Raw genomic sequence first — 57,671 nt, forward strand, 5'->3', positions numbered from 1 at the left:
GCCGGCGCCCCCGCCGGTCGCTGCCGCGCCTGCGCCTGCGCCTGCCGAGGCGCCCGCCGCGCCGCAGCCGGGCAAGGCGCCCGGAGCGCCGGGACCTCGCAAGCGGCTGCCGTCGCGCACCGGGGCACGCAAGAGTGCCGCCAATGTCGCCGCGGTCGCGGATCCCACGCGTGGAGGAGCTCGCCCGCCGGTCCCGGCCGCGCCCGCCGCGCCGCCGGTCGTCGCGGTGGCTCCCGCGCCTGCCGCAGCCGCGCCGAAGCGCCCCACCCCGAAGACGACCGTCATCGACCAGGCCTGGGGCGACTTCGTGCCCTCGGCGCCGCCGGTCGCGCCGCCGCCGCCGCCCATCGAGGAAGAGATCACCGCCTCGCAAGCGCGCAGCGAGCTGCTCGACATACCGGTCGATGACCTCGACGGCGAGACGGCCGTGCTCTCGGGCAAGGACCTCGGCCGCATCCCGGCGACACAGGACTCTGCCGCCGCACCTGCGCCGGCTCCGGTTGTGGCGCCTGCGCCCGTCGCTGCGCCTTCGCCGGCGGCCGCGCCTGTTGCTCCCGCCGCGCCCGTGCCCGTCCCGGCAGTCACGCCCACGCCGGCCCGCGTCGCTCCTGTCGGGCCCGCGCCGGTGCGCCCCGTGGCTCCCGCCGTCGCAGCCGTCCCGGCTGCTGCACCTGCACCCGTGCCCGCGGCTGCACCCGCGCCTGCGCCTGCGCCCGCTGCTCCGATGGCCCCTCGCGTGGCGCTCGTCGTCGCGGTCCGGGTCGCGGTCGTCGGTCGGGAAGGGGAAATCCGGGTCGTCCCGCTCGCGCCGGGCCAGGCCCCGCCGCCCGGCACGGCCACGGCACTGCTCGTTCCCTCGGGAGACGAGGACGCCGCCGTGATCGGCCGCCTCGTGGGGCTCTAGACGCTCGAAAAGGAACCATCCATGACGGACGCATCGGATCGAGTGAGGCCGCAACGCATCCGCATCACGAAGCTCCAGGAGACGCAGGTCACGGACCTCGTGGAGCTCGAGAAGGCGTGCACGGCGATGTACCACGACCTCGGCTTCGACGCGGCCGAGGTGCCGCCGCGAACCTGGAACGACATCGCGCACTTGCCGCGGCACCACAACGTCTTCGTCGCCGAGGCCGATCACGAGGTCGCCGGCTACCTGGCCTGGCGGGACGAGTCGCCGGGCGTCGCGTACCTCGAGGAGCTCTCGGTGCATCCGCGGTTCCAGCGCTTCGGCGTGGGGACGCGGTTGCTTCAGGCGCTCGAGGAGGATGCGCTTCGTTGTGGGCTACATGACGTAGTGGCCAGGATGTTCGAGAAGGCCACGTGGGCGCAGGCGTTCTACACACATCACGGCTTCGCGCAGCTCGGCGACCAGGCTTCGCGGAAGGTGCTCGGGTGGCGGGAGGAGCGCTCGGGTGGGCGTCCGCTGACGCGGCCGGGCGAGGTCCTGATCTGGAAGTCGTTGCGGGCGCAGTGACGTCCGGCCGGTAGATCGGACGGCGCCGTGCGAGGGGGCGGGGTGCGCGAGGGCGCGCGGAGGGAGACGTGTGTCTTCCGGGCGCGGCGGCGCGTCGGGGTCTGGGTCGGGGGTGCGGGTCCGCCGGATGGTGCTCGGCCGAGGTTCGGGTTGGTCCGCGGTCGGGGCTGGGCTGCGTCCGTCGCCAGGTCCGGCTCCGCGTCCACCCCCGCCCAGAGGCGGATCGCACGAGTTGACATAATGTATCTTATGCGAAATTTAGACGAGCCCGGAGGAGGGGAATCCGAGCCGAAAACCGGCCTGAAACCAGGCGTTCCTCGGGTTCGTCTGGACACACGGCGCGTCCCGCGACGCGCGCGTGCACGTCGGCGCCACGGCCGGCCGCCCACCGCGCCGGTTCCGTCCCCGCCGTTCGTGCTTCCGGCGTCGACGTCCCCCCGGACGCCCCTACGCCCCCCGCGCGCTCGTCAGCCGCCCTTCACGCCGAGCCTGCTCATCGACGTCTGCGCCGGTTGTGGTGTCGGCGGCGTGACCAGGACGCTGAGGAACGATCCCCCGTTGCCCACCACGAACGCACGCACCCCGTGCGCGGCCGGCGTCATCGCGAAGCTGCCGCCCGGCAGGATTCCGTCGATGAGCCCACCCGTCACGGGCGAAAACAGGAACAACCCGTACCGCGTCGTTCCCACGAGCAGCGCGCCCGCCACCGGAACCGGCGCCGTGATCCCGCCCTCCGGCAGGTTCCGCCGCCAGAGCGTCCGCCCGTCGTTCGGATCGAGCGCCCAGAGACCTGTGAGCCCGCTCGCAGCGAACAGGATCCGCTGCCCAGGAACGGACGGAAGCGGCCCCGTCCGCGGCGCGTGCTCCGGCTGCTCCCACAAAACGAGCTCCGTCACCCCGACGGCCTTCTCGTTCACCCACGCGCGCGTGCCGTTCTCCGCGTCGAGCGCGTACACGCCGCCCGCGTAGCCACCCACGAACACAACCTCACCCGAGGTGATCCGCGCCACCACCGGCGTCGTGTCCACGTCGAGGTAACGCGGCGCGTCGCCGCCGGCCTGCTGCTCCGCCTCGGCCGCGAGATCCACGGCCGGCCACTGCTCCGAGCCGTCCTCGAGGTCGTACGCGAGCACGACGCCGTCCGAGAACGCCGCGTACACCTTGTCCCGCCCGAGCGCCGGCCCCGCGTACCCGGCGACCTCCATGCCGAACGCCGGCGTCCGGTGCTGATGCCACTTGAGCGCCCCGGTCGCCGCGTTCATCGCGATCAGCGTGTCGTTGGCGTTGGTGACGTAGAGCACGCCGTTCCGCAGCACCGGCTTCCGGGCCACCTCGGCGTTCGTCGAGAACCGCCAGAGCATGCGGCCGTTGTCCGCGTTCACCTTGTAGACAGCGCCGTCGTTCGAGCCGAAGTAGATGACGCCCTCGTCGGCGTCGAAGAGCGGCTCGCTCTGCACGGGCCCCATCGTCTCGAAGCGCCAGATCGTCGAGCCGTCCTCGACCCGCAGCGCGTAGAGGCCGTTGTCGCTCGACGGGACGAAGACGCGCCGGCCCGCGACGTCGAGCGCGGGTTTTCCGCGCTCGTAGACCTCGGCTTGCTGGCGCGACTCGGCCGTGAGCGGCCTTCGGTATGCGATCGACAACGTGCCGCCCGGGTGGTGCAGCCACGTCGGGACCTGCGGCGTCGCCGGGATGCTCAGGCTCTCGCAGCCGAAGAGCGGGAGCGCGAGGGCCGCGGCGGCCGCGAGAACGCTGCGCGAGATCGCGACGGGAGCCCTCACACGTCCCTCGATCACGGCGTCCCGCCCTGCTTCTGCTGAGCCGCCTTCTTCTGGGCCTCCTCGACCATGCGCCGCGCCTTCTCCTGGATGTCGGCGGGCAGAGGCGCCCCTGCGCCGCCCCCGAACGCAGGCTGCTGCACGGCCGCGGAGGCCGGATCGATCTGGACCATGAGATCGTGCACCGCGCCCTTGAGGTACTCGAGCGGCTCGGGATCCTTGCTCGGGAGCGCGAGCTTGTCTTCGAGCGGCTTCAGGACCTCCTTCGCCTTGTCCTTGTTGCCCTTGGCGAAGAGGACACGCGCCTCGTGGTAGGTCGCGAGGTCCTTGTATCCCTTGACGTCGATGCCCGCGAGCTCCTTGAAGCTCGCCATCGCGCCGTCGAGATCCCCCTTGCCTTCCTTCGCGTACCCGATGCCCTCGGTGGCGCGGCCCTTCACGTCGGGATCCGCGGCCGCGAGCGGCGACGAGAGCACCGACGAATAGGCCTGGATCGCCTTGTCCCAGTCGCGTTTTTCGAGGTACGTGCCGCCCTGACCGAGCTGCGCGAGCAGGGCCGCGCCCGTGCCCGCGTGCTTGTCGATGACCTTGCCGTACGCGTCGAGCGCGGCCTGCGACTTCTCGGCTTCGTTCTTGAAGACGCGCGTCGGATCGATCTCTTTCTGATCGTCGGGGCGCTTGTCCTCCTCCATCACGAGCCCGCGATTTGCTGCCACGCCCGAGAAGAGATCGGCCGAAGCATCCCCGAGCTTCTTGTCGACGCGCGAGGACCAGAACGCATACCCGCCCGCGCCGACGATCGCCGCGAGGACCACCCACTGGAGGACCCCGACGTTCGCCTTGAGCCACTTCGTGACGGCCGAAGCGCTCCGCGCGAGCGCGTCGTCGACCATCTCGCCCGCGTCGAGCGAGTTCGCGACCGGGCGGCGCTCGGCCGCGTCCGCCTGCTCGCGGCGACGCTTGAGCAGCTCCTTGGCGCGCGCGTTCTTGTCGCGAGGCAACGCCGCGTCGTCCTCCGCAGCCGCCGCGCCGCCGACGCGCTTCTTGCGCCGCGCGAGCGCATCTTCGCGCCGGCGCGCCGCGCGGTTCGGCTTCGCGGCCTCCTGCTTCTCTTCGCCCTCGTCGGGCTCCGCGGCCGCGTCTCCGCCCTCGATCGCAGCGTCCTCTTCGCCCGCGACGCCGAGCGCTGCGGCGACACGCTGCGCGGCTTCGTCTGACGCTTCGTCCTCGGACTCCGACGCACGCGCCTTCGAAGGCTCGTCGTCCCCCGAGGTCTCCGCCTCGCGCGCGTCCTCGTCCTCGCGCTTCGCGCGGCCCTCTTCCGACTGCTTGTCCTCTCGCGACACGCCCGGGACTCTAGCCGCGCCGCCCCCGGCGTCAATCGGCCTCATCGCGGTTTCCGCGGGCCTTCCGCGGCCATCCCAGGGCCCGGCTCGGCGCCTCCGTCCCCTGCCCGTTCGTGACAAAAGCTACGGATTTTGCGGAGGATCTCCGTCGGACGAGCCCTCGCCGCCCTTCTCGGGCGTCCACGGCTCGGGCGGCGGCGGAGGCAGCTCGGCGACGAGCGGGACGACCGCGCAGGCCGAGAGCTCCACGTTCTGCGTCGCGTAAACGACGAACTCGCCGTGTTGACCGGGGCGCACCTTCACCGCCGCGGGCAGCGGCGCGAAGACCTCCTGCGGCTTGTCGCCCGGCGGGACGTAGAGCGTGGCAGCGGTGCGCGCATCGAGCTCGGGCGCGCGCTTGGGAACGAGGCCGCCCGTCTCGCGATCGCCGCTGCTCACGAGGCGCCGCGTCCCCATGCCGAAGCGGATCTCGCCGGGCCGGTCGTCGTTCGACCGCGCGCGGCAAAGGACCCGCAGCGCGTCGCCGCTGCCGTCGGACTTCGGCACGACCATGCCGACCGCGACGCCGCTCCGCGCGAACCGCCGGAGCTTTTCCAAATCGCGCTCGCGTGGGCCGCCGACGAGCTCGAGCACGTCCGCCTGGAGCGCGATCCGGAGGCCGTTCGGGAGCGGATCGGGCACGCCGAGCAGGCGGATGAGCGGGGCGCGGAGCTCCGGGCCGGCGCCGAGCGCGACGAGCGCCTCGGAGAGCGCGACGCGGGCGTGCTGGTAGCGCTCGGTCGCGAGGTGCTCGGCGAGCGCGGGGCGAGCCGCATCCTGGCCGATCGCGGCGAGCGCCTCGGCCACGTGCGGGCGCAGGCGCACGTCGTCGAGAGCCGTGATGAGCGCGGGCAGCGCGGACTTGGCGCGGATCTTCGCGAGCGCCGCGACGATCTCCTTCGCCCGCTCGAACGGGATGACCTCGCGCTTGTCCGCGCGCTTGCCGTACGCCTCGCGGAACCACGCCACGAGATCGTCCTCGCCGCGTCCGTCGCCGCCCTCGGCGAGCGCGAGCGCCGCGAGGCGCCGCCACTTGGGATCACGATCTTCGAGCAGCTCGCGCGTGCGCGGCGCGCCCTCGCCGAGCCGGGTCAGCGTGAGCGCCGACCAGCGACGCACCTCGTCGTCCTCGTCCCGTACGAGCGCGAGCCGCATCGTCGGCGAGACCTCCGGCCGTTGGAGGTCAAACAACACCTCGGCGGCCTTGCGCCGGATGAGCACGTCCGCATCGTCGAGCAGCGCGGCGACGTCGAGCGCCGCGTCCGCATCGCCGGCGATCCCGCGCCGGAGCGCCTCGGGCCAGCCCTTCCCTTCGCTGCGCAGCCCGGCGATCTCGTACCGCCCGTGCGAGGCCTCCACGCCGCGGAGCTCGCTCCGCATGTCGGCCATGTCGGCCGCACGCGCACCCGAGAGATCCCGCGTCTGCTCCGGATCGCGCTCCACGTCGTAGAGCGCGCAGGCGCCGATCCTTCGAGCACAAACGAGCCGGAGCGGCCCACGCGCCAGCATGGTCATCGTCTCCGTCTCGGCGAACGCGAAGCCTCGCGCATCCTCCGGGCTCGTGGCGGTACCCGCGAGCGCGCGCCCGAGATCCGCGCCGCGCACGCGCGCCGGCCGCGGGATGTCGAGCCCCGAGAGCACCGTTGGCAAGAGGTCGACGAGCTGCACGGGAGCTGCCACGCGCCTCGGCGCGAAGAGACCCGGCGCGTGCACCACGAGCGGCACGCGGACCTGCTCCTCGTACACCGTGGTGCCGTGGTAGCGGCCGCCGTGATCCTGGAACTCCTCGCCGTGATCGGCGCTCACGATCACCACCGCGTTCGGCCGACGCGCGCGCACCGCGGCGAGGATCGTGCCGAGCCCCGCGTCCGCCGCGGCGATCTCGGCGTCGTAGCGATCGATGTCCCGATCGCCGAAGGGGTGCTCGGGGTGCGTCTCGTAGGGCTCGTGCGGCTCGAAGAGGTGCACCCACAAGAAGACGCGCGCGCTCTTGTCGACGCCGTCGAGGTACGTCTCGACCTGCTTGGCGCGGCGATCGGCGCTCGCGAACTCGACCTTGCGGTACTCGAAGTCGAGGCCACGCTCGCGGATCGGGCCGAAGCGCTCGGCGTCGATGAAGAACACCGCCGGCGGGAAGAAGGCCGCGGTCTTGTAACCATAGCGACGGAGCTGACCCGCCCACGTCTCGGAGTCGCCGCCGAGGCCCTGCAGCACGAGCGGCCGGATGTACTTGCCCGTCATCAGCGAGGTGACGGCGTACGAGGTGTGCGGCGTCGGCGTGTACGCCCGCTCGAAGACCACGCCCTCGGCCGCGAGCGCGTCGATCGTCGGCGTGGTTTTGCGCCCGTACCCGTACGCACCGACGTGATCGGCGCGCAGCGCGTCGATCGTGACGAGCACGATGTCGCGGCCCGCGAGATCCACCGCGTGGCCTGCTTGCCCCTGGTTCACGACGAGCGGCGTGTCGTCGAGCGGCGGCGGCGGCGAGAGCGCGGCCGCGATCTCCACGGCGTTCGCCAGAACTGGCGCGCGCGTCAGGTACACGAGCCGCACGTTGTCCGCAGGCGCGAGGCGCTCGGCCGCCGAGGGCGAGGCCGCCGCCGAGAGCGCGAACAAGCCGAGCGCCAGCGCCGCGCGCGCGAGCTTCATGCCGAACGGCGCGATCGATCCTTCTGCATCCTCGGCGCTGCCGGGCCGCGTTCGTCGTTGCGCGTCCCAGGCGACCGTGACGAACGGCGCGAGCAAGAGTGCGAGGAGCGCGAGGCCACGATGAAACGCCGGATAGAGCCGCGGCAGGACGAGCAGGTTGACGAGCTCGACCGCGAAGATCAGCGCGATCACGCCGAGGAAGACGCCCAAGCTGAACGTGCGTCGCGGCTTCGGCGCGAGCGCCCGCGCGACGAGCGGCCCGAGCGCAAACGCACAGGCGAACGCGACGACCGCGACGACCGCGACGAACGGCGCGCGGATCGACCCTGACAGAAGGCGCCCCGTGGACACGCCGAACGCCACGGCGCCGGCAAACCCCGCCGCGGCGAGCGCGAGACCGACGCGGCCCCATCGCCCTTCCGCGTGGCGCGCGCACTCGACGACCACTCCGCCGATCGCCGCGGCCGGCGCCGCCGCCGCGAACGCGATCGGCCAGAGCTTCCAGAGCGCGAGCGTGAGCTCGTGAAGCCCGACGAGCTCACGCCGGAAGACGAGCCCGACGACGACGAGCTCGACCAGCAGGAACACGCCGATCGCGAGGTAGCCGTCGGCGATACGCCATCCGAGCGGAAGATCCCGTGTCCGCGCGCGCGGCCGCGCCACGCTCGCGCCGTCCCGGTCCGGCTTGGGTGCCGAGACCGCGAGCCGACCCTTTGCGCGGCTCGGTCGGGGCGCGGCGGGCGGGACGTGTGCGCCCTCCCCGCCGCGGTTCGTCATGAATAGCTGATCTCGAGGATCTCGTAGATGCGCGGTCCGGCCGGCATGACGACGCGGACCTCCTCGCCGACCTCACGGCCGATGAGCGCGCGCGCGAGCGGCGAGGATACCGAGATGCGGTTCTGCTTGATGTCGGCCTCTTCGGGCCCGACGATCTGGTAGACGACTTCCTCGTCCGTATCGACGTTCACGAGCTTCACGCGGGCGCCGAACTGGATCTTGCTGCCGCTCAGCTTGCTCGGGTCGATGACCTCGGCGCGGCTCAACGTCTGCTCGATGAACGAGATGCGCGCGACGATGAGGCCCTGACGCTCCTTCGCGGCGTGATACTCCGCGTTCTCCGACAGATCGCCGTGATCGCGGGCCACGCTGATGTCCTTGACCACCTGCGGGAGCTCGATCTTCTTGAGCCGCTCGAGCTCCTCGCGCAGCCGAGCTTGCCCTTCGGGCGTCATGGGCACCTTTTCAGACATCGCAACACCTCGAAAACGACGCTCGGACACGCCGAGCCGAACCTTCGATCCCCTTTAGCATGTTCAGGCCGAAGCCGCGCCCACCGCGTCAGCTCGGTCCACGCCAGCGCACGATCCGCCGCGGCATCGGCCGCCCGGCATCACGCGCCGCGCGCAGGGCCGCCTTGACCAACGCCGCGCCCGCTTTCTCCAGACCCGCGACGTCCACCCCAACGGCCGCGCCCTCGATGCGCGCCGTCACGCTCGCCTGCTCGACGCGAATTTCGAGCGGCAGATCCGCATCGGGCAGGTGCGCGAACCCCCGGTACGTCGCGCTCGATTCTTCCTCGTCCGCGCGCTCGAGCGCGTATCGCACGCCCGCCGTGGGGCGCCTCTGCGACGCGTCCATCCGCTCTACGTTCCCTGCTTGCTCGCCGCTCTTTGCGCGTCGAGCTCCGAGAGAAACCGCTTCGCCGTCACGGCGAAGGGCCCGCCGTACTCGTCGAGCACCTTCTGGAAGACGGCGCGCGCCTCGTCGGGCTTGTTCATCCGCATGAGCGTCTCGCCCTTCAGCACGAGCGCCTCGGGCTCGAGCGCCGATCCGGGGAAGAGCTTGAGCGCGTGATCGATCCGCGCGATCGTCGCCGGGTAGACGTCCTGCCGCAGGTAGAAGCGCGCCACGTAGAGCTCGTGCCGCATGAGCCGACCCTGCACGGCGTCGTGCATCTTGCGCACGTCCTCCGTGTAGCGGCTCCGCGGGTTGTCGCGCAGGAACGCGCCGAGCTCGCGGTACGCTTCGAGCGCCGTGCCTTGATCACGCTCCTCCTGCGGCGGCAGGAGGAAGGTGTCGTCGATGTCGCGGAAGAGCGACTTCGCGATGCGATAGCGCGCGTACTCGACGTCGCGATCGGTGCGGTGGTTCTGGATGAACTCGCGGTAGGCCGAGACCGCGTCCGCGTACTTCTCCTGCTCGAACTCGACGTCCGCGATGCGCAGCTCCGCGAGCGTCGCGTACCGGCTGTACGGAAACAGCTTCCGCACCTCGGCGAACAGGGCGCGCGCGTCTTCCCAGGCCTTGCTGCGGTACGAGCGCATCGCCTCCTCGTAGGCGGCGCGCGCGTCGTCCGTGTAGGTGAGGGTCGCCTTGCGCCCGTCGCCGACCTGGAGATCACAACCCGCAGCCGCGAGGAGGAGCAGGGGCGCGACGATGCCGAGAGCTCGGGCGAGATTCGCCGAGACCCTCGAAGACGTCGAACCGCAGACCTTGACCATCCCGCGCTCCGTAGCCCTTTCGCGGCCGGCGCGCCAGTGCTTCCTGCCCCGCCGGGAGGCAGGTATGGATAGGTGCGGCATGGAAAGCTCGTTCGTTACGCCCCAGGCGCCCCCCGGCGAGGCCCTGGGGGCCGCCGTCGCCCCCACCGTCCTCGTCGTCGACGACGAGCGCAACATCCGTCGCACCCTGGATCTCGTCCTGCGCGGCGAAGGCTACGAGGTCATCGAGGCCGAGAGCGGCGAGCAAGCCCTGGAGATCCTCGCGAACGGCGGGAGGCCCGTCAACCTCGCGATCATCGACCTGCTCCTGCCCGGCATGGGCGGTCTCGAGCTGCTCGAGCGCATCCGGCGCGACGAAGCCACGAAGAGCCTGCCCGTCGTCGCGATCAGCGGACACGCGACGGTCCACGACGCAGTGAAGGCCATCAAGCTCGGCGCGGGCGACTTCTTCGAAAAACCCGTGAGCCGCGAGCGCGTGCTCGTCAGCGTCAAGAACGCGCTCTACTCGTCGGAGCTCGCGCGCAAGGTGCGGGATCTCGAGGCGGAGCTGCTCGCGCGCTACGAGATGATCGGCCGCGCGCCGGTCATGCAGAAGCTCTACAAGGAGATCGACCGCGTCGCGCCGACGAAGGCGAGCGTGCTGATCACGGGCGAGAGCGGCACGGGCAAGGAGCTCGTGAGCCGCGCGATCCACCGCCTCTCGCCGCGCATCGCAGGCCCCTTCGTGAAGGTGAACTGCGCGGCGATCCCGCGCGAGCTCATCGAGAGCGAGCTCTTCGGCCACGAGCGTGGCGCCTTCACGGGCGCCCAGTTGCGCAAGCGCGGCTTCTTCGAGCAAGCACACGGCGGCACGTTGTTCCTCGACGAGATCGGCGACATGGAGCCCTCGGCCCAGGCCAAGGTGTTACGCGCGCTGCAATCCGGCGAGATCAGCCGGCTCGGAAGCGAGCGGACGTTGCAGGTCGACGTGCGCGTGCTCGCGGCGACGAACAAGGACCTCAGCCGCGAGGTCTCCGCCGGCCGCTTCCGCGAGGACCTCTTCTTCCGCCTCGCAGTCTTCCCCATCCGCGTGCCCTCGCTACGCGAGCGCATGGAGGACATCCGGCCACTCGCCGAAGCCTTCATGGCCTCGTTCTGCAAGGAGAACGGGCTCAAGCCGAAGCGCATCGATCCGGCCGTCCACGCCGCGCTCGAACGCCGCAGCTTTCCAGGCAACGTACGCGAGCTGAAGAACGTCATCGAGCGCGCAGCGATCCTCTCCGGCGACATGGTCACGATCGCCGACCTGCCCGAAGACCCCCACGCGAGCCCATTCGACGATGATCTCCAGGCACCGGAAGCGCCCGATCCGAGCGAACCCATGCGCACGCCGCCGGGCCCGCTTCCACCATCGATCGAGAACATCCCGCGCACGGAAGGCGGCCGCCGGCTCACGCTGCGCGAGTTCCGCGATCAAGCCGAGCGCCGCTACATCATCGAGGTCCTGCAGAGCCTCGACTGGAACATCTCGCGCGCCGCGATCGTCCTCGGCGTCGAGCGCACGAACCTCCACAAGAAGATTCGCGCGTACGACATCCGGCGGGGATGACTGTTCGACAGCGTAGCGCCGGGGTTTCACCCCGGACCCGACGAGGGGCTGTCCGCCCCTCGACCCGGACCAGCGCAAGCGCTGGACCTTTCGTCGATGACCTGCGCGATGCGCAGTTCATCGAACAGGCCGAGGCAAGACTGGCAACGACCTTGCCAGTCAAAGCCGCCGCGACTGGCAACGCTGTCCTGGTCTTGCCACCGGCCTGTGGGAAGAACTGCGCATCGCGCAGTTCTTCCCCCTGAGGTCCAGGGCTTGCCCTGGTTCGGGTCGAGGGGCGAACAGCCCCCGCGGGGCCCGGGGCAGCGCCCCGGCGCGGCGGCCTCAGGGCCGACCGGCGCCCCCCACCACGAGAGGAGCGATGATGTCGGCGACGCTCTTCGCGAGTAGCGGCGCCCCTGCTCCGCTTCGCGTCGAGGCCTCGCGCAGCACCGGCTCCGCGATGAAGATCGCGAACGACACGTAGTCGTAGAGCCACTGCGCCAGCATCGCCTCGGCTTGATCCGGGCCGACGAGCATCGCCACGTTCTCGATGATCTGCGCGTCGTCGAGCGTCCCGTCGGGCCTCGGCCCTGCGCGCATGAAGAGCGCGTCGTAGATGCCCGCGCCCGTCGCGAACGAGGCGAGGTGCTGCCGGACCTCGTCGCCGCGCTTCACGGTGTCGACCTCGCGCATCACCATCGACATCGCCTCGTTGAAGAGCGCCACGATCGCAGCCGGCCCCGTGGGACGCGGCGCGCGCACCGTCACGCATCCTCCTTGCACGAGCTGGAAGATCTGCCGCGTGACCTCGAACTCCCCCTGCCCCACCGCACGGCAGATGTCCGCCACGGATCGCACGCCGTCGATCGCCTCGTAGACCTGCGCGAAATCTCCTTCACTCGGCGGCGGCCGATCCGGCACGCGATCCGGCACGTGCTCGGCCGACGGGATGCGCTCACGGAAGTAGCGCATCTCGTCCATGCGCCGCACCGCTTCCATCAAGAGACCACTCACGGGCACGTTCTGCCGCGACGTCAGCCGCGCCTCGTCGAAGCGATCGAGGAAGTAGAACATCCCGCTCTCGGCGCGGATCACCGCGTAGACGATCTCCTCGACCTGCCGGCCCATGAGCTGGAACAACGTCTCGCGCGAGATGTGCCCCATGCGCACCGCCATCTCGCCGAAGCGCACGTCGCCCGTCACGGCCTTCGCGACCTCCTGGAGCTGCTCCAGCGACAGCGCGCCGTACCGATACAGCACCTCCCCGAGCCGCTCTCCTTCGGCGCTCGAGTGCGCGCCCACGACCGCGCCGTGCTCGAAGAAGATGCTCCGGTTCGTCGCGCCGTCGTAGATCGCGAGCTCGCCGGTCCATGCGCTCTGGCCGATCATCGACACGATGTCGCAGAGCGCGCTCGCGCTCGTGATCTCGCCGCAGAGCTTGAGGCTCCCCGCCTCGGGCGCGTCCGCGCGGCGCATGACGACCACGTGCGCGGGTGCCGGCATCAGTCGGAACGCGCCTTGTCGCGCGCGCATCCGCTGGCTCGCCAGCTTGCCGACTGGGTGCGCCGTACCCGTGCCGTCCACGCGCACGAGATCGTGGCCGTCCTCGCCCATCTGCTCGGTTTATAGCAGGACACGAGCTCGACATGCCCCGGCTTTCCGCGGGGATGGCCATGCTACCGTGCTCCCCGTGACCGCCTCCCCCGATCCGATCGCCTCTCCCCAGGCGCTCTCGGCTGCCCTTGGCGGGGCGCGCTACCTCTGCGACCCGTCCACGGCCCTCTCCCTCTGGCTCGCCCTCCGCATGGAGCGCCCGCTCATGCTCGAAGGCCCCGCGGGGGTCGGCAAGACCGACCTCGCCCGCGCCGCCGCCCAGGCCCTCGGCCGTTCGCTCATCCGGCTCCAGTGTTACGAGGGCCTCGACGAGGCCAAAGCCCTCTACGAGTGGGATTACGCGAAGCAGATGCTCTACACGCAGCTCCTGCGTGACGCGATCGCCGCCGAGACGCACGGCGCCACCATCGCGGGCGCCGCGCAGATCGTGGCCAAGAGCGAAGCCTCCTTCTTCACCGAGCACTTCCTCCTCTCGCGCCCGCTGCTCGCCGCGATCCGCAGCGAAGCGCCCGTCGTCCTGCTCATCGACGAGGTCGATCGCGCCGATCCCGAGTTCGAAGCGTTCCTCCTCGAAATCCTCTCCGAGCTGCAGGTCACCATCCCCGAGCTCGGCACCTTCCGCGCCAAGCACCCACCGCTGGTGCTGCTCACGACGAACGCCACGCGCGAGATGACCGAGGCGCTCCGCAGGCGTTGCCTGCACGCTTTCCTCGACTATCCGGCCTCGTCACGCGAGCTCGCGATCCTCGAGCTCGTCGTCCCCGGCATCGATAGCACGCTCGCCTCGCACCTCGTCGCGTTCATCGGCGAGCTCCGCAAGATGGACCTTCGCAAGGCGCCCGCCGTGAGCGAGACCCTCGACTGGGCACGCGCGCTCGTCCTCCTCGGCAAGAGCAAGCTCGATCCGGATCTCGTACGCGACACGCTCGGCCTCCTGCTCAAGCACCAGGAAGACAAAGTCTCGGTCGAGCCGCGCCTCGAATCGCTCCTGAAATCGACCACCGCGTCGAGTTAACGCAGCTCCGCGACCTTCTCCCCAAAGAGTTTTTCCAGGCGCGCGAGCATCTCGTCGCTCGGCGTCACCGTGAGATCCCGCCCGAGCGCGAGCACCGCCTCCGCGCCGTCATCGAGCTGGATCAAGAGGTGCACCGGGCAAACGCCGCGGCTCGACGCCAGCACGTCCCGCAGCTTGCCGATGTGATCCCGCGTCGCCTTCCGCGCCTGCACGCGGATGCGCACGCTCTTCGTCTCCGCGCGGATCGCGTCCGCGAGCAGCACGACCTCGTCGAGCATCAGCGTCGGATCACGCGGCGCCGCCTGCTCCTCCTCGGCGCCCTCCTCCACTTGCGGAAAACTCACCTTGCCCGACACGAGCACCGGCTCGTTGCCCTGCAGGATCGCGCCGTACGCCTCGATCTGCTTGTCGCGCACCTTCACCTCGACACGACCGCTCGTGTCTTCGAGATGGAAAAACGCGATCTTGCCGCCGCCGCCCTTGAAGATGCGCTCGCGATAGCCCTCGACCATCCCGGCCACGCGCACCCTCGACCACGCATCTTTATGCGGGAGCGCGCTCGCTGCGATCACCTCGAAGCGACTGAGCTCCGTGCCGTATCGATCGAGCGGATGCCCGGAGACGTAGAAGCCGAGTGACTGCTTCTCGCGCACCAGCATCTCGCGCAGATCCCACGGCTCGCACTGCGGGTACTCGTCGAGCTTCTGCTCCGCCGCGGGCGCCGCCTTCGCGAACAGGCTGAACAGCGACCCCTGCCCGCGCTCGCGATCCTTGCTCGCGCTTCGCGCACGTTCGAGCGCCTGATCCAGCGCGGCGAACGCGCGCGCCCTCGTGATCCCGCGTGGCAGGAGCGTCGCGTCGAACGCCCCCGACTGCGTGAGCGCTTCGAGCACGCCCTTGTTCACGCGCCGCGCGTCGACGCGCTGGGCGAAGTCGAACAGATCGGCGAACGCGCCGCCCGAGGTGCGTGCTTCGAGCACGGCCTCGAGCGCCGACTCGCCCACGCCGCGGATCGCGCCGAGGCCGAAGCGGATCTTCGGATCGTACGGATCGGCGTCCTTGATCTTGCTCGGCGCCTTCCTGCCGGTCTTCTTCGTCGCCTTGCCCGGCTCGCTGTAGACGACCGAGAAGTCGATGTTCGACTCGTTGATGTCGGGCGGGAGGATGTCGACGCCCCAGGCGCGGCCCTCCGCGATGATCCGTACGACCTTCTCGATCTTGTCGCGATCCGCGGTCATCAGCGCGCAGAGGAACTCCACGGGGTAATGACGCTTGAGGTACGCGGTCTGGTACGTGATGAGCGCGTACGCGGCCGAGTGGCTCTTGTTGAAGCCGTAGCCCGCGAAGAACTCGAGCAGACCGAAGATGCGATCGGCGTCCTCGGCGGACACACCCTTCTTCAAGGAGCCCTCGACGAAGATGGACTTCTGCTTGGCCATCTCCTCGGGCTTCTTCTTGCCCATCGCGCGGCGGAGCAGGTCGGCGCCGCCGAGCGTGTAGCCGGCGAGCATCTGCGCGATCTGCATGACCTGCTCCTGGTAGACGATGACGCCGTAGGTCGGCTTGAGCAGATCGTCGACGAGGTCGTGCATCTTCGCGATGGGCTTGCGCCCGTGCTTGCAGTCGACGAAGTCCTTCACCATGCCCGTGCCGAGCGGGCCGGGGCGGTAGAGCGCGACGGCGGCGACGATGTCTTCGAAGTTCGTCGGGCGCAGGTCCTTGAAGAGCTGCTGCATGCCGCTCGATTCGAGCTGGAACACGCCCGTCGTCTCGCCCGACTGCAGGAGGTGGAACGTCTCCTCGTCTTCCAGCGAGATCGCGTTGATGTCGAACGCCTCGGCCGCGCTCTTGCCCTTTTGATCGGGCCGCGCGCGGATCAGCCGCACCGCGATGTCGATCACGGTGAGCGTCTTCAGGCCGAGGAAGTCGAACTTCACGAGGCCCGCCTGCTCGACGTCGTCCTTGTAGTACTGCGTGACCAGCGCTTCGCCGTTGCGGAAGCACGGCACGTGGTCCCAGAGCGGACCCTCGCTGATCACGATGCCGGCCGCGTGCATGCCGGCGTGCCGCGTGAGCCCCTCGAGCTTCTGCGCTTGCGTGAGCAGCTCGCGCACCGATGGATCACTCTCCATGTGCGCCTTGAGCTTCGGCTCGATCTCGATCGACTCGGGGATCGTGTACGTCTGACCCGGCCCCTTCTGCGGGATCAGGTTCGCGATCTTCTGCGCCTCGGCCGGCGGGAAGCCCATCGCGCGGGCCACGTCCTTGATGACGCTCTTCGCCTTGAGCTCGTGGAACGTCGCGATCTGCCCGACGCTCGTCTTGCCGTACTTCTCGGCGACGTACCGGATCACCTCGTCGCGCCGATCCATGCAGAAGTCGACGTCGAAGTCCGGCATGCTCACGCGCTCCGGGTTCAGGAAGCGCTCGAAGAGCAGGTTGTACGGGATCGGATCGAGATCCGTGATGCGCAGCGCGTACGCCACGAGCGAGCCCGCGCCCGAGCCGCGGCCCGGTCCGACCGGGATCCCCATCTCCTTCGCCTGCCGGATGAAGTCCCAGACGATCAGGAAGTAGCCGGGGAACTTCATCCCGATGATGACGTCGAGCTCCATGTCGAGGCGCTTGCGGTACGCCTCCTGGTCGACCTCCTTGCCCCCGCGGCGGAACTCCTCGAAGCGCTTCGTCAGCCCCTCGTGCGAGACGTGCCGGAAGTACGAGTTCGTATCGAACCCCTCCGGCAGCGCGAACGTCGGCAGCATCGGCTGGCCGAGCTTCAGCTTGAGCCCCGCGCACCGCTCGGCGATCTCCAGCGTGCTCTTGATGGCCTCGGGGTGGTCGCGGAAGACGTGCGCCATCTCGTCCGGCGACTTGAGGAACATCTCGAAGCTCTGGTGATGCGCTTCGAACGCGTCGGCATACGAGCGGTTCGCCGCGATGCACGACAGGTAGAGATGCCCCTCGCCGTCGTCGCGGCTGCCGAAGTGCGCGTCGTTCGTCGCGACGATCGGCAGGCCCCGATCCTTCGCGAGGCGCGTGAGGATCCCGTTCAGCACCGGCTGCTCGACGAGCCCGTGATCCTGCAGCTCCACGTACAGGCTGCCCGGCTCGAACGCCTCCACGAGCCGATCCATCGCCGCGCGCCCTTCGTCCTCGCCCTCCTCGAGCACGCGCTGCGCGAGCACGCCGCCCATGCAGCCGGAGAGGCCGATCAGGCCCTTGTTGTTCTGCGCGATGAAGTCGAGCGTCACGCTCGGCGCGGCTCCGCTCACGGGCGTCACGTGCCCCTCGGACACGATCCGAACGAGGCTCTTGTAGCCCTCGAGGTTCGACGCGAGCAGCACCAGGTGATCGACCGGCGCGTCGTCCGTCTTGCCGCTCGGCGCGTCGTTTCGTGCGGTGCGCGGCCGCGCGACGTTCACCTCGCAGCCGAGGATCGCGCCTACTTGGGCGTCCTTGCACGCCTTGTAGAGCTGGATCGCGCCGAACATGTTGCCGTGGTCGGTCAGCGCCACGGCGCGCATTCCGAGCGCCTTCGTCTTGCCGACGAGGTCCTTGATCTTGAGGGCCCCGTCGAGCAGCGAGTACTGCGAGTGGACGTGGAGATGAACGAACTCGGCTGCCACGATCGATCTTGCCTCGGAGTCTGGAGCAGCTCGGGCGAGCTTCGTTTCAGGATAGGCGCGCGTCACGACGCGTGATGCATCTTCGTGATGCGCAGCGTCGCCGGTGAAGCTGTATCGTACGGCTTCACTGTGGTGGTGTGCGCGGCGCCGCACCTGGGGACGCCCTTGTGAAGCGGGGACGCCCTGGCTAGCATGCGCGACATCCACGGGCACTCGACTAGCTGCCGTGCGCTTGACGACCCGCGCTCGGGTCCGGGAAAGTGAGTCACGATTCTATGCTTCGCACTCGTCTTCTCTGTGCCGCTTTCGCGGCGACTTCGCTCGCGGTTCTTGGCTGTGGTTCCGATACCGTCGAGCAAAAACCACCGGCGCCGCCGCCCGAGGATCCCGCGGGTCTCGCGCCTCCGGAAGAGCCCACTGGCCTGTCTGCGTGTGAGGGCGCGGGCAAGGTCATGGCGATGAGCGAGATCTTCCTCGGCGACACGAAGCGTGACGGCACGCCGGATCCGACGGGTGGCTGGAAGGCGTTCGGCTACGACCTCGACGGTCGCGCCTCGACGAAGGCGTCGGTCGGCCTCTGCAAGCCGCGCGCGGGTGGCTCGCCGGCGGCCGTGTATCCGGACGGCGACGAGGGCCGGGACAACTCGTTCGGCAAGAACATCCTGCCCGTCATCCTCGGCCTCGCGAACGACATCAGCGTGCAGGCGAACGAGGCGATCTCGAACGGCGAGTTCACGATCATGCTCGACATGTCGACGCTCGGCACGTCGGCGGACTGCAACAACCTGTCGTCGAAGCTCTACGGCGGCGCGGAACTCGGCGCTCCGCCGAAGTGGGACGGCACCGATCAGTGGCCGCTCATCCCCGAGCTCCTGAGCAACCCGATGGATCCGGCCTCGGCGAAGATCGTCTTCCCGAAGAGCTACGTCGTGAAGAACACGTGGGTCTCGGGCACGAAGGGCACGGTCAAGCTCTCGCTCTCGATCAGCGGCTTCACGATCTCGCTCGACATCAACAGCGCGGTCATCACCGTGGATCTCGACGCGGAGCGCAACGGCGGCACGAACGGCACGATCGCCGGCGTCATCGAGACCGAGGCGCTGATCTCGGAGATCTCGAAGGTCGCGGCGGCGTTCGACGAGTCGTTCTGCGATCCGAAGTCGCCGACGCTGCAGAGCATCCTGAACCAGATCCGCCAGGCGTCCGACATCATGAAGGACGGCACGCAGGATCCGGCGGTCGAGTGCGACGGCATCTCGATCGGCCTCGGCTTCAACGCGAAGGCCGTGCAGCTCGGCCCGGTGGCGATGCCGGGCGAGCCCCCGCCGGATCCCTGCGCGCCGATGCCGTGAAGGCTCGCGTCGGACACGAGGGGCCGGTCCGCTGTGCGGCCCCTCGTCGCCCGACGTGGTCTTCGAAGGCCTTCGTGATGTAGAACAGAGGGCGCATTTCGGCGCACGCCAGCGGGGGGAAGGCGTGTGATTCGGCGGCGCCCTCTGGTTTGTCGGGGGGATCGTGGAGGAAGGGAGGGCCGAGCACGTGGACGGCGGGAACGTGCCCGGGTGAGCCGTTTGGCCCGCGAGAAACGTCGAGGGGCTGGAAGCGGGGGACGCGTAAGGCGTCCGCACGCTGCGACGTTGGGTGGGGTATCGAGCGGCGGAAAGAAAAACTCCAAACCGCCTGAAGAAACCTGATAGAAGCGCGTCCAAGACCCCGTTCGGCTCGACGGCTGCCTGCACGCCGGTGAACCATGGCTTGGCCGCGGCCCGTGCTTCTTGGAGGAGATCAATCTCTATGCAAAAGTTCCTGGCTCCCGTTCTGTGCACCGTGCTGATGGTCGGCGCCCTCGGCGCGATGACTGGCTGCACGGCCTCTGCGTCCGTGGGTAGTGGTGCCGAGACGCCGCCCCCGCCCCCGCCGCCGCCCCCGCCGCCCCCGCCGCCCCCGCCGCCCCCGCCGGCAGCGGCGCCCGCGTCCGAGCTCAAGATGGAAGGCAACAAGCTCGTTCTCCCCGGCGCCATCGTCTACAAGACGGGCAGCGCGGAGCTCGAGCCGGTCAGCTTCCCGATCCTCGACCAGGTCAAGACGTACCTCGACTCGAAGCCGAACATCACGTTGCTCCGCATCGAGGGCCATACGGACGCGGACGGCGACGCGGCGAAGAACCTCGACCTCTCCGCGCGCCGCGCCCAGTCGGCGGCGAAGTACCTCGTGGGCAAGGGCGTCGATTGCAAGCGCCTCATCGCGGTCGGGTTCGGCGTGACGAAGCCCGTCGCCGACAACAAGACGCCCGAGGGCAAGGCCCAGAACCGCCGCACCGACTTCATCAACGCGGCGATCAACGGCAAGCCCATCATGAAGATGCCGGTCGACGGCGGCGCGCCCAAGGTCCTCGACGCCTGCGCGCCCTGACGATCCCGCATCTCCCCTCCTCTGCCTCCCTCCCCTTCGTCCCCTCCCGAACCCCGGGGTGAGGCGAACCCAGCCTCCGAAAAGCGCTGGCCAATCCGCCCCGGGCCCATCATCCCTTCATGGCCATGCGCCCGCTCGTCCTCACGTCGCTGCTCCTCGGCTCATCGCTCGTCTTCGCGGCGGGATGTGATTCCTCCTCGCGTGACGTGCGCGAGTGGAAGCCGACGGATCACGATCAGCCCATCGGTCAACAACCCGGGCAGGTCGCCGCGCGTCCCCGCAGCTCCGCAGAGCAGGGGCCCGATCAGGCCCTCGTGGAGATCGCCTGGCAGCGCAACTGCGCGAGTTGTCACGGCCAGCGCGGCAAGGGCGACGGGCCGCAAGGCGCGATGATGCGCGCGCCCGATCTCACGCGATCGGACTGGCAGGGGCAGGTGACGGACGATCAGGTGGCCGAGGTCATCCGCAAAGGTCGCAACCGGATGCCGGCGTTCAGCAACCTGCCCGATCAAGTCGTCACGGGCCTCGTCGGTCGCATCCGCGCGAACCGCTCGCCTTGATCCGCGGGCCGCGTTGACTTCCCCTCTCGCCCTCGTCACGTTGCGGCCGATGCAGCGGGAAACGACGACGGACGAGGAGACGCAGCCGCAAGCCGAAGAACCGGCGAAGCCCTTGTTCACGCCCTCGCCGCGCAGGCGACGGCTCCTGTCGTTGCTCCTGCTCGCAGGCGGCGGCGCGGCGGTCCTGTCGCTCGCGCCGCACTGGCCCAAGGAGCGCTCGGTCGATTTTCGTCTCGACGGCGAGGTCGGCACGGTCGTCGGCTTCGACGTGACGTGGTCCCGGCCCGGCGCGGACGCAGAGGCAGTCAGCGGCAGCTCGTTCCGCTTCGAGCCCGGGCGCGCGCCGAAGATCGTCCACACGACCGTGCACTTGCCCGACGGTTCGTATGCACTGGACATCCGCGTCGACCGCGCGGATCGCAGCGACTCGATGCAGCGCACGCTGACACTCGGCGACGCCGAGCAGATCACCGTGCCGCTCCGCTGAGGCAGAGAGCGTCCTTCAAGCGTCACCTGCGTCTCCCGGGACACGCTTCGCGGGTCGAGAAACGACCTGCAAACTCGCCATCAAGCATATGAATCTGTTTGATATTTCGCCGTAGATGCCGGTGAGGCTTCATGCGGGAACGGAACGTGTGACGAATTCGCTTGATGCGGCGCCCCAGACACCGCTACTTCTTGGCCCGTTGGCTTGGGGTGTGGCAGCTTATCCTACATGCTCTTATCTGTCGCCGATGAGCGCACCCTGTCGTTCCTGGACGGGGGCCGCGCCGCGGCGCCGGAGGGCGATCCGAGGGTCGGGTCGCCTGCACTGATGGAGGACCGATGAAGATCACGCCCTGGTACCTGGCCGCTCTCGCTCCCTTCGCCGCGATCGGGTGCAGTGGTGCATATCTCGGGCACGCGGCCGTCGTCGTCCTGACGATCGGTATCTTCTTTGGCACGCTCTCGCTCGGTCGGACGCCGAACGCGCCGCCCCCCTCGCCGCCGAACGCGCGCGCGTGAACGCGCCGTCGGTTCGGCGCTGTTAACCTCGGGTCATGACGTACGACACCGTCGGCTCTCTCAAGGGCCTGGACGAGTTTTCCTTGATGGACCTCGAGGCGGTGCGTCTCATCCTGCGAGGCGACTCCGTCGTCGACTGGCACAGGCTCCACGTTCGCGACGAGGAAGAGGCGCGCACGCTCTTGCGAGCGCAAGAGTTCCGGCCCGAAGAGCCCGCAGATCGCGCGCGGCTCGAGGCGATCAAGAACGAAGCGATCGCCTATCTACGTCGGCACTTCGAGTTCCCAATCCCCAAGCCCGTCGCTCGTTGCTCCGTGGAGGAGCTCCTGGTGCTCGCCTCGGGCAAGGGTCACAGGCAGCTCTGCGCCTGCACGATCCTGAAGGCGATGCACATCATCCATCACCTCGAGGGGCGCGAGCTGCTCTTCTCGATCCCGATGTCCGACCAGGATGTGTTCCACCTGGTGGAGGAGAAGGTCTACCGGATCGTGGGCGGGATGCTCGCAGCCGGCTTCCCCATCACGGAGTTCATCGGAGGTCGAAAGAACAAGGACTCGCTCTACACGAAGCTGCTCTCGAAGACCGACACGACCGCAGCAGCCATCTACGACAAGCTGCGGTTCCGGATCGTGACGCGGGAGGCAGACGACATCCTGCCGATCCTGCTTTACCTCTCGGAGCGGCTGTTTCCGTTCAACTACGTCGTGCCCGGGCAGAGCACGAACACGATCTTTCACTTCCGTAGTTATTGCGATCGTCACCCGTTCCTACGAATGCTGCTCCGCGAGCTGCAAGCGGGAGTGGATGACGGCCTGACGCTCAGCAACAACACGTTCAGCGATCAGAGCTATCGCGTGATCCACTTCGTGGTGGATCTACCCGTGCGGCTGCCCCCCGAGATCATGGAGCTCGCACCGCCGGCAGCATGGGCCCTCGGTCCGATCGTGTTCGTGCTCTGCGAGTTCCAGCTCATCGACCGCGAGACGGAAGCGGCCAACGAGCTCGGAGACGCGAGCCACGCGAAGTACAAGGAACGGCAAAAGGTGGCCGTGATGCGTCGCTTGAAGCTCGGCGGTCGAGCCCCGACGCGTGTTCCGACGTCGAAGCGGAATCGGTAGGAACCGCGGAGCCGGGGTTTCACCCCGGACCCGACCAGGGGTTGTCCACCCCTGGACCCGGACCAGGCACGGCCTGGACCGAGGGCGACAGCGCGCGATGCGCGCTGTCGACAGGGACAACGTCCTCAAGCGACACGTCGTCGCCGCTGTCTTGGTGGGCGAGGTGGGTTGCGTCTTGTCTTGGCCCGCTGGAGAAACCGCGCATCGCGCGGTTTCTCCATCACCGGTCCAGGCCGTGCCTGGTCCGGGGTGCCGGGGGCGGACAGCCCCCGGCTGGGGTTTGGGGCGACGCCCCAACCTCCCGCCAGGGGCTGAGAACGCGTGATCAGGTACGGGTCTTCAGGCCTTCGCGGTCGAGCACCACGATGCGGCGGCGGTCGACCTCGATGATGCCTTTGCGGCGGAGCTCGCCCAGGGTGAGCGTGACGGTCTCGCGGGTGGAGCCGATCATGCTGGCCATCTCCTGGTGCGTGAAGGGGGCCGAGATCAGGACGCCGCGCGGGTCGGGGATGCCCCAGCGCTGGGCGGCCTTGAGCAGGAACTCGGCCAGACGCGCTTCCACGTTGCGGAAGAGCATCGAGGCGAGACGTTCTTCCGTCTCGGCGTTGCGCTCCACGAGCGCGCCGACGAGCGCGTTCGCGAAGGCTTGATCCGAGGACATGAGCCCGCGGATCGTGGCGATCGGAACGACGAGCGCTTCCACGTCTTCCGTGGCGATCGCGCTCTCGCGGTGGTTCGGGACGCCGCCGAGCGCGGCCTCGCCGAGGAGGTCGCCCGCGCCGCGGTAGCCGAGCGAGAGCGTGTGCCCTTCGTTCAGCGCCCGGACGAGGCGGACGCGTCCGCTGCCGAGCATCACCACCGAGTTCGCGGGGTCGCCCTGGGTCACCAGCGGCCGGCCGCGCGTCACTCGCTGGATCGTTCCAGCGTCGGCCAGGAGGGTCTGCGACGCGGGCGAAGCCGCGCTACCGACTGCTCCACGCCGAAGAATCCGCCGCTTGCGTGCGTCCGGATCGAGCCCCCCGTCGTTGCCGACCGCGCCGGAACGAGCCGGGACGTTCGGTGCCATCGCATCCTTACCCATCATATCGAGACTGCTCCTCTAGGTGCGTTTTCGCCGTGCGGGCCCTGAAAAAGAACGCGGCTTGCGTTGACATCTCCGAAGTACGGCCCGTACCTTTCGGGGGCCGAAGCCCCAGCCGAAGAACCCAAGTTGGCGGGGATCCGGTGCCCCGCTCCCCTGAAGCTACGGATCGTTGGATGCGCCTCTTTAGCGGTAAAATTGCCCCTCTCAGCGAAGAAATCGTCAAAACCCTGGCGGACAACGGGGAGATCGAGTGTGAGGACCGAAAAGAGGTGGTCCGCGACCTGGAGTCCGTCTTTTCTCAGTACCTCGCGACGGAAAAGGAAGTGATGGACAAGTCGAAGGCCACGCTGGAGTCGCGTGGCCTTCCGCCCTCCGAGCTCGGGCGGATCCGGAAGATCATCGCCGAGCAAAAAGGGATCAAGATCGGCGAAGACATCCTCGACTACTTGCTAGACCAGTGCATCGAGATGCTCATGCACTCGGGCAACGTCGACGAGGTCTTCGGTCAGGATCACGACCTCCGGCGTCGCATGCGGCCTGTGCTGAAGAAGTACCTCGCGGCCGACGACGAGCTCGACGCCGAGGTCCGGAACAAGATGAAGAACCTGCAGGAAGGGACTCGGACCTGGGAGGTCGAGTACCAGAAGATCAAGAACGAGATCCAGCGCCGCAAGGGCCTCGTTTGAGGAGGGACTGATGGGCTGGATTCCGAAGGTCGAGCAGAAGCGCCACTTCTGCCACAAGTGCAAGAACGAGCTCGTCTTCGAGGTGAAGCTCCAGCGCGCCGACACGTGCCCGCACTGCGGCGTCGACATGCACTGCTGCAAGAACTGCGAGTACTGGGATCCGTCCGCGCACAACCAGTGCAAGGAGCGGATCGCCGAGTACATCCCAGACCGGGAAAAGGCGAACTTTTGCACGTTCTTCACGTTCAAGAACGGCGTCCCGGAAGATACGTCCGCGCAGATCGCCAAGTCGAAGGCCCGCCTCGACGATCTGTTCAAGAAGAAGTAGGTCGCGAGCGCCCGCGCATTCGAGCATCGAAACGGGCATGTCCACCCCTCGTTACCTGGTCACCGGCGGTGCCGGCTTCATCGGCAGCAACATCGTCGCGGCGCTCGTCGCTGCGGGCGAGCGCGTCCGCGTGCTCGACAACCTCGCCACGGGGATGTGGGAGAACCTCGACGGGATCTCCCCTTCCTCCGCTGTCGAGCGCATCGAGGGCGACATCCGCGACCCCGAGGCCGTCGCCAAGGCCGCCGCGGGCGTCGAGGTCGTTTTCCACGAAGCCGCGCTCGGATCGGTGCCGCGCAGCGTCGAGGACCCGGTCACGAGCGACGCCGTCAACGTCGGCGGCACCGTCAACGTGCTCGACGTGTCGCGCCGCGTCGGCGTGCGTCGCGTCGTGTTTGCCGCGTCGTCCTCGGCGTACGGCGAGACGCCCGTCCTGCCGAAACGTGAGGACATGCAGCCGATGCCGCTCTCGCCGTACGCCGTGACGAAGCTCGCGTGCGAGAGTTATTGCCGCGTCTTCGCCTCGATCTACGGCCTGGAGACGATGTGCCTGCGGTACTTCAACGTCTTCGGCCCGCACCAGACACCCGAGGGGCCGTATGCCGCGGCGATCCCGCGGTTCGTCGACGCCGCGCTCGCGGGGAGGCCGATCCGGATCTTCGGCGATGGCGAGCAGACGCGCGACTTCTGCTTCGTCGACAACGCGGTGCGGGCGAACTTGCTCGCGGCCGCGTCGCCTCGGAAGCTCTCGGGCGAGGTCGTCAACATCGCGGGCGGAAGGCGCGTATCGCTCAACGCGCTATGTGTCGAGATCGGCCGCGTCCTCGGCAGGACGCTCGATGTCGAGCACGGCCCGGCCCGTCCGGGTGATGTGCGGCATTCGCTCGCGGACGTCAGCCTCGCGCAGGAAATCCTCGGGTACGAGCCTTCCGTGCGGTGGGAGGACGGCATCGCCCCGACGATCGCGTACCTGGAGGCGCTCCGGGCGCACGGGCCGGCCGAGGCCGCTCGGCGGGCGGCTGAACGACGTGCGCAAAGTCCGCGGGAGAGCGCAAATCTTGCGGGTGTGACAACTAACGTTGTTGCACTCTTTCGGTGAGCGACGTATCCGGCAGAGCCATGCGGAGCATGACGGGGTTCGGGATCGGCGAGGTGACCCTCGGAGAGGGCCGCGTGCTCGCCGAGATCCGCTCCGTCAACCAGCGCTTCCTCGACGTTCGCACGCGGCTGCCGCGAGAGCTCGCCGAGATCGCGCTCTTCGCCGAGCAGGTGGTGCGCGAGCGGCTGCGTCGCGGACGGGTCGAGCTCGTCGTGCGCACGGAGGGGCCGGTGTTGACGGCGGCGACGCTCGACGTGGCGCGCGCGCGCTCGGCGTTCCAGCAACTCCTCGCGCTGCGGGACGAGCTCGCGCCGGGCGCGGAGCTTCCGCTCGCGTTGCTCTCGGCCGTGCCGGATCTGTTCATCCCGCCGGCGGGGCCGGAGCTCGCTGCGGTGCGCGACGCGGTCAGGCGCGCGATCGAGGCTGCGATTTCGGCGATGGACGCGATGTGCCGGGCCGAGGGCGAGGCGCTGCACGCGGATCTCTCGGGGCGGTGCCAGGCCCTGCGGCGCCTCATCGAGGCGATCGCTGCGCAGGCGGATGGCTTGCGCGAAGCGGCGCAGCGACGGATGCACGAGCGGCTCGAGCGGCTGCTCGCGAATGCGGAGCTCACGGTGGATCGAGGCAGGCTCGAGCTCGAGCTCGCGATCCTCGTGGACAAGAGTGATTTCACCGAAGAGCTCACGCGTCTCCGGAGCCACCTCGATCAGCTCGAAGGCGTGCTCGCGTCGAGTGGAGGCGAGCCCGTGGGGAGGCGGCTCGACTTCCTTCTCCAGGAAATGGTACGCGAGGCCAACACGCTCGGCGCGAAGGCCCAGGACGCCTCGGTCAGCCAGCTCGTCGTCGGCATCAAGGTCGAGCTCGAGCGGCTCCGCGAGCAGGTGCAGAACGTCGAGTGACGCGGACACGCGCCAAGGCCTAAAACCCCAGCACGAGACCGACACGAATGGTGAGCGACTTCCTCCTCCTCATCGTCTCCTCCCCTTCCGGGGCGGGCAAGACGACGCTCTGCAACCGGCTGCGCGCGGAGTTTCCCGACCTGCGCTTCTCGGTCTCGCACACGACGCGCAAGCCGCGCCCGAACGAGGTGAACGGGCGCGAGTACCACTTCATCGACAAGGACTCGTTCGATCGGATGATCGGCGAGCACGCGTTCGCGGAGTGGGCGCCGGTGCACGGCAACTACTACGGGACGAGCGTCGCCGAGATCGAGATCGCGAAGCGCGAGGCGCGCGGCGTGCTCTTCGACATCGACTACCAGGGCGCGCGGCAGATCAAGGCGCGCATGCCCGAGGCCGCCTCCGTGTTCATCCTGCCGCCCTCGCTCGCCGAGCTCGAGCGCAGGTTGCGCGGACGCGGCACCGAGGACGAGCCGACCACGCTGCGTCGCCTCCAGGCGGCGAAGGGCGAGATCGAGCATTACGGATTCTTCGACTACGTGATCGTGAACGACGATCTCGAGCGGGCGTACGATCAGCTCCGCGCGGTGGTGTTCGCCGAGCGTTGCCGTCGTGGCCGGCACGCGCTGCTCTGCGAGCAGATGCTCGCCGAGGGCAAGGTCGGAGCTTCCACATGAGCCACGTCCTCGGGGTGATTGGCGGCAGCGGCGTGTACGCGCTCGAGGATCTCGAGGACGTCGAGGAGGTCGACGTCGAGACGCCGTACGGCCCGCCGAGCGACGTCGTGTTTCGCGGCCGCGATCGCGACTCGGGGACGACGCTCCTGTTCTTGCCGCGCCACGGCCGAGGCCATCGGCTCTCGCCGACGGAGATCAACTACCGGGCGAACGTGTGCGCGCTGAAGAAGCTCGGCGCCACGCACCTCGTCAGCGTGAGCGCGGTGGGATCCATGCGTGAGGAGATCCCGCCTGGGGATCTCGTGATCGTCGATCAGTTCATCGACCTCACGAAGCGTCGCACGAGCACGTTTTTCGATGGCGGCGTCGTGGGGCACGTGGCGTTCGCCGATCCGGTTTGTCCGCGCCTCTCGGCCGCGCTCGGGGACGCCGCTTCGCAGGCGCTCGAAGGCACGCAGAAGAAGCTCCACCGCGGCGGCACGTACGTGTGCATCGAGGGCCCGCAGTTCTCGACACGCGCGGAGAGCCTTCTCTATCGGAGCTGGGGCGTGCACGTGATCGGCATGACGGCGATGCCCGAGGCGAAGCTCGCGCGCGAGGCGGAGCTTCCCTATGCGCTGCTCGCGATGTCCACGGATTACGACTGCTGGCACGCGACCGAGGAGGCGGTGACGGTGGAAGCCGTGATCGCGGTGCTCCGGGAGAACGTGGCGTATGCGCGGCGCGCGCTTCGGGGGCTCTCGCGTACGCTGCCCGATCCCAAGACGAGCCCGGCGCACGGCGCGCTCGCGAACGCGATCATGACCCGACGTGATCTCGTACCCGAGCAGACGCGGGCGCGGCTGTCGTGGCTTTTGCCGGATCTCTCGTGCTAGAAGGGGCCGCCGTGAGCACGTCCTCTCCGATTCTCATCGTTGGATCCATGGCCTTCGACGATCTCGACCTGCCCTCGGGCAAGGCGCGCGACGTCGTGGGTGGCTCGGCCACGTACGCGGCCATGACCGCGTCGGTCTTCGCGCCGGTGCGTGTCGTCGCCGTCGTCGGTGACGATTTTCCGGAGCACGTGCTCATCGCCATGCAGGCCCGCGGCATCGACACGCGCGGCATCGAACGGGCGAATGGAAAGACGTTCCGCTGGGCGGGTCGGTACGATCAGGATCTCGTCCACCGCACCACGCTCGACACGCAGCTCAATGTCTTCGCCGACTTCCGGCCGCGCCTGCCCGAGGCTTACCGCGACACGCCGCTCCTTCTGCTCGGCAACATCCATCCGGGGCTCCAGCTCGACGTGCTCGAGCAGGTGCGCGCGCCTCGCCTCGTCGTGGCCGACACGATGAACTTCTGGATCACGGGTGAGCCCACGCTGCTCGCGTCGATGCTGAAGCGCATCGACGTGCTCATCGTGAACGACGAGGAGGCGCGGCAGCTCTCGGGCATCCACAACATCCGCCGCGCGGCCCGCGACATCCTCGCGCGTGGCCCGAAGCGGCTCGTCATCAAGCGCGGCGAGCATGGCGCGCTCCTCTTCGACGAGGAGGGCGTGTTCGCGGCCCACGGCTTCCCGCTCGAGGACGAGGTGGATCCGACGGGCGCGGGCGACTCGTTCGCGGGCGGCTTCCTCGGCTACCTCGCGACGCAGTCCGACATCACGCCTCTCGCGATGCGTCGCGCGATGGTGCACGCGACGGCGACGGCGTCGTTTTGCGTCGAGGCGGTAGGCACCGGCAAGGTCGGTGCGCTCGTGCGCGACGAGGTCAGCGCGCGGGTCGCCGAGATCCAGAAGCTCTACGAGTTCGGCGCCAGCTCGATGTGATGAGGCCGCTCCGCCCCGCGCGGAGCGGCCGCCGTCCGTGATAGTCTCCGCGCTCCTTTTTGCGTGGAGGAAACACGGATGCGCTTTTCGAACGTGGCCGCGTCGCTCGCGGCTTTCGGGCTTTTGTCTCTCGGGGTCCTCGGCAGCGGCTGCGGCGGTGACGAGAACCCGCCCTCTCAGCCGCCTCCTTCGGGCGCGAACTGCGCGCTCACGGCCGAGTGCGTCACGGCCGATCCGACGTGTATCGCGCTCGTCGACAACGCGGGCCAGACGGAGTTCGGCCTGCGCATGTCGCAGATCATCATCAGCAAGCCCGCGACGCTCGCGGCCGCGAGCTTCATCGGCAAGACCGTCGCGGGCGGCGTCGCGCTGGACGACACGAAGTGCAACCTGTCCGGCCAGGGCACGTTCTCGTGGTTGCTCCACTTCGACACGATGACGAACACCGTCTGCACGGGCGGCGCGAAGCCCGTCGCGAACCCCGCGGACGGTTATTCGTTCGTGAACGAAATGATCGGCGGCTTCAACATCACGCCGATCAAGTTCTCGAGTGATCTGTCCCAGGGCTCGTTCGAGGTCATGGAGGGTCAGGACATCATCGTCCCCGTGTACACGGCCGAGGGCGGCGCTCCCATTCTCCTGCCGCTCAAGAAGGCGCGGATCCTGGGCGGAAAGCTCTCGTCCAACAACAACTGCGTCGGCAGCTACAACGCCGAGGGCCTCGATCCGTTGAACCTCTGCAAGCCGTACCCCGAAGAAAATCAGTTCACGTTCAACAACGCGGGCAAGATCGAGGGGTACATCACGCTCGAAGATGCGGATGCCGTCGAGGTCGATCTCGCGAAGAAGTCGCTCTGCGCGCTCCTCACGGGCAAGGACGACGGCGCCACGCCGATCGCGAAGTGCGTGCGCGATGCGGGCGGAAAAATCGATTACAAGGGCGACTGGTGCGACGCCACGAACGCCGCGGCGGACGCGATGTGCGCGGACGCGGTGCAGCTCGGCGCGGAATTCGCGGCGAGCGCGGTGAAGATCAACGGCGGCTGCCCGCTCTGACGCGGAGCGACGTCCCGCCCGTCACGCTTGCGGCGTGCGCCGTAGGACGCGTACGATCGCGCAAATCCGGTGAAAAACGGCCTCTGGCGTGTGCGAGGGGCCGTCATCGGTGGCGCTTCGGAGGTCTTCGCCATGCCTCGCTTTCTCAGACATCTCATCGGGATCATGGTCGTGATCCTCATCGCCGGTTGTGCCGGCGGTGGTTGCTCGAGCGGATGCTCGGGCTGCGGCGTGACGCCACTGCCCGGCGGATTCGATCCCACTGCGCGGATCGAGAACGCCGGCTCGGTGCGACTCACGCAATCCGGGCTCACGTTCCTCGAGCAAAACCTCGGGCCGCTGGCCAAGAGCCTCCTCGGCGGCAATGGCAACGGAGGCATCGTCACGTTCCCCGTGCCCAAGACGAGCGGCTCGACCGCGGGCATCGGTTACGACGTCTGCCCCGACGGCCCCGACGAGAACGCGAACCCGCCGAGGTGCGTCGCGGAAATCGACGTCGGCAACGCCCAGCTCAACATCGACACGTCGACGCCGCACAACATCAAGATCACGGGCCCGCTGCCGCTCCGGCTCCAGGACCTGCCGATCGACATCTCGTACTTCGGCATCCCCGACAGCGCCACGGCGCGCCTGACGGGCAACGGCTGCACCACGCCGGCGGCGTTCGCGAACATCGATCTGAACGTCGACATCTCGATCGAGGTCGACACGAACCAGTCGCACTCGCGCTTCGGCTACTCGCGCGTCAAGGTCGGCGCCCTCTCGATCAACGAGACCCAGCTCCAGGACTCGCTCGAGTTCTGCGGCGGCGGGTTCTCGAACTTCGTGCTCAACGCGATGAAGGGCATCGTCTTCGATCTGCTCGTCGGCGAGCTCCTCGGGACGCTCACCGACACGGTCGAGCAGCAGCTCTGCCAGCAGGCGAACCCGGATCTGAACCCGTCCTGCCCGCTCGGCACGAACGACGTGGGCGGCGTTTGTCGTTATGGAACCGCCGAGAGCGACGAGTGTGCCTCGATCATCCTCGGCACCGACGGCAACGTGAACCTCGGCAGCCTGCTCGCGAGCGTCTCGCCCGGCACGAAGGGCGGCCTCGACATCCTCTTCGCGGTCGGCGGCGCGAGCCCGCGGACCGACAACAGCGGCTACGCGTGGGGTGATCTCAACCCGATCGCGGGCGGCGCGACGCTCGGCATGTACGGCGGCGCGGAGCCCACGCCCATCTCGCAGTGCGTGAAGTTCTCGGAGATGCCGCTGCCCACGGGCATCCCGGTCCCGGACGAGCTCCTCGGCAACACGGTCGAGAAATGGCCCGCGGGGCTCGACGGTCCGCACGTCGGCGTCGCCGTCTCCGAGCGGTTCGCGAACTACGCGCTGAACGGCATGTACAACAGCGGCTTCCTCTGCCTCGGCATCTCCACCGAGACGGTGCCGCAGCTCGCCTCGGGCACGCTCTCGCTGCTCGCGGCTTCGCTCAAGGACCTCGGCCTCCAGCGCGAGCCGCAGCAGGTCGCGCTCGTCATCCGGCCGGGCCGCCCGCCGACGGCGACGTTCGGCAACGGCACGGACATCAACACGGATCCGCTCATCCGCGTGAAGCTCGAGCAAGCCTCGTTCGACTTCTACATCTGGTCGACGGATCGCTTCATCCGCTTCATGACGGCGACCTTCGATCTCGACGTCCCCGTGAACCTCACGGTCACGCCGGACGGCCTGCTCCCCGTGCTCGAGAAGATCGGCGTGTCGAACGGCGTGGTCACGAACTCCGAGCTCCTCAAGGAGGATCCGGCGGTCATCGCGAGCGCGCTCCAGGGCCTCATCGGCAGCCTCGGCTCGCAGTTCCTCGGCGGGATCAGCGCGATCGATCTCTCGAGCGCGCTCAGCTCGGTCGGCCTCACGCTCACGATCCCCGAGACGGTCGAAGGCGAGGGCTCTGCCGGTCTGCGCAAGCTCGCGAAGGGCAGCGACAGCTACCTCGGCATCTTCGCGACGCTCGGCGTCGGCCAGGCGTCGCCCCTCGCGCCGAACCCGGGTTCGGCGGTGAAGGCCGAGCCGATCGAGACGACGGCGCGCGTGATCGAGAAGAAGCTCGATCGCACGGGCTTCCGCCTCGGCACGGTGGACGAGGAGAACGCGCCGGTCGTGACGCTGCAAATGTCGTCGCCGAGCGACATGGGCGCGGTGCCCGTGGAGTACTCGTACCGCGTCGATCGCGGCATGTGGAAGCCGTTCACGCGTGAGCGCACCGTCGACGTGCGCGACGAGTGGCTGCGTCTGCAGGGCAAGCACACGGTGAGCGTGCGTTCGCGCATCGCGGGCAAGCCCGAGACGCTCGACGAGACCCCGGCCGAGATCGAGGTCGTGATCGACGCCGAGCCGCCCGTGATCGCGGTCGGCGAGGTGCAGGAAGGCAACCGCGTGTCCATCGACGTGCGCGATCTCGTGGGCGGCGGCGGCGAGTCCCGCGTGCGCTATCGGCTCGACGGCGGCGCGTGGTCCACGTGGAAGCCTGCCACCGAGCTCGGGATGATCGACGTGGGCGAGTCGGCCGAGATCGACGTCGAGGCCGAGGACGCCGAGGGCAACGTGGCCGAGGCTTCGCAGGCGCTCATCCGCGGTCGCGCGCTCGTCACGGGCGAGGGCTGCGGCTGCGCCGTCGTCGGCGACGATCGCACGCAGGGCAAGACGATGTGGGTCGTCGGCCTCGCGCTGCTCGGCGCGGTGATCCGGTTTGGCCGTCGTCGCTCGCCGAAGGCCGCGGCTGCGAAGCCCGCGGCGGCGCCGGCTCCCGCGCGTCGCGCCTCGTCGCGCCGCGCGATCCGCGCGCTCTCCGGGCTCGCGATCATCGGCACGGCGGGCTCGTTCGCCGGCTGCAGCTGCGGCGGCGACGACAGCGCGATCGCCGCGGGCTATAGCTGCGTCGCGCCCGGCTGCACGACGCTCGAACCCGGGCTCATCGGCGCGTACACGTCGGTCGCGGTCGTGGGCAAGTCGATCTGGGTCGCCGGGTACGTCGAGGCGGACTGGGCGAACGAAAATAGCTGGGGTGATCTCGTCGTCGGCACGTGGAACGGCACGAGCGTCGGCTGGACCGCGATCGACGGCGTCCCGGCCGAGCCTGCGGTCGATCCGACGAAGTTCAACAAGAACGGCTTCCGCGGCGGTCAGCTCGAATCGGGCGACGACGTCGGCACGTGGACGAGCATCGCCCTGAGCAAGGAGGGCAACCCCTCCGTCGCCTACTACGACCGGACGAACAAGGCTCTCAAGTTCGCCCAGCGCGTGGGCGGCGGCTGGAACACCATCACGATCGAGAAGAAGGCGCAGGCCGACATCGGGCGGTACGCGAAGCTCATCATGGTGGGCGACAAACCCACCATCGCGTACCTCTCGATCGAGCCTTTCAAGGACGGCGTGGTCGTGTCGAAGGTCCGCCTCGCCACGGCGACGACGGCGACGCCGACGGAGGCGGACTGGACGTTCGAGGACGTGGCTGTCGACGAAGCCACGCCCTGCCGTGCGTACAACTGCGCGCTCGGCGACGTGTGCGTGCAGGAGACCGGTCGATGCCACGAGAAGCTCACGGCGTGCGATCCCAAGTGCGGATCGGGTTCGGCGTGCGTGGACATCAGCGGCGCGACGCAGTGCGCGGACACGGTCGACGGAGCGAAGATCGACACCTACCCCGAGGCCTACGGCGACTACATCTCGCTCGCGCAGGATCCCGCGGGCGGGCTTGGCCTCGCGTTCTACGATCGCATCCGGGGCAACCTCGTGATCGCCTCGAAGAACGCGGGCATGTGGCAGACGACGATCGTCGACGGGCAGGCGGCCGACGGCACGGACACCGGCGACATGGGCATCGGCGCCTCGCTCTTCATCGACGAGAAGGGCGACTGGCACCTCTCCTACGTCGACGGTTTGTCCGAAGGCCTCCGCTACGCGCAGGTCACGAAGGGCACGACCGTCAAGCTCACGGGCATGGTGGACGATGGCCTCACGGTTGATGGAGCGACGAAGTTCGACGACGGCCAGCACCTGGTCGGCGACGATTCGGCGATCTACGTCGGCGCGAGCGGCGAGATCCACATCACCTACCAGGACGCGACGGCCGGCAAGCTGCGGTATGCCGTGGGTACGCCGACGGGTGATCAGATCACCTGGAAGGTGCGCGCCGTCGAGCAGGACGGCTTCGCCGGCGCGTTCTCGCGCCCGATCGAGGTCGAGGGCAAGCTGATGCTCGTCAACTGGTGGCGCCACCTCGGTGAGGCGGGGCCGCGCGGCGACGTGGCGATCGTCTCGCCCTGATGCACGGCGAGGGCGCGCTCTCCGGGGCGCGCCCTCCCCTTCCCCATCCGCGTTACGCCGCGGCGATCTCTGCGGCGGTCTCCAGGAGCATCTCACGCGTTGCCGGGCCGTTCACCCGCGCGCGCTCCGAGGCGACGAGCTCGAGCAGCTCTTGCTTCGTGGCGACGCCGGAGTCGAGCAGCGCCCGCATGTACCCGTCGACCGCGCCCTGCGCCTTCGCGAGCTTCGTGTAGCTCGCGCCCGCGCTCTGCGCGCGAAGGGCCTCGTTCAACATCTGCTTGAGCTCCGCCAGCATCTCGCTCTTGCGTCGCATGAGACACCTCTCCCGATCCGGCAGGCTGCCGCCTCGGCCGCGCACCACGCGCGTACGCCTCTGGGGTCGGTCCTCGCCCACCCGGCTGCGCCACGCGCGCCGGATCGCCGGTACACGACGTCCCCTATCCGAGGCGTGAGCGTCGGGCCAAATTCTCGATCGTTTTTCCGAGAGGCGTCGGCGCAGCCGTCAGGACGAGCTGCTCTGGAGCAGGCGGCCGAGCGCGCTGTCCGCGAGCGCCGGATCGAGGCGGCCGAGCGCGACCGCCTTGCCCTTCTGCGGCACGAGCACGACGCGGCAACGACCACGCGCGGCGGGCATCAGGTTCGTCAGGGCGAAGTCGATCGCGATGGAGACGGCCACGAGCAGCGCGCCCATGCCGAGCAGATCCGGCGAGCCCGCGCGCGCGCCGTCGACGAAGAGCGAGATGCCCACGTAGCTGCCGATCGCCAGCGCGAAGAGCCCCGCGTACATCGCGAGCCGCGGATACCGCACCTCGCGGGCCACACGCGAAAGGCCCTCGACCGGGAAGACCATCTCCCGCTCGCGCACCGTCCGTCCGAGCAGCTCCGTCTTCGCGAGCACCGTGATCGAGCGCGGCGAGACCCGCATCTCCGCGGGGCAACGGTACCGGAGCACGAAACGCCCGATCAGGCGGGCGAGCGGCATGAGGAAGAGCAGGCCCGTCACGGCGAGCAGCACGAGCGCCACCGGGCCACGCGGCGCCGGGACGAGCTCTCCGGCGGCCGCGGCGGCGCCGGGGCTCCGCGCGTCCTGAAGGAGCGCGCGCACCACGGGATCACGCGCCTCGGCGGCGAGCGCCCGCGCGTCGTCCCGCGCAGCCGACGACGAACTCGCGCCGAGCGCCGCGGCCACCACGAGCGCCCCGGCGCGCCCCACGAGCGGCGCCGCGCCTTCGTCCGCCCTGCGCACGAGCGCTGCGGCTTCCCGCCAGAGCCCGTCTGCTTTCGACCCGAGCGCTGCATCGATCGCGGACAGCGCATCGAGCGGCGTGTGCGCGGCGACCCACGCGAGCGCCTCGACCACGCGCCGCTCGGCCTCCACGCCTTCCGGCGGGGCGAGCGCGATGCCGCGGGCGAGCAGCGCTGAAAGGAGCGCGCGTGTCGCCGGCCCTGTGGGCTCGTTCGGGCTTCGCTCGAGTGCGGCGAGCACGTTACCGAAGGGGGTCTCGGCGTCTTCGGTCGAGAGCCCGAGCCGGGCGGCGGCGTCGCGGGCCCCGTCGGGCAGGGAGGTCCTTCGCTCGTCGGCGCAGGCGAACGCGATGGCGTGGACGAGGCGGGCCAGATCGTCGCCGCGCGGATGACCGGCGAGCTCGGCGAGGACTTCGGGGATTGGGGCGGAGGGCGCCGCGAGGCGACCTGGAGCCCCAAGCGTCGAATGGTGCGTTTGATCGGCAGGCATGGCGTGCTCGGTCGCGCGTCGCGCGCGGGTCGACTTAACCGAACGCGCGCGCCCTGGCTAGTCTTCCGGGCTCTTTCGAAGGCGCGGCCGTGGGGCGAGCGTGCGTCAGGGCGCCTTTTTCCCGGCCTCTTCCGCGGCTTTCGCTTGTTTCGCGAGCTGCTGCTCGACCGCGCTCATGATGTATTTGAGCTGCTTGTTCGTCACGTGCGTGGTCGCGCGGACCAGGTCCCCCTCGGCGACGAACGGCGTCGGCCCGAGGACCTCGAACCTGCCGAGGAAGGGAATCTCGACCTTCCGGAACCCCTCGACGATCGGCCCGAGCTCCCCGGCGTGCTTCTGGGCCAGGGCTGCGTCCTTGTCCTGCGCCTCGAGGAGCACGTCTGCGCCGCCGTCGTCGGTGGGCGTCACGGAGAGCCGCATCCACTTGAACGTGTCGGGGATCTCGAAGGGCAGGCCCTTGAAGGCCCGGTGCGGCGTGACGATCGAGAGCGCGATCCCCACGCCGCTCGATTTGTTGAAGCCCTTCGTCGACTTCACCTTGGCGAGCTCGCCCTTCGCGTCGGCGGGCAGCACCACGAGGATCCGTTTGCCCGGGACGAGCGCGAAGATGCGCTCGCCCTTGTCGGCCTTGGCGATCGCGGCGGGCACGGGCGCGTCTTCGAGCCAGCGACCGGGCGGATCGCTGCGCTTGACGATCGTCTCGATCGCGGCGCGGATCTTCGGCTCGGGCACGTTGAAGTCCATCACCGCGACGACCTTGCGCGAGTCGCGGAACTGCGGGCCGGCGATGAGCAGGTGATCGAGGTCGCGGATGGGATCGATCGGCGTGTCCTTGAAGAAGGACTGCCACTGCGGGATTCCCACGAGGATCCGGCTGAACCAGGTTCCGAGCTCGTGCTTGCGGATCCGGTCGCCGGCGATGAGCACCTGGACGTTCGGGTTTTTCGAAGCGATCTCCGCGGGCGAACCCGCGGCCGCGAGTGGATCCTTGAGCTTCGGGCCTCCGGCATCCGCGCCTGCGTCGGGCAACTCCGCGACGGGCACCGGGGCGGCTGCATCCGGGCCTGCATCCGGCTCCGCTTTCGCGACCGCCTCCGCGTCGGCGCCTGCGTCGGGCAGCTCTGCGATCGGCGCGCCCGCGTCGGGCACCTCCGTGCCGCCATCCGTGACGAGAGGTGCTGCATCGGGGACGCCTGCGTCCTCCGGCCCTGCGTCGCTCACGCCTGCGTCTTCGGCTTCTGCATCCGAACCTGCGTCCGGCGCCTCGGCATCCGGGCCTGCGTCGGCCGGCTCTGCCTTCTTCTTGGGCTTCGGCTCGACTTTCTTGATGGGTTCGGCGGCGGGATCGGCCTCCGCGGCGGCGGGCTCGGGCTCCGGCGCGGGCGCGGGCGCTGCGGTTTCTCCGGGCACGAGATCGAGATCGATGGGGATCACGACCTCGCCCTCCATGTCGACCATCGACATCTCTTCGCCGAACAGGAGCGAGAGCCAAGCGAACAGACGCGTCGGCAGCAGCGGCACGTGCAGGAGGAGCGCGATCGTCAGGGTCACCACGAAGGCGCGTGGAGCGGCCGCGCGGATTCGCCCCAGAGGCGTGGCCGGCTCGTTCGTGTCTGTCCGGCCACGGGGCCGCGTCCGCTGCTCCACGGCCCCTACGGTAGCAGCGCCTCGTCTGGCGTCATCGGGCCGAGCGCTCCTTGGCACGTTCCTTTCAGGCGGCTTTCTCATCCCTTTTGCAGAGAACTGGATCGACGATGCAGGAACGGGTACGAAGACCCCCGAGCCCGTCTGGTCGAGAAGACGAGGCGCATTTTTCGGCGATGGGAAGCTCTCCAGTGGATCGGCCTCGGCGTGAACAAGATCGGCCCCGCGTGGCGATGAACTCCCGCGTGCCGGCGGGTCGCGAGCCTGCGCCGCCTCCTCCTCCCGAGGGGAAGGCGCCCTCCACGCTCGCGGCGAGTGCCCTCGGCTTTGCGGTGGCCGCGGGCCTCGCGGGCGCGGTCGCGTGGGCGAGCGGTTGTCATGGGGATGCGCCGCCCGGCGCGTCCGTCGACAAGCCGGCGCGGACGAGCCAGCTCCCCGCCCCTCCCCCGACGACGCCCCCGGCCCCGAAAGGCTCTGCGCGAGTCGCGACGGCGACGCCGGCGGACTCCCGAGATGCGGGCGCCGACGCGGCCGCGGACGCGAGCGCCGAGGTCGCCGAGGCCGAGAAGCCGTACACCGGCCCGCTGCTCGGAGCGCTGGCGGTGCAGACGCCGGTGTATCCGACGATGGAGTCGAGCAAGAAGCGGCTCGGCTACATCCGGCTCGGCGGCAAGGTCCCGGTCGATCCGAACCCGACGAAGAACGCCTCGTGCCAGCAGGGCTGGTATCGCCTGGTCGACGGCGGCTACGTCTGCGGCAAGTACGCGACCACCGATCTGAACAATCCTCAGGTGCGCATGGGCATCACCGCGCCGAACCTCGAGGAGGTGCTGCCGTACCGCTACGCCTACAACACCGCGCACGGCACGCCGCTCTACCGATCGGTCCCCTCGAAGGAGGACATGATCAAGTACGAGCCGTACCTCGAGATGGCGAAGAAGGCGCGCAAGAAGAAGAAGGCCGAAGAGGAGGCCGAGAGCGCGAAGGACGAGGCGGCGAAGGATCAGACGGCGTCGGCTGCGGCGACGCCCTCGCCGAGCGCGTCTGCGGCGGGCGACACGGCGGCCCCGGCGGCGAGCCAGGAAGGCGCCCCGAGCGCGCCGTCGCCGATGCCTTCGGCGGAGGTCGCGGCGATGCTCGACGCGGGGCCTGCGGTCGAGGAGCCGCCGAAGCCCTGGTGGCAACAGCTCGAGCCGGGCAAGCCCGTCAACGTCACGCTGAAGGAGCTCGAGTCGGACGCCGACGGCACCGTCGCGAAGCGCATGGTGAAGGGCTTCTTCGTCGCGGTGGACAAGACGTTCGGGTGGAACGGGCGGCTCTGGTACAAGACCACGGCGGGCCTCGTCGCGCCGAGCGACCGTATGTACATCGTCAAGCCGCCGACCTCGCAGGGCATCGACGTGCCCGAGGGCGCCAAGCAGGTCGGCTTCATCCTCGCGACGAAGTCGTCGAAGTTCGAGATCGACGACGAGCACAAGAACGTGAAGGTGAAGGGGCCGGCGCCTCGGTTCACGGCGGTCGGGCTCACGGGCGTGACGGCGACGGTGAAGTCGGTCGTCTACCGGCAGACCACCGAGGGCTGGTGGATGAAGGGCGTCGACGCCACGTACACCGAGCCTGGCCCTCCGCCGGCGGATCTCGCGCCGGGCGAGAAGTGGATCGACGTGAACCTCACGCGGAAGACGATCGTCGCGATCGAGGGTGACAAGCCCGTGTATGCGGCGCTCGTGTCGCCGGGGCGGAAGTCGTCGAACAAGGCGAAGGATCACTCGACGATCAAGGGCACGTTCCGGATCCGCGAGAAGCACATCGCGGTGACCATGGACGGCGACGGCACGGTCGCGGGCGACTTGCCGTACAGCATCGAGGACGTCCCGTACGTCGCGTACTTCGAGGGTTCGTACGCGCTGCACGGCGCGTTCTGGCACTCGAACTTCGGCCGCGAGATGAGCCACGGGTGCGTGAACCTCTCCCCGCTCGACGCGAAGAAGATCTTCTTCTGGGCCGAGCCTCGCCTCCCCCGTGGCTGGCACGCGGTCTGGTCCACGCCGGAGAACCGCGGCACGCTCGTGGTCGTCCACGAATAACCCAGAAAAACCGGACACCTAGCCCTCTCTGGTCTACCTGGACGTATCTGTCGAGCCAGCAGCCCTGACGCCGGGTAGGCCCGAACGAAGCGAAGCGGAGTGAGGGCCGTAGGGAGTGGGCCATCGAGCCCACTCCCTCCTTAACAACTTGACTTGGGGCGGAGTGTCGAACAGTTGTTGAGGCCGTCATGGACCAGTTCTCGGCCCACCTCGATCGCGGGTGGGATCTCGTTCAGCGTGGGGATACCCGCGGCGCCGAGGCTTCGGCGCGCCGAGCGCTGGAGCTCGATCCCAACTCCCCCGAGGCTCACAACCTCCTCGGTTACGTCGCGGCCCTCGAAGGGGACGGCGAGGAGGCGATCGAGAATTACCGGCAGGCCATCGCTCTCGACGACACGTACCTCGAGGCGATGCTCAACGCCGCCGAGGTCTACATCCACCCGCTCGGCGAGTACGACCAGGCGATCGAGATGTGCGACCAGGCGCTCGATCTCGCCGAGGTCGACGAGGAGATCATCGATGCGCTCCTTCTCAAGTTCGATGCCCTGCTCGCGAAGGGGGACACGGACGAGGCGGCGCGGGTCGTCGAGCGGATTCCGAACGGGCCTTACGACAACCCGAATCACACGTTCCTCGTCGGGCGCGCGCTCTACGAGATCGGGCAGACGGAGCGGGCCGCGCGGCTCGTGGAAGAGGCGGCGATGAAGGATCCGCGGCACGTCGAGGCGTACTACTACCTCGGGCTCGTTCGCGATGAGCGGGGCGACATGCGCGGCGCGACGCAGGCTTTTTTGCATGCACGCGAGCTCGACATCGAGATGGGGCTGCCTCCGTGGGCGCCCGGTCGTGAGGCGTTTGCGGGGCTCGCGCAGAAGGCGATCGCCGGGTTGAATCCCGTCCTGCGCCGGTATGTCGACGGCGCCGACGTGTACGTCTCCGACGTCCCCGGCATGGAGCTCGTCGCCGAGGGCGTCGATCCGCGGGCGCTCGTCCTGCTCGATGGGCTCATGTCCGATGATCTCTCGCGCGGCGGGCGCAACGACGCTCCTTGTGCGCGGATCTTCGTGTATGCGATCAACGTCGCCCGGCTCGCGGGCAGCGTCGAGGGCATCGAGCGGGAGATCAGCTTGGCGCTCGAACGCGAGATCACCGCGACGTTCCTCGAGGCCGAGCAGGCCGAACGCCCGGAGAGCGAGCTCAACTGACGGGCGGGGACCGTTCGCCAATGGAACCCGACCCCGAGAGGCCTGCGAGGCCCGTATCCGCCCGAAGGCGCGGCCGAACGGTCGCGGGGGCGATTTATTACGGCATCATCGGCGCCACTTGCCTCGCGGGTACCATCCAGATCTCCGTCCAGGTGTTCTTCACGGAGCACCCCCCTTCCCCGTACGGCGGTTGCCATCAAGGGCTCCGGGCCCTCGTCGAGGCCGTCGATCGGGCGCGGGCGGCTGCACCCGGTACGGACGGCGAAGACGGGGCGATCGCGCGCTTCCGGGCGGCGCTCGAGCCCGAGTGGCGGTACTTCGACGGCGTCGCGACCACCTGCAAGGGGTCGGCGAAGGACGAGGGCGCTCTCGACGCCATCGAGCGGCTCCGCTATGCGGAGGAACATGCAGCGCGGCGGGAGGCTTCGGACCTGGCCCCGCTGCGGCGCCAGGTGCAGGAGATCGTGAACACCGATCTCGCGAAAGCCAGCGCTCCCCCCAAAGGCCCCTGAACTCCAGAGCGGCGACGAATGACAGACCAGAATCCCACCTCCCAGGGCGCGAACGCCTCCGAGGCTCGCACGAGTGATCCCACAGCGGCCGGCCAGGCAGCCGCGACCGCGCCCACCTTCGATGTCTTGCCCCTCTCGACCGAGCTGCGCGAGACGCTGGCAGAGATCGGCTATGTGAACCCCACGCCGGTGCAGGTCGCCGTGTGGGAGCCCGCGACGCGCGGGCGCGATGCCGTGGTGCAAGCGCGCACCGGCACCGGCAAGACGGCGGCGTTCGGGCTGCCGATCGTCGATCACATCGTCAAGCGCTCGGCCGCGCACGTGCAGGTCCTGGCGCTCTGCCCCACGCGTGAGCTCGCGCTGCAGGTGACGGCCGAGATCGAGCGGCTCGGCAAGCGCAAGGGCGTGCGCGTCGTGCCCGTGTACGGCGGCGCGCCGATGCCGCGGCAGATCGACGCGATCGCCGCGGGCGCGCAGGTCATCGTGGGCACGCCCGGCCGCGTGCTCGATCACCTGCGCCGCGGCACGCTCGATCCGAAGACCATCCGCCTGCTCGTCCTGGACGAGTGCGACGAGATGCTCTCGATGGGCTTCGAGCGCGAGCTCAGCGCGATCCTCGAGCGTTTGCCCGAGAACCGCCAGACGCTCCTCTTCTCGGCCACCTTGCCGCCCGACATCGAGCGGATGGCGAAGAGCAAGCTCAAGAACCCCGAGTTCGTCACGCTCTCGGGTGATCACATCGGCGCGCTCTCCATCGATCACTTCGTGTACATGGTCGCGGGTGACAAGCTCGGCGCGCTCATCCGCGTGATCGAGGTCGAGAACCCGGAGAGCGCGGTCATCTTCTGCAACACGCGCGACGAGACCGAGCGCGTGGCGAACGCACTGCAGCGCCAGGGCTTCGATGCGGACTGGCTCAACGGCGACCTGCCGCAGTCCGATCGCGAGAAGGTCATGAGCGCGACGCGCGAGGGCCGGCTCCGGTTCCTCGTGGCGACGGACGTGGCGGCGCGCGGGATCGACATCTCGCTGCTCACGCACGTCATCAACTACGACTTCCCGCAGGACGCCGAGGCGTACGTCCACCGCACGGGTCGCACCGGGCGCGCGGGCCGTACGGGCACCGCGATCTCGCTCATCGCGCCGCAGGACATCGGCGGCCTCTACCTCGTCCGCCTCACGTACAAGATCCGTCCGATCGAGCGGCAGATCCCGACCGAGGGCGAGCTCAAGACGCGCGCCGAGGCGGACCTCGTGAACATGCTCGCCGAGGCGTTCGCTCCGAAAGGTACGCACCCGGACGATCTCTCCCTCGCGCGGCGCATCCTTTCGCATGACGCGAGCGAGCGGATCCTCGCGGGGCTGCTCCGTGATCACCTCGGCGCACGGCCGACAGCGAAGGACGAAGCGGCGGCTGCGCGGCGCGCCGGTCCCACGCCGAAGCGCGTCGAGGCGGCCCCTGCCCCGGCGAAGGCCGAGGCGAAGCCCGCGCGCGAGCCGCGCGAAGAGAGGCCGCGCCGCGAGGAGCGCGAGGCGCGTGAGGAGAAGCCGCGTCGCGAGGAGCGTGAGCCGCGCGCAGCCAGTGAAGAACGCGCTCGCCGCGAGGATCGCGAAGAGCGACCGCGTCGGGAGGAGCGCGAGGAGCGCGCCGCCGGCGAGGAGCGCGAGCCGCGGGAGTCGGGTCGTCGTCCGCGGGGTCGTCGCGAGGGTCGGCCCGAGATGCCGAGGCCGAGCCGCGCGCGCGGAGCGGACGAGGTCGCGCCGACGCCCGTCAGCGCGGCCGATCCCTTGCCGCCGCCGAAGGCGCGCGCGGCTGCGCCGGTTCGTCACGCCGACTTCACGAGCTGGCAGCCGCCGGAGGAGGAGGGCGACGACGAGCCGATCCTCGGCGAAGCTGCGCTCTCGGGTCCGCGCGAAGTCGCGCGCGAGGTCACGCGTGAGGTGGGTCCGGACGATACGGATCCGGGGCGCCCGCAGGAGGGTTCGTCCGGGGACTACGCCGAGGTCTTCGTCAGCGTGGGCCGCCGCGACGGCGTCCGCGCGGCCGACCTCCAGTCGCTCCTGCTCGACCAGATCGGCCTCGACAAGGCCGATGTCAAGCGGATCCGCGTCCGCGAGCGCAACGCGTTCGTCAGCGTCCGGCGCACCGAGCTTTCGCGTGCCGTGACCGGCTTGTCGGGCGCGACGCTTGCCGGTCGCACCGTGATGGCCGAGCCGGCGCGGGAGCGTGGCGGCGCGGGTGGGGAAATCGACGCGGACGCTGCGGGCGTCGTCGAGCCCTGAGCCAAATTCGCGGCGATCTCCGCCTTTGTTCGACGATCGGGACGCCGGATCACCTCCGGCGTCCTGCTCTCCAAATACCCCGCTGGCGGCGCGCGCGCGAAGGTCGTATCCCCTTGGATATGGCGCGGCGCGGATGGGAGGACGAGGTCGGGAGGCTCCGGCGAGAGGTCGACGGCGCGATCGCCGCGGGCCTCGGCGTCGAAGACATTCTGCCTCTGCTCGCGCGTATCACCCGCATCGCCGAGCCGGGCAGCGAGCCTTGGGTCGCGGCGCATCGGCAGCTCGCCGAGCTCGGCGTCGAGCACGACCCTTGGCGCGCGGCGCTCTTCGCGCGCAAGGTCCTCGCGCACGACGGCCGGGATGACGGCGCGTGGGCCGTCATGGGCCTCGCGCAGTCGCTCCTGCGAAACTTCCGGTATGCGGCGCGCGCCTACGAGCGGGCCCTCGCGCTCTCGCCGAACAACCCCTGGTACGCGCACAACCTCGGCCACCTCTACGACGTGGCTCTGGGTCGCCCGCACGACGCGCTCCCCTTGCTCGCGAAGGCCAGCGAGGCGCAGCCCACAGAGGCGGACATCGCCGCGAGTTACGCGCACGCCCTCGCGCGCTCCGGCAAGCTCGTTCTCGCCAAGCGTGTGCTCAAGCGCGCCATCCGGCGCGGGGCCACGGCCGATCAGATGGCGCTCTGGCGCTGGCTCGACGCGGGCGCGCCGGAGAGCGTGGAGGCCTCCGGCCGTGAGCGGCGCGGCAAACCGAAGAAGCAGCGGGCGCGCCAGCGGCCTTCTGCCCGCGACTAACTGCTGCTTTCGATCCGCTTCCTTCTTGTCGTCGCCCGCGGGGTGGTACATCGAAAGCGGCATGCTCCGTCCTCGCTGGGTCCGAGCCTCGCTCGCCACGCCGCTCCTCTCCTTCGCGTTGCTCGTCTCCGCGCCGCTCGCCGCGCAGCCCGCGCAGCCCGCGCAGCCCGCGCCGGCCCCGGCCGCGCCGCAAGCGCCTGCGGCGGCGCCGCCGACGATCGCCGTGGAGGATCCGCTCCTCGCGCCGGTCCCCGCTCCGCCGAAGACGCTCGCGACGTGGCGCGAGGCGGTCACGATCGTCGAGACGCGCGCGCCCGATCTGCGCATCGCGGAGGCGGAGGTCGCGCGCGCGGAGGGGCTCAGCACGCAGGCCCTCGGGCGCGCGCTCCCCACGGTCACGGCCACGGGCTCGGTCAACCACAACATGATCCTGTCGGACGGCAGGTACCTCTTCTGCCCCGTCGGCCCGGCGCTCCCGACCAACGACGCGAGGACGCAAGGCACCTGCGTCATCGACAACACGCCGGCGCAGTACATCCCGCTGCCGTATACGCCCGTGCTTCGCGCCGACGTCACGGCGCGCGTGCCGATCCTGTCGCTGCGCAACTGGTACGCGATCGGGACGGCGCAAAAGAACGTCGACGTGGCGCGCGCCAGCGTCTCGGATCGGCGGCGGCAGCTCCTCGCGAACCTGGCGACGGCGATCGTCAACGTCGTCACGACGGAGCGCACGAGCGAGATCAATCGCAGCGGCCTGCGCACCTCGCTGGAGCGCCTCGAGCTCACGAAGCGAAGGGCGCGGCTCGGCACGGGCACGCAGCTCGACGTCGTCCGCGCCGAGCAGGACACGAACCTCGCGCGCACGCAGATCGTGCAGAGCGACGAGTCGTTGCGCCGCGCGCGGGAGGCGCTCGGCCTCGCGCTCGGCGAGAACATGGCGTACGGCGTGCCGCCCTCGATCTCGCTCGACGACATGAAGCACAGCATCGAGAGCACGTGCTCCGCGGGCAAACCCGAGGATCGGCCCGACGTCGTCGCGGCGCGCCAGCAGCTCGAGGTGGCCAAGCGCCAGGCCCGGGAGACGCGGCTCGGCTTCCTGCCCACAGCCGAGGCGACCACGACGCTCACGGCCATGAACCTCGGGCAAGGCAACCTCAAGAACTACACGTGGACCATCGGCGCGGTCCTCACGATCCCCATCTACGAGGGCAGCCGCTACGGCGAGGTCCGAACGGCGCGCGCGACCGTCCAGCAGCAGGAGGCGCGGCTCGAGGCGGCCGAGCGGCAGGCGCGGCTCGACACGCAGCAGACGATGCGGGGTGTCGAGGTCGCGGAGCAGGCGCTCGTCATCTCGGAGAAGGCCCGGGATCTGGCGCGCGAGACGGCGCGGCTCACGCAGATCGCGTACGAGGCCGGCACGGCCACGAGCTTCGAGCTTGTCGACTCGGCGCAGCGCCTCCGTCAGGCCGAGCTCGATCTCGCGGTGCGGGAGCTCGAGCTCGTCCGCGCGAGGATCGCCGCGCTGCTCGCGGCGGCCGTCTGCGACGGCTGAGCGAGCTGTTTGCCCGAGACCGCCGCTTCGAATCGCTCCTCGTCGCCGCGCACGCTCCTTTGCGTGGGGGGACGTGCTCGCGTGACGCGGCGCGCGAAGAAGGGCGACACCTCGCTCTCGGGTTCCGCGAGGCGCGTGTCCGCGGTATAGAGCCCGAACCCATGGAGAGACTCGCTAGCTACGTATCAGGTGCCTGGGTTCACGGCTCTGGCAAGGCGTCCGTGCTCGTCAATCCGACGACCGAGGAGCCCATCGCGGAGGCCAGCACGGAGGGCATCGACTTCGCCGGCGCCCTCGCCCACGCCCGCGACGTCGGCGGCCCTGCGCTCCGCGCCCTCTCGTTCGCGCAGCGCGGCGAGCTGCTCCTCGCTTTGTCGCGCGCCATCCACGCGAATCGCGACGCCCTGATCGAAGTCGCCATCCAGAACGGCGGCAACACCCGCAGCGACGCGAAGTTCGACATCGACGGCGCCTCCGGCACGCTCGCGTATTACGCCGAGCTCGGCAAGCAGCTCGGCGACGCGCGTTTCCTCGTCGACGGCGAGGGCGAGAAGCTCGGCCGGAGCCCGCGCTTCTTCGGCTACCACGTCCTCGTCCCTCGCGCGGGCGTCGCGGTCCACATCAACGCCTTCAACTTCCCCGCCTGGGGCCTCGCCGAGAAGGCCGCGTGTGCTCTGCTCGCCGGCATGCCCGTCGTCTCCAAGCCTGCGACGAGCACGGCCTTGCTCGCGTATCGGATCGCTCGCCTGTTCGTCGAGGCGAACATCCTCCCCGCGGGCGCCTTCTCCTTCATCGCGGGCGCGCCCGGCGACATGCTCGATCACCTCGGCGGCCAGGACGTCCTCGCCTTCACCGGCTCTGCCGACACCGGCGCGCGCCTCCGCGCCATGCCGGCCGTCGTGCACGGCTCGGTGCGCCTCAACATCGAGGCCGACAGCCTCAACACGGCCGTCCTCGGGCCCGACGTCACCTCGGGCTCCGACACGTACCGCATGTTCCTGCGCGAGGTCACCCGCGACATCACGCAGAAGGCCGGGCAGAAGTGCACCGCCATCCGCCGCATCCTCGTCCCTCGGGCGATCGAGGGTGAGATCAAGGACGAGCTCGTGAGCCTGCTCCGCGACATCAAGGTCGGCGACCCTGCGCTCGAGGGCGTCACCGTCGGCCCGCTCGCGACGGCCGCGCAGCTCCGCGACATTCGCGCCGGCATCCAGAAGCTCTCCGCGGAGGCCTCGATCGTCCTCGGCGACGGTGCGTTCGAGCGCGTCGGCGCGCAGGACGGCAAGGGCTACTTCGTGCCGCCCACGCTCCTGCACTGCAAGGATCCCGATGCCGCGCGTGACGTCCACCAGCACGAGGTCTTCGGCCCCTGCGCCACGATCGTCCCGTACGACGGATCCTCTGCCCGCGCGACGGACCTCGTCCGCCGCGGCGGCGGCATGCTCGTCGGCTCGGTCTACAGCGACGATCGCGCCTTCGTCACCGACATGATCTTCGGTTTGTCGCCGTACCATGGCCGCCTCTACTTCGGCAGCGAGAAGATCGCCGATCAGACGCCCGGCCCGGGCACGGTCCTCCCGCAGAGCGTACACGGCGGCCCTGGGCGCGCGGGCGGTGGCGAGGAGCTCGGCGGACGCCGCGGCCTCGCGTTCTACTCGCATCGCGCGGCGATCCAGGGCGCGCGGCCCATCCTCGAAGCCGCGCTCGATCTGAAGAGCTGAGCCCGCGTGCTACGGCGCTGCGTCGCCGCAGCTCGGATCGTCCGCGGCTGCGAGATCGAGCGTCCAGATTGCCGTTTCCCCGCCCATCGACCGACCCACGCCGAGCGTCACGAACCCCGGGTCCACGAGCACCGGTTGCGTCCCTGTATCCGCGGCCCACTGCTCCAGCGTCGGCGCGGCGCTCGCGTTTCCCTTCGCCAGGAGCTCGGCCATCCCCAGGGTCCCATCGCACGCGGCAGAAAACCCGGCCTCGCAAGCGCGCGTCACCGTCGTGGATCCGTCCGGCCCGACGTCTTTGAGGTAACCCTTGTCCCGCATGTCGTCGCTGTGCGCCGACGCCGACTGGTTCAGCGTCGCGCAGACTTTCAGCACGGGCACGCCTGCCATCGTACGCCTGTCGTTCAGCCGACCGACGAGATCACTCTCCACGGCGTCCAGCGGGTTTGCTTGGCTCACGCTGTCGGCGTACTCGACCGTCGAGCAGCCGACGGTCCACGGGGCGAGCGCGAGCGCGGGCAGGATGACGGCGAGGATGGCCCGAGCGGACCCGCGCGACGAAGCCAAGCGGCACATTTTCACCATATGAAGCATCTTATCGCGTTAGGCTGCCGGATGTTCCCGTTCGTATGAGCACCGCCGCGGCCCTCATCGGAAGCACCCTGGCAGGTCGGTTCCGGATCACGTCGTTCCTCGGGGAGGGAGCGATGGCGACCGTGTACCGCGGCGTGCAGGATGCCGACCCGCGCGAGGTCGCGGTCAAGGTCATGCACCCGGAGCTCGCGCGCGACACCACCTTCGCCAAGCGCTTCCGCCGTGAGGCCAAGGCCGCCTCGCGCCTCAACCACAAGAACACCGTCCAGATCATCGACTACGGCGTCGACGGGAACGTCGCCTACATCGCGATGGAGCTGCTCCAGGGCCGGGATCTCTTCGAGATCCTCTCGGTCGAGCGGCGCCTGTCCGAGGCGAGGGCCGCGCGCATCTTGATGGAGGTCTGCGACGTGCTCACGGCCGCGCACGAGCAGGGCGTCGTGCACCGCGACCTCAAGCCCGAGAACATCATGATCCTCGGCCAGCCCGACACGGCCGGGCGCGAGCGCATCAAGGTCCTCGACTTCGGCATCGCCAAGATCCTCGACAAAGAGCAGCCGCAGAAGGAAGGGGCCGAAGGAGGCGATGCGCCGCCAGTCAGCGCCGCGCCGAGCTCCGCGATCACCACGGTCGGCGTCATCGTCGGCACGCCCGAGTACATGTCGCCCGAGCAATGCCGCGGCGAGGCCGTGGATCCGCGCAGCGACATCTACGCGTGCGGCGTGCTCCTCTACCAGCTCGTCACCGGCCAGATCCCCTTCAGCGGCGACTCCATCATCGACATCGCCCTCAAGCACATCCGCCAGCCGCCGCCGCGGCCGAGCCACGCCGCGCCCTTCATGCACAAAGGGCTCGAGGCGATCATCCTGACCGCGCTCGAAAAATGGCCCGCGCAGCGGCAGCAGAGCGCCGCCGAGCTCAAGGCCGCCCTCGAAAAGGTGCTGCCCGAGCTCCGCACCACGCCGCATCGCCTCGGCGGCACCTCGCGCGACGACGCGCCGCCTCCTCCATCACGCCGCGGCATCGCCGAGGTCCCAGTCGAGTCCGTCCGCTTCGCGCACGCCACGATCCCCGAGCAGTCGACGCTCCCCTCCGAGGAGCTCACGATCAAGCGCAAGGGGCTCAAGCCCGCGGCCGCTCCGGTCGACGCCGAGCACGACACCGATCCCGAGGGCGGAAAGGCCTCGAAGGACGGCGTCATCATCCGCGTCCCAGCCGACGCCGAGCCCGTCCTCGGCTCCTCACCGACCATCCCCGCGGCGCCATCAGTCACGGACACGCTCGCCACAGGCCGCGAGCCCCCGCCAGCCCTGAAGAAGGCCACGTCGCCGAAGCCGCCAGCCGTCGCGACCGCATCGTCCGACGACAAGGCGCGCAAAGCCGCGGCCGCGCTCGCCGCAGACAAATCACGCACGGCGTCGCGCAAGAAGAAAAAGGGCGGCACGAGCTTCTGGCTGCTCGTCCCGATCGCGGTCCTCGTGGGGATCACGGTGGGTGCCGTCGTGTTCTTTCTGACGCAATGAAGAGCTCTACAGAGAGGTGACGGATCGCATGGCGAATCGGCTCGACGACGAAGCGCTCGACCAACTCTTCCGCAACGGGCGCACCCACAACGTGTGGCTCGAGCGTCCGGTCGAGGACGACGTGCTGCGCGAGATCTACGACCTCGCGAAGATGCCTCCCACGAGCGCGAACTGCTCGCCGATGCGGGTCGTCTTCGTGAAGAGCCCCGAGGCAAAGGCGCGCCTGCTCGCCGTGGTCTCCGCGGGCAACCAGGAGAAGACGCGCTCTGCGCCAGTCACGGCGATCATCGCCAACGATCGCCGCTTCTACGACGAGCTGCCCAAGCTCTTCCCGCACACCGACGCGCGCGCCTGGTTCGTCGGCAACGAGGCCCTCGCCGAGAAGACCATGTTCCGCAACGGCACACTGCAGGGCGCCTACCTCATGCTGGCCGCGCGTGCGCTCGGCCTCGACTGCGGCCCGATGTCCGGCTTCGACAACGACAAACTCGACCGCGAGTTCTTCCCCGACGGCCGCTTCGTCTCGAACTTCCTCGTGAACCTCGGCTACGGCGACGCCACGAAACTCTTCCCGCGCAGCCCTCGCTTCACGTTCGACGAGGCCTGCACGATTCTTTGAGCGTCGCGCCGGGGTTTCACCCCGGACCCCGACCAGGGGTTGTCCACCCCTGGACCCGGACCAGCGCAAGCGCTGGACCCGGGGTCGATGAACTGCGCATCGCGCAGTTCATCGAACAGGCCGGTTCAAGACCAGCGAACGACGCTGCCAACCGAGACGGCTACGACTGGCAACGCCGCTCGTGGTCTTGCCACGGGCCCGTCGGAGAAACTGCGCATCGCGCAGTTTCTCCGCCCTCGGTCCAGGCCGTGCCTGGTCCGGGGTGGAGGGGGCGGACAGCCCCCTCCTGGGGTGCGGGGCAACGCCCCGCTCCGCTCCGCTCTGCTCTGCTCCGCGCATCCCATTCCTCCTCTGACGCGCTCTTTACGCGCTGCGTTCTTCCTGGATAGACTGGAGGAAGTGGCTGAAGAACCGCTTCCGTCGAGCCTCTTCTCCGGGTATCCGAGCGCGCCCGGCACATATGACGAGCTCCTCGACCTGGGCGGGCACCTGCGCCTCCCCTTTCGACGTGCGCTCGCACCCCTCGCCTCTGCCTCGCCTGATGCGATCACGCGCTGGCAGGCCCTCGCCGAGCGTGCCCTCCTCAACCAGGGCGTGACCTTCTCCGTCTATGCGGACTCGCGCGGCACGGAGAAGATTTTTCCTTTTTGTTTGGTCCCGCGCCTCGTCTCTGCCGAGGACTTTTCCCACGTCGAGCGTGGACTCGAGCAGCGTGTGCGTGCGCTCGGCATGTTCCTCGACGACGTTTACGGCGAGCAGCGCATCCTCGCGGAAGACCCGCTCCTCCGCGAGCTCGTCCTTGGCGCCAAGCATCACCTGCCCATGCTGCGGGGCCTGCGTCCCCTGGGCGGCGTGCGCATCCATGTCGCGGGCATCGACCTCGTGCGTGGCCCGGACGGCGTCTTCCGCGTCCTCGAAGACAACCTTCGCACGCCTTCCGGCGTCTCGTATGTCCTCGAAAATCGCATCGTCTCGAAGCGCGTCTTGCCGAAGGTCTTCGAAGAGGCCCGCGTGCATCCGGTCGAGCATTACCCTGCGCGCCTCTCCGAGGTGTTGCGCTCGGTCTCGCCTGCTCCGCACGACGACACGTATGCCGTCGTGCTCACGCCTGGCCACTACAACTCCGCGTACTTCGAGCACAGCTTCCTCGCCCGCACGATGGGCCTCGAGCTCGTCGAGCCTGCGGACCTCTACGTCGACGACGACCGCGTCTTCCTTCGCACCACGCGTGGACCTCGCCGTGTCCACGTCATCTACCGCCGCATCGACGACGCCTTCCTCGATCCCGAGGCCTTCCGCCCCGACAGCCTCCTCGGCGTCCGCGGCCTCGTCCGCGCTTATGCGAAGGGCAACGTCGCGCTCGCGAACGCCCTCGGCAATGGCGTCGCCGACGACAAGGCCGTCTACGCGTTCGTGCCCCAGATGATCCGCTTCTACCTCGCCGAGGAGCCGATCCTCGCTCAGGTACACACCTTCGTTTGCGCCCGCGACGAGGATCTCCGGTACGTCAAAGACCACCTCGATCGGTTGGTGGTCAAATCGGTCGACGAGGCTGGCGGCTACGGCATGCTCATGGGCCCCACCGCCTCGGCTGCCGAGCGTGACTCCTTCCGCCGCCGCATCGAGGCTGAGCCGCGCCGCTTCGTCGCGCAGGAGCGCCTCGAACTGAGCACGTGTCCCACCTGGGACGGCGCTGCGGGCGCGCTCGTCCCTCGCCGCGTCGACCTTCGCCCCTACGTCCTCACCTCGCCCGCGGGCCCGTGGGTCTTACCGGGTGGCCTCTCGCGGGTCGCGCTCGTGCCGGGCTCGTACGTCGTCAATTCCAGTCAAGGCGGCGGCTCCAAGGATACGTGGGTGCTCAAAGCAAATACTTCGGGGAGAAACGATCCATGATCGCCCGCGTCGCCGACCACTGCTTTTGGCTCGGTCGTTACCTCGAACGTGTCGACTGCACCGCGCGTGTCCTCCACGTCACGCTCCACCTCTCGCTCGACGCCGAGCTCGGCCCTCGCCAGTGCTGGCTACCTGTCGTCATCGTCTCCGGCGAGCGCGAAGCCTTCTTCGCCAAGCACGGCGAGGCCGCGGCGGGCGACGCCGAGATCGTCCAGAGCTACATGACCTGGGACGAGACGAACGACGTCTCGCTCGTCCGCTCGATCGCAGCGGCCCGCGACAACGCCCGCTCGATCCGCGAGGTCGTGAGCCTCGAAGTCTGGGAGACGCTGAACGAGCTCTACCTCTGGTCGCAGAGCCCCGCCGCGCGCGACGAGTACACGACGAACCGCTACGCCTTCTACCGCACCATCCGCCGCGCCATCGAGCTCTGCCGGGGCCTCCTCCAGAGCACGATGCTCCACGACGACCCGCTCGACTTCCTCTTGCTCGGCCTCCTCCTCGAACGCGCCGGCCACTCGGCCCGCATCGTCGACGTGCACCACCACGCGCTCAGCAAAGGCGAAACGCGCCTTGAAGTCGTCGAGACGGGCGTCTGGCTCTCCATCCTGCGCTCGTGCTCCGGCAAGGAGCCTTTCATGAAGCGGCACCAGGGCCGCGTGACGGGCCCCGCGGTCGCTGCGTTCCTGATCCTCGAACCTCTCTTCCCGCGATCCGTCCAGCACGCCGTCGCCGAAGCGCACATGCGGCTCCTCTCGATCCGCCCGGCCGGCGCGAACGACCTGCCTGGCGAGCGCTCCCTCGCCCGCCTCCGCGCGCTCGACGCGTGGCTCGCATCGCAGACCGCCGAGACGATTTTGCCGATCCACGACCTCGCGACGTACGTGGTCTCGGAGACGGCCGGCATCTGCGAGGAGATTGGTCGCGAGCTGCTCGGGTATGGGGCGCAGGTCGCCGAAGGCGACCCGGAGCCCCAAGCGTTGAACGGCTACGGGGGCGGTTCCGCGGCTTGACGCGTGGGCGGGTGACCGCGTGGGCCGTGCTACCCTGCGCGGCCGAGAGCCATGTCGACCCTCGTTTCCGCAACGCCACGAGCGCTCGCGCCTGCACGTACGCTGAGCGACGTCGTTCACAACTGCGACCAAGACGATCCCCTCCCGAGTGGTGATCCTCGGTGGCAGGATCTCTCGGCGGGGCGTGGCGACGCGGCGGCGGAGACGCTCGTGCAGGATCTGCTGGCGCGGCGGGGGGAGCAGCTCATCCACGCGGCGTTCGTGAGCCACCGCGGCGCGGGCAAGAGCACGGAGCTCAGGCGCATCGCGGGCCTCGTCGGGGAGGCGTACCACCCGCTCTACATCGAAGCGACCGTCGAGATGGATCCCATCCGGATCGAGTCCGAGGATCTGCTCCTCAACATCGCGCTCGCGGTCGAAAGGGAGATGCGTCGGATCGGCAGGAGCCTGCCTGCGGATCTGCTCCGGCGTGTCGAGCAGTGGTTCGCCGATGCGATTCGCTCGACGAAGTGGGCGCAAGGCTACGACGCGAACGTCGCGGCGGGGATCGAGGGCAAGTTCGAGGTCCCGTTCCTCGGCAGCATGTTCGCGCAGGCCAAGGCGCTCATGAAGCACGAGAGCGAGTACCGCACCGAGGTGAAGCAGGTCCTGAAGAAGTTCCCCGGCACGTTGATCCAGAACGTGAACGACTTCCTCGAAGCCGCGGAGCAAGGGCTCGACGGTCGCGCCCTCCTCCTGATGATCGACAACCTCGACCGTTATGACCCTTCGGTCATCGACGAGCTTCTCGTGATCGGCGCGGACCGGATCCGGAGCCTCCGCTGCAACCTGATCCTCACGCCGCCGATCAGCCTCTTGCTTCAACCTCGGTCGGCCCAGCTCGACGCGAGTTACGCCTGTTACGACATGTTCACGGTCAAGCTACGGACGCGCGACCAGCGTTACGACGAGTTCGACGGCCCCGGACGCGACCTCCTCGAACAGGTCCTCGCCAAGCGGATCGATCTCGACGTGGTGATGCCCGACAAGGAGGTGCGCGATCGGCTGATCGCGGCGAGCGGCGGCGGGATTCGCGAGCTTTTGGATCTCGTCTCGTGGACGGCGAGGTTTGCTCGGTTGGGTGGGACGACCATCACGGAGCGCGACGTGGAGAAGGCGATCGCGCGGCGCAAGCAGCGGCTCCGGGACCAGATCAACGTGAACGGCTGGTGGGATGCGCTCGGGCACATCGCGGAGACCAAGGAGGTCGGCGACGACGACAAGTCGCTCGCGGTCCTCTTCCACCGCCTGGCGTTCAAGTACAACGGCGAAGGCTGGTACGACGTGCACCCGCTCGTGGACGAGCTGATGCGGGAGCGGCGCCGGTGAGCTTCGAGCCCGAGGCCCTGCTCGGCGAGGACGACGGCCTCGTGCTGCGCCGGTTCTTCGAGTGGGGCGTGGGGCACGGGTTCGATCTGGCGATCGTGCAGATCACGACGCCGTGGAAGCGGGACGCGTTGATCGCGTGGGCCAAGGCGAACGTGCAGGGCGTCGCGGTGATCGATCTGCGCGAGGTCGGCCCTGACAAGCGGAGGTTGTGGGACGTGCTCCGGGAGGCGACGGCGCTGGAGTCGGGCGCGACGTCGCTGATCCTGCACGGGCTGGAGGAGGCCGAGGCGGAGGAGCGGATCGTCGCGCAGCTCAACGTGGAGCGTGACGAGCTCGCGCGCGGATTTCCGCTGCCGTGGCTGCTGATCGTGCACCCGACCGCGGCGCAGGTGCTGGAGCGGAAGGCGCCGGACTTCGTGGATTTTGCGGGCGCGTGGATGTGGGAGGAGAAGCCCGAGCCGCTCAGGTTGGAGCTTGCGGCGATCGACGCGCGGTATGGGGTCACGGCGCCGATGCCGATGCGGGATCTGGGCGCCAGCAGGGAGCTGCTCGACAAGGCAGGCAAGGCGATCAGCGACGGCCATCTCAACGAGGCCGAGGATCTGCTGGCCCAATTCGATCTGCGACACCCCAATGCGCGGAATGAGGATCCAGATCGATTGTCGACCGGCGGGCGTTTGCTCAGCGTGCTGGGATCACCGGACGAGGCGCGCAGCGCGTTCGAACGTGCACTCCGCTTCCTGGAGGAGCGCGGGGATGTGCTGGGGCGCGCATACGTGCTGCAGGATCTCGGCTCGCTCGACCTGAGCCAGGATCGTTACGACGAAGCGCGCCATCACCTCCTGTCGGCGGGCGCTCTCTTCGAAGAGGTGAACGATCTTCGCGGTCGCGCATACTCGTTGCACGAGCTTTCGGGGCTCGAAGCGCAAGTTGGTCGGTATGAGGACTCGCGTCGGCTCTGCGGAGAGGCGATTGCTTGTTTCGAACGGCTGAACGACCGCTGGGGTCGCGCCGCTGCCCTGCATCAACTCGCGATCGTCGAGTCGAGCCTCGGTCGGTACGAGGACGCGCGGCAACTCCTTCGGGAGGCCACGGAAATCTTCGAGCAAGTCGGCAACCGCGTGGGGCGCGCGGCCGCTCTGTATCAGCTTGCGCTCATCGAAGGTATCGAGGGCCGGCTCGATGAAGAGCAACGCCTTTGCCGAGAGGCGCTCAGAATCAGCGAGGAGGTAGGTGACCTTCGCGGGCGTGCGGTGGGGCTTCACAAGCTTGCATCGCTTGCGGCTGCCGAAGGGCGCTACGACGAGGCGCGTCCGCTCATCGAGCAATCCATCGCTCTCAGGAAGAGGATGCGTGATCGCTCGGGAATCGCGATGTCGGAGCTGCTCGTCGGACTGTTGGAGTGCGCAGCAGGTCGGTTCACGGAAGGCCGCGAGCTTGTCCAGGCTGCGGTCGATACCCTCCAGGCCCTCGGCGCCGTGCAGGCCGAGGAGGCCCGCTCCGTCCTGCGCGAGATCGACGCCCTCCAGCACCCCCCCACCCCCTCCTAGCTGCCCTCCCCCACTTCCGCAGTACACTCCCCCGATGCCGAACCTCCTCGCCATGTCGTTCGAGGGCGAGCTCGCGCCTTGTTTCGACCTGCGCTGCCTCCACCCGGGCTCGAAGCGCCCGCCTGACGGCTGGGGCCTCGGCTACTACCCCGGCGGCGAGCCCAGCGCCTCCGTCCTCAAGGAGCCAGCGCCGCCGCACGGATCCATCCGCAGCGAGCTCGTCAAGGCTTGGGAGCACCTCGAAGCCTCGCTCTTCGTCCTCCACATCCGCACCGCCACGTGGGGCGCGATCAGCGACGCCAACACCCAGCCCTTCTCGCGCAGCTATGCCGGCCGCGACTGGCTCTTCTCCCACAGCGGCAGCCTCCGCCATCGCCTCGAACGTTCGACCACCAAAAGTCTCTTCGAACCCACAGGCTCCACCGATAGCGAGCTCGTCTTCTGCGAGCTCCTCGCCTTCTTCGCGCAGAACGGCTGGCGCAGCATCGGCGACGCCGATCCCTCCGCCGTCCGCGCCTTCTTCGAGCGCATGGGCGCGCATGGCAACATGAGCTCCGTCCTCACCGACGGACGCGACCTCCTCGCCTATGCCGACGCCCACGGCGAGGGACACCTCCACCTCGGCACCATCCGCCCGCCTTACGAAAAACTCGTCCTCGAAGACGCCGACCTCCTCCTCGATCTCGGCCGCCGCGGCGTCGAGGCGCAGAAGGGCGTCCTGGTAGCCTCGAACCCGCTCCAAGGCTCCGGCGCCACCTGGAAGGCCATGTCCTCGGGGCACCTCCTCGTCGTCCGGCAAGGCGCCATCATCGTCGACATGCCCCCCGGCCAGGCCACCGTGCAGCGCGCCGCCGGCCGTGATCTCCAGCGCCCCGCGCCCGCCGAGCCGCGCCGCTTGTCGATCGTCCACCGCACCTCGTA

The 57,671-nt window shown here is 69.3% G+C and carries 45 protein-coding genes and 1 pseudogene (1 of these 46 running past the window's edge); 33 read left to right on the plus strand and 13 right to left on the minus strand.

Annotation, left to right across the window (positions count from 1 at the left end; translation table 11 throughout):
• Together QHF84_RS20405 and QHF84_RS20410 are read left to right on the plus strand one after the other, a co-directional pair.
• Positions 1-904: pseudogene (locus QHF84_RS20405) on the plus strand (hypothetical protein); the annotation flags it as partial.
• Positions 905-925: 21 nt separating this feature from the next.
• Entirely contained in the window at positions 926-1,474 is a 549-nt protein-coding gene (locus tag QHF84_RS20410) for a GNAT family N-acetyltransferase (protein WP_281315016.1), read from the plus strand.
• 467 nt (positions 1,475-1,941) lie between these two features.
• Here the strand turns inward: QHF84_RS20410 and QHF84_RS20415 are convergent, their stop codons facing one another.
• The 6 genes from QHF84_RS20415 to bamD all read right to left on the minus strand — a co-directional run bounded on the left by QHF84_RS20415 (position 1,942) and on the right by bamD (position 9,787).
• Positions 1,942-3,255 carry a PQQ-binding-like beta-propeller repeat protein gene (locus QHF84_RS20415; protein ID WP_281315017.1) on the minus strand — a complete coding sequence of 438 codons (1,314 nt, stop codon included), beginning with the start codon at positions 3,253-3,255 and terminating at the stop codon, positions 1,942-1,944.
• Between the two features lie 11 nt (positions 3,256-3,266).
• The gene (locus QHF84_RS20420) at positions 3,267-4,598 is read right to left on the minus strand and encodes a tetratricopeptide repeat protein (protein ID WP_281315018.1); all 1,332 of its coding nucleotides are present in this window, start codon (positions 4,596-4,598) and stop codon (positions 3,267-3,269) included.
• 123 nt (positions 4,599-4,721) lie between these two features.
• Positions 4,722-8,063 (minus strand): sulfatase-like hydrolase/transferase, encoded by a 3,342-nt coding sequence (locus QHF84_RS20425; RefSeq protein WP_281315019.1) that lies wholly within the window; start codon positions 8,061-8,063, stop codon positions 4,722-4,724.
• Positions 8,060-8,536 carry a transcription elongation factor GreA gene (gene greA, locus QHF84_RS20430; RefSeq protein WP_281315020.1) on the minus strand — a complete coding sequence of 159 codons (477 nt, stop codon included), beginning with the start codon at positions 8,534-8,536 and terminating at the stop codon, positions 8,060-8,062. Before greA ends, QHF84_RS20425 begins: the two co-directional genes overlap by 4 nt.
• 88 nt (positions 8,537-8,624) lie before the next feature.
• On the minus strand, positions 8,625-8,924 hold the full coding sequence (locus QHF84_RS20435; RefSeq protein WP_281315021.1) for a hypothetical protein: 300 nt from the start codon (positions 8,922-8,924) through the stop codon (positions 8,625-8,627).
• Between the two features lie 5 nt (positions 8,925-8,929).
• Entirely contained in the window at positions 8,930-9,787 is an 858-nt protein-coding gene (gene bamD / locus QHF84_RS20440; protein WP_281315022.1) for an outer membrane protein assembly factor BamD, read from the minus strand.
• Positions 9,788-9,866: 79 nt separating this feature from the next.
• On the opposite strand from bamD, the gene QHF84_RS20445 reads away from it, so the two are divergent.
• A complete protein-coding gene (locus QHF84_RS20445) occupies positions 9,867-11,375 on the plus strand; it encodes a sigma-54 dependent transcriptional regulator (RefSeq protein ID WP_281315023.1) in 1,509 nt (502 codons plus the stop codon).
• Positions 11,376-11,699: 324 nt separating this feature from the next.
• Here the strand turns inward: QHF84_RS20445 and QHF84_RS20450 are convergent, their stop codons facing one another.
• The gene (locus QHF84_RS20450; protein ID WP_281315024.1) at positions 11,700-12,971 is read right to left on the minus strand and encodes a DUF4388 domain-containing protein; all 1,272 of its coding nucleotides are present in this window, start codon (positions 12,969-12,971) and stop codon (positions 11,700-11,702) included.
• A gap of 76 nt (positions 12,972-13,047) precedes the next feature.
• On the opposite strand from QHF84_RS20450, the gene QHF84_RS20455 reads away from it, so the two are divergent.
• Positions 13,048-13,986 (plus strand): MoxR family ATPase, encoded by a 939-nt coding sequence (locus QHF84_RS20455; RefSeq protein WP_281315025.1) that lies wholly within the window; start codon positions 13,048-13,050, stop codon positions 13,984-13,986.
• Here the strand turns inward: QHF84_RS20455 and dnaE are convergent.
• On the minus strand, positions 13,983-17,612 hold the full coding sequence (gene dnaE / locus QHF84_RS20460) for a DNA polymerase III subunit alpha (protein WP_281315026.1): 3,630 nt from the start codon (positions 17,610-17,612) through the stop codon (positions 13,983-13,985). The two genes, QHF84_RS20455 and dnaE, sit on opposite strands and share 4 nt — an antisense overlap.
• Positions 17,613-18,070: 458 nt before the next feature.
• Here dnaE and QHF84_RS20465 point away from each other — a divergent pair, with 458 nt between their 5' ends.
• From QHF84_RS20465 to QHF84_RS20490, 6 genes are all read left to right on the plus strand, one after another.
• Entirely contained in the window at positions 18,071-18,964 is an 894-nt protein-coding gene (locus tag QHF84_RS20465; RefSeq protein WP_281315027.1) for a hypothetical protein, read from the plus strand.
• 442 nt (positions 18,965-19,406) lie between these two features.
• On the plus strand, positions 19,407-20,024 hold the full coding sequence (locus tag QHF84_RS20470; RefSeq protein WP_281315028.1) for an OmpA family protein: 618 nt from the start codon (positions 19,407-19,409) through the stop codon (positions 20,022-20,024).
• A 119-nt stretch (positions 20,025-20,143) separates the two neighbouring features.
• Positions 20,144-20,584 carry a cytochrome c gene (locus QHF84_RS20475; RefSeq protein WP_281315029.1) on the plus strand — a complete coding sequence of 147 codons (441 nt, stop codon included), beginning with the start codon at positions 20,144-20,146 and terminating at the stop codon, positions 20,582-20,584.
• A gap of 13 nt (positions 20,585-20,597) precedes the next feature.
• Positions 20,598-21,071 carry a hypothetical protein gene (locus tag QHF84_RS20480; RefSeq protein ID WP_281315030.1) on the plus strand — a complete coding sequence of 158 codons (474 nt, stop codon included), beginning with the start codon at positions 20,598-20,600 and terminating at the stop codon, positions 21,069-21,071.
• Positions 21,072-21,409: 338 nt separating this feature from the next.
• Positions 21,410-21,589, plus strand: coding sequence for a hypothetical protein (locus QHF84_RS20485; RefSeq protein ID WP_272423088.1), 180 nt, complete (start codon positions 21,410-21,412; stop codon positions 21,587-21,589).
• A 35-nt stretch (positions 21,590-21,624) separates the two neighbouring features.
• Positions 21,625-22,707 (plus strand): TIGR04552 family protein, encoded by a 1,083-nt coding sequence (locus QHF84_RS20490; protein WP_281315031.1) that lies wholly within the window; start codon positions 21,625-21,627, stop codon positions 22,705-22,707.
• Positions 22,708-23,032: 325 nt separating this feature from the next.
• Here the strand turns inward: QHF84_RS20490 and QHF84_RS20495 are convergent, their stop codons facing one another.
• The gene (locus QHF84_RS20495; RefSeq protein ID WP_232379562.1) at positions 23,033-23,773 is read right to left on the minus strand and encodes a Crp/Fnr family transcriptional regulator; all 741 of its coding nucleotides are present in this window, start codon (positions 23,771-23,773) and stop codon (positions 23,033-23,035) included.
• A gap of 191 nt (positions 23,774-23,964) precedes the next feature.
• Between QHF84_RS20495 and QHF84_RS20500 the strand changes: the two genes are divergently transcribed.
• From QHF84_RS20500 to QHF84_RS20540, 9 genes are all read left to right on the plus strand, one after another.
• Complete coding sequence (locus tag QHF84_RS20500) at positions 23,965-24,477, plus strand: DUF507 family protein (protein WP_281315032.1); 513 nt, start codon at positions 23,965-23,967, stop codon at positions 24,475-24,477.
• 10 nt (positions 24,478-24,487) lie between these two features.
• Positions 24,488-24,805 carry a hypothetical protein gene (locus tag QHF84_RS20505; protein WP_153817484.1) on the plus strand — a complete coding sequence of 106 codons (318 nt, stop codon included), beginning with the start codon at positions 24,488-24,490 and terminating at the stop codon, positions 24,803-24,805.
• A 37-nt stretch (positions 24,806-24,842) separates the two neighbouring features.
• Complete coding sequence (locus QHF84_RS20510) at positions 24,843-25,904, plus strand: NAD-dependent epimerase/dehydratase family protein (protein ID WP_281315033.1); 1,062 nt, start codon at positions 24,843-24,845, stop codon at positions 25,902-25,904.
• Positions 25,905-25,924: 20 nt separating this feature from the next.
• Positions 25,925-26,803 (plus strand): YicC/YloC family endoribonuclease, encoded by an 879-nt coding sequence (locus tag QHF84_RS20515; protein ID WP_281315034.1) that lies wholly within the window; start codon positions 25,925-25,927, stop codon positions 26,801-26,803.
• A 47-nt stretch (positions 26,804-26,850) separates the two neighbouring features.
• Positions 26,851-27,480, plus strand: a complete 630-nt coding sequence (gmk, locus tag QHF84_RS20520; RefSeq protein ID WP_281315035.1) for a guanylate kinase — start codon at positions 26,851-26,853, stop codon at positions 27,478-27,480.
• Positions 27,477-28,355, plus strand: coding sequence for an S-methyl-5'-thioadenosine phosphorylase (gene mtnP / locus QHF84_RS20525; RefSeq protein WP_281315036.1), 879 nt, complete (start codon positions 27,477-27,479; stop codon positions 28,353-28,355). The genes gmk and mtnP overlap by 4 nt, the downstream gene beginning before the upstream one ends.
• Before the next feature lie 11 nt (positions 28,356-28,366).
• Positions 28,367-29,293, plus strand: coding sequence for a PfkB family carbohydrate kinase (locus QHF84_RS20530; protein ID WP_281315037.1), 927 nt, complete (start codon positions 28,367-28,369; stop codon positions 29,291-29,293).
• Positions 29,294-29,371: 78 nt separating this feature from the next.
• Entirely contained in the window at positions 29,372-30,349 is a 978-nt protein-coding gene (locus tag QHF84_RS20535; RefSeq protein ID WP_281315038.1) for a hypothetical protein, read from the plus strand.
• A gap of 132 nt (positions 30,350-30,481) precedes the next feature.
• Positions 30,482-34,657, plus strand: coding sequence for a hypothetical protein (locus QHF84_RS20540; RefSeq protein WP_281315039.1), 4,176 nt, complete (start codon positions 30,482-30,484; stop codon positions 34,655-34,657).
• A 52-nt stretch (positions 34,658-34,709) separates the two neighbouring features.
• On the opposite strand, the gene QHF84_RS20545 is transcribed toward QHF84_RS20540, so the two are convergent.
• The 3 genes from QHF84_RS20545 to QHF84_RS20555 form a co-directional block, all read right to left on the minus strand.
• Positions 34,710-34,970, minus strand: coding sequence for a hypothetical protein (locus QHF84_RS20545; protein WP_271922482.1), 261 nt, complete (start codon positions 34,968-34,970; stop codon positions 34,710-34,712).
• Between the two features lie 189 nt (positions 34,971-35,159).
• A complete protein-coding gene (locus QHF84_RS20550) occupies positions 35,160-36,392 on the minus strand; it encodes a hypothetical protein (protein ID WP_281315040.1) in 1,233 nt (410 codons plus the stop codon).
• Between the two features lie 105 nt (positions 36,393-36,497).
• The gene (locus QHF84_RS20555; RefSeq protein ID WP_281315041.1) at positions 36,498-38,039 is read right to left on the minus strand and encodes a hypothetical protein; all 1,542 of its coding nucleotides are present in this window, start codon (positions 38,037-38,039) and stop codon (positions 36,498-36,500) included.
• Between the two features lie 230 nt (positions 38,040-38,269).
• Between QHF84_RS20555 and QHF84_RS20560 the strand changes: the two genes are divergently transcribed.
• The 7 genes from QHF84_RS20560 (at position 38,270) to QHF84_RS20590 (ending at position 48,193) form a co-directional block, all read left to right on the plus strand.
• Entirely contained in the window at positions 38,270-40,123 is a 1,854-nt protein-coding gene (locus QHF84_RS20560) for a L,D-transpeptidase (protein ID WP_281315233.1), read from the plus strand.
• A 188-nt stretch (positions 40,124-40,311) separates the two neighbouring features.
• A complete protein-coding gene (locus QHF84_RS20565) occupies positions 40,312-41,328 on the plus strand; it encodes a tetratricopeptide repeat protein (RefSeq protein ID WP_281315042.1) in 1,017 nt (338 codons plus the stop codon).
• 20 nt (positions 41,329-41,348) lie between these two features.
• On the plus strand, positions 41,349-41,840 hold the full coding sequence (locus QHF84_RS20570; RefSeq protein ID WP_281315043.1) for a hypothetical protein: 492 nt from the start codon (positions 41,349-41,351) through the stop codon (positions 41,838-41,840).
• A gap of 18 nt (positions 41,841-41,858) precedes the next feature.
• The gene (locus tag QHF84_RS20575) at positions 41,859-44,123 is read left to right on the plus strand and encodes a DEAD/DEAH box helicase (protein ID WP_281315044.1); all 2,265 of its coding nucleotides are present in this window, start codon (positions 41,859-41,861) and stop codon (positions 44,121-44,123) included.
• Positions 44,124-44,242: 119 nt separating this feature from the next.
• A complete protein-coding gene (locus QHF84_RS20580) occupies positions 44,243-44,920 on the plus strand; it encodes a tetratricopeptide repeat protein (RefSeq protein ID WP_281315045.1) in 678 nt (225 codons plus the stop codon).
• A 61-nt stretch (positions 44,921-44,981) separates the two neighbouring features.
• Positions 44,982-46,472 (plus strand): TolC family protein, encoded by a 1,491-nt coding sequence (locus tag QHF84_RS20585; protein WP_281315046.1) that lies wholly within the window; start codon positions 44,982-44,984, stop codon positions 46,470-46,472.
• A gap of 161 nt (positions 46,473-46,633) precedes the next feature.
• Positions 46,634-48,193, plus strand: a complete 1,560-nt coding sequence (locus QHF84_RS20590) for a 3,4-dehydroadipyl-CoA semialdehyde dehydrogenase (RefSeq protein ID WP_281315047.1) — start codon at positions 46,634-46,636, stop codon at positions 48,191-48,193.
• 9 nt (positions 48,194-48,202) lie between these two features.
• Here the strand turns inward: QHF84_RS20590 and QHF84_RS20595 are convergent, their stop codons facing one another.
• Positions 48,203-48,757 carry a CAP domain-containing protein gene (locus QHF84_RS20595; protein ID WP_281315048.1) on the minus strand — a complete coding sequence of 185 codons (555 nt, stop codon included), beginning with the start codon at positions 48,755-48,757 and terminating at the stop codon, positions 48,203-48,205.
• A gap of 62 nt (positions 48,758-48,819) precedes the next feature.
• On the opposite strand from QHF84_RS20595, the gene QHF84_RS20600 reads away from it, so the two are divergent.
• From QHF84_RS20600 to QHF84_RS20630, 7 genes are all read left to right on the plus strand, one after another.
• Entirely contained in the window at positions 48,820-50,307 is a 1,488-nt protein-coding gene (locus QHF84_RS20600; RefSeq protein ID WP_281315049.1) for a protein kinase, read from the plus strand.
• Between the two features lie 28 nt (positions 50,308-50,335).
• Positions 50,336-50,926, plus strand: coding sequence for a malonic semialdehyde reductase (locus tag QHF84_RS20605; protein WP_281315050.1), 591 nt, complete (start codon positions 50,336-50,338; stop codon positions 50,924-50,926).
• A gap of 399 nt (positions 50,927-51,325) precedes the next feature.
• Positions 51,326-52,819, plus strand: a complete 1,494-nt coding sequence (locus QHF84_RS20610; protein WP_281315051.1) for a circularly permuted type 2 ATP-grasp protein — start codon at positions 51,326-51,328, stop codon at positions 52,817-52,819.
• Entirely contained in the window at positions 52,816-53,832 is a 1,017-nt protein-coding gene (locus QHF84_RS20615) for an alpha-E domain-containing protein (RefSeq protein ID WP_281315052.1), read from the plus strand. Before QHF84_RS20610 ends, QHF84_RS20615 begins: the two co-directional genes overlap by 4 nt.
• Positions 53,833-53,883: 51 nt before the next feature.
• Entirely contained in the window at positions 53,884-55,200 is a 1,317-nt protein-coding gene (locus tag QHF84_RS20620; protein WP_281315053.1) for a hypothetical protein, read from the plus strand.
• Positions 55,197-56,750, plus strand: coding sequence for a tetratricopeptide repeat protein (locus tag QHF84_RS20625; protein ID WP_281315054.1), 1,554 nt, complete (start codon positions 55,197-55,199; stop codon positions 56,748-56,750). The genes QHF84_RS20620 and QHF84_RS20625 overlap by 4 nt, the downstream gene beginning before the upstream one ends.
• A gap of 34 nt (positions 56,751-56,784) precedes the next feature.
• Positions 56,785-57,671: the 5' portion of a class II glutamine amidotransferase gene (locus tag QHF84_RS20630; protein WP_281315055.1), read on the plus strand. The gene runs 835 nt beyond the window's last position; 887 of the gene's 1,722 nt are visible here — the first part of the coding sequence; the start codon lies at positions 56,785-56,787; its stop codon lies off the right edge, out of view.

It is taken from the genome of Polyangium sp. y55x31, assembly GCF_029946505.1.
GTDB lineage: Bacteria > Myxococcota_A > Polyangia > Polyangiales > Polyangiaceae > Polyangium.

Excerpts from the sequence above, each read along its gene's own strand:
- QHF84_RS20495 (WP_232379562.1), bottom strand. The coding sequence starts at position 23,773 with ATGGCACCGAACGTCCCGGCTCGTTCCGGCGCGGTCGGCAACGACGGG.
- QHF84_RS20560 (WP_281315233.1), top strand. The coding sequence starts at position 38,270 with ATGAACTCCCGCGTGCCGGCGGGTCGCGAGCCTGCGCCGCCTCCTCCT.
- QHF84_RS20435 (WP_281315021.1), bottom strand. The coding sequence starts at position 8,924 with ATGGACGCGTCGCAGAGGCGCCCCACGGCGGGCGTGCGATACGCGCTC.
- QHF84_RS20425 (WP_281315019.1), bottom strand. The coding sequence starts at position 8,063 with ATGACGAACCGCGGCGGGGAGGGCGCACACGTCCCGCCCGCCGCGCCC.
- QHF84_RS20590 (WP_281315047.1), top strand. The coding sequence starts at position 46,634 with ATGGAGAGACTCGCTAGCTACGTATCAGGTGCCTGGGTTCACGGCTCT.
- QHF84_RS20515 (WP_281315034.1), top strand. The coding sequence starts at position 25,925 with ATGCGGAGCATGACGGGGTTCGGGATCGGCGAGGTGACCCTCGGAGAG.
- QHF84_RS20490 (WP_281315031.1), top strand. The coding sequence starts at position 21,625 with ATGACGTACGACACCGTCGGCTCTCTCAAGGGCCTGGACGAGTTTTCC.
- QHF84_RS20410 (WP_281315016.1), top strand. The coding sequence starts at position 926 with ATGACGGACGCATCGGATCGAGTGAGGCCGCAACGCATCCGCATCACG.
- QHF84_RS20500 (WP_281315032.1), top strand. The coding sequence starts at position 23,965 with ATGCGCCTCTTTAGCGGTAAAATTGCCCCTCTCAGCGAAGAAATCGTC.
- gmk (WP_281315035.1), top strand. The coding sequence starts at position 26,851 with ATGGTGAGCGACTTCCTCCTCCTCATCGTCTCCTCCCCTTCCGGGGCG.
- QHF84_RS20575 (WP_281315044.1), top strand. The coding sequence starts at position 41,859 with ATGACAGACCAGAATCCCACCTCCCAGGGCGCGAACGCCTCCGAGGCT.
- QHF84_RS20475 (WP_281315029.1), top strand. The coding sequence starts at position 20,144 with ATGGCCATGCGCCCGCTCGTCCTCACGTCGCTGCTCCTCGGCTCATCG.
- QHF84_RS20565 (WP_281315042.1), top strand. The coding sequence starts at position 40,312 with ATGGACCAGTTCTCGGCCCACCTCGATCGCGGGTGGGATCTCGTTCAG.
- QHF84_RS20465 (WP_281315027.1), top strand. The coding sequence starts at position 18,071 with ATGAGCGAGATCTTCCTCGGCGACACGAAGCGTGACGGCACGCCGGAT.
- QHF84_RS20450 (WP_281315024.1), bottom strand. The coding sequence starts at position 12,971 with ATGGGCGAGGACGGCCACGATCTCGTGCGCGTGGACGGCACGGGTACG.
- QHF84_RS20545 (WP_271922482.1), bottom strand. The coding sequence starts at position 34,970 with ATGCGACGCAAGAGCGAGATGCTGGCGGAGCTCAAGCAGATGTTGAAC.
- mtnP (WP_281315036.1), top strand. The coding sequence starts at position 27,477 with ATGAGCCACGTCCTCGGGGTGATTGGCGGCAGCGGCGTGTACGCGCTC.
- QHF84_RS20510 (WP_281315033.1), top strand. The coding sequence starts at position 24,843 with ATGTCCACCCCTCGTTACCTGGTCACCGGCGGTGCCGGCTTCATCGGC.
- QHF84_RS20540 (WP_281315039.1), top strand. The coding sequence starts at position 30,482 with ATGCCTCGCTTTCTCAGACATCTCATCGGGATCATGGTCGTGATCCTC.
- QHF84_RS20615 (WP_281315052.1), top strand. The coding sequence starts at position 52,816 with ATGATCGCCCGCGTCGCCGACCACTGCTTTTGGCTCGGTCGTTACCTC.
- QHF84_RS20600 (WP_281315049.1), top strand. The coding sequence starts at position 48,820 with ATGAGCACCGCCGCGGCCCTCATCGGAAGCACCCTGGCAGGTCGGTTC.
- QHF84_RS20585 (WP_281315046.1), top strand. The coding sequence starts at position 44,982 with ATGCTCCGTCCTCGCTGGGTCCGAGCCTCGCTCGCCACGCCGCTCCTC.
- QHF84_RS20505 (WP_153817484.1), top strand. The coding sequence starts at position 24,488 with ATGGGCTGGATTCCGAAGGTCGAGCAGAAGCGCCACTTCTGCCACAAG.
- bamD (WP_281315022.1), bottom strand. The coding sequence starts at position 9,787 with ATGGTCAAGGTCTGCGGTTCGACGTCTTCGAGGGTCTCGGCGAATCTC.
- QHF84_RS20550 (WP_281315040.1), bottom strand. The coding sequence starts at position 36,392 with ATGCCTGCCGATCAAACGCACCATTCGACGCTTGGGGCTCCAGGTCGC.
- greA (WP_281315020.1), bottom strand. The coding sequence starts at position 8,536 with ATGTCTGAAAAGGTGCCCATGACGCCCGAAGGGCAAGCTCGGCTGCGC.
- QHF84_RS20485 (WP_272423088.1), top strand. The coding sequence starts at position 21,410 with ATGAAGATCACGCCCTGGTACCTGGCCGCTCTCGCTCCCTTCGCCGCG.
- QHF84_RS20620 (WP_281315053.1), top strand. The coding sequence starts at position 53,884 with ATGTCGACCCTCGTTTCCGCAACGCCACGAGCGCTCGCGCCTGCACGT.
- QHF84_RS20470 (WP_281315028.1), top strand. The coding sequence starts at position 19,407 with ATGCAAAAGTTCCTGGCTCCCGTTCTGTGCACCGTGCTGATGGTCGGC.
- QHF84_RS20580 (WP_281315045.1), top strand. The coding sequence starts at position 44,243 with ATGGCGCGGCGCGGATGGGAGGACGAGGTCGGGAGGCTCCGGCGAGAG.
- QHF84_RS20535 (WP_281315038.1), top strand. The coding sequence starts at position 29,372 with ATGCGCTTTTCGAACGTGGCCGCGTCGCTCGCGGCTTTCGGGCTTTTG.
- QHF84_RS20570 (WP_281315043.1), top strand. The coding sequence starts at position 41,349 with ATGGAACCCGACCCCGAGAGGCCTGCGAGGCCCGTATCCGCCCGAAGG.
- QHF84_RS20445 (WP_281315023.1), top strand. The coding sequence starts at position 9,867 with ATGGAAAGCTCGTTCGTTACGCCCCAGGCGCCCCCCGGCGAGGCCCTG.
- QHF84_RS20605 (WP_281315050.1), top strand. The coding sequence starts at position 50,336 with ATGGCGAATCGGCTCGACGACGAAGCGCTCGACCAACTCTTCCGCAAC.